A 57,671-nucleotide genomic window follows, 5' to 3' on the forward strand; every position below is an offset into this window, starting at 1 on the left:
TAACAGAAACTACAGCATCAATTAATGGAAATACTGGAGGAATTACACGATCATTGACATTTAACGATACATTAAATGGAGCTTTTGTTGTAATCGGAACAAACTCAGGAGACGTAATTTTAACAGTAGTGAAAGTACCAACAGGATTGACATTGAATCCTGACGGGACAGTAACAGTTGCTCCAAACACACCAGCAGGGAATTATAATGTTGAGTACAGAATATGTGAAGTAACGAATCCATCAAACTGTAGCACTGTAACTTCAGTAGTTGTAGTAGGTGCAGCAGTAATTGACGCAACAGATGATAATGTAATTTTTGCGGATGGTATTAATGGATCATTAGAGGTAATCAATGTATTAGATAATGATATGTTGAATGGTATTAAAATTACTAACCCAGCGATTGTTACTTTGAAAGATTTAACAAATATACCAGGAATTACATTAAATGAAGACGGAACTATAGATGTAGCACCAAACACAGCAGGAGGAGTTTATGTACTTACATATCAAATTTGTGACGCTATAAATAGATTAAGTTGTGTTACGGCTAAAGTTACAATCTTTGTAGAAGTACCATCGATTGCAGTTGTTAAAACAGCAGTGTTTAATGATGAAAACAAAAGTGGTTATGCTAATGCAGGAGAAACAATAACATATAAATTCAAAATTACAAATACAGGAAATACACCTCTTTTCAATGTTATTATTGATGATCAACTTCCAGGACTTATTATGTTAGGAATGCCGATATCATTAGCGGTAAATGAAATAGACGAACATTCTTTTATCGGTACTTATGTTATTAAACAATCAGATATCAATGCTGGTAAAATAATTAACCAAGCAACAGTATTTGGAACAAGTGCAAATGGAATTACAGTTGAGGATAAATCAGATAATCTAAGTGAAGTAGATGATAATCCAACAGTTTCTCCAGTAGAAGGATGTGTAATTAAAGTATTTAATGCACTATCACCAAATGGAGATTCTGAAAACGATCGTTTCTATATCCAAGGTCTAGAGTGTTACCCAGATAATACTGTAGAGATATACAACCGTTGGGGAGTATTAGTTTTTGAGCGCGATGGATATAATAATGAGGATAGAGCTTTTAGAGGATTCTCAGAAGGACGTACAACAGTTCAAAAATCAGTTGGATTGCCAGTAGGAACATATTATTATATTCTAAAATATAAGGATAATGAATCTAATGCGCATCAAAAAGCAGGATATTTATACATCAATAAATAATAGTAAAAACAAATAGAAATGGCTTAGCTCTACAGAGCTAAGCCATTCTTTTAAAAAAAAGTAAATGAGAAAATTAGTTTTAGTTTTTATGTTTTTTTCAGCTGTGGGATATGCGCAACAAGATGCACAGTTCACGCAATATATGTACAATACCATCAATATAAATCCAGCTTATGCAGGTTCAAGAGGCGCAATGAGTATCTTCGGACTTTATCGTACACAATGGGTTGGACTAGATGGAGCACCTGAAACGAGTAGTTTTTCATTAAATACGCCACTAAATAACAGTAATTTAGGATTAGGAGTTTCGCTTGTAAATGATAAAATAGGCCCAACAAACGAGAATACTCTATCGGCTGATTTATCTTATACAGTACCAACTTCTGAAACTTTTAAGCTGTCTTTTGGGATAAAAGCAACCGCTAATTTATTCAATTTAGATATCAATAAATTAAATCCAGAAATTCAAGGCGACCCACAATTTCAAAACTTAAATAGTAAATTCACACCCAATGTGGGAGCTGGTGTATATTGGCATTCTGATAAAGCATATATAGGATTATCAGTGCCAAACTTTATCGAAACGAACCGATATAGTGAAAAGGATAAAGAAGTAGCAATTTTTAAAGATAAAATAAATTACTATTTAATAGCTGGGTACGTATTCGATTTAGATCCTTACATCAAGTTTAAACCGGCGATACTTACGAAAATGGTCGAAGGATCTCCATTACAAGTAGACCTTTCTGCAAACTTTATGTTTAATGATAAATTTGTTGTAGGAGCAGCCTATAGATGGAGTGCTGCATTGAGTGCTATGGTAGGATTTCAGGTTAGCGATGGATTATATATAGGATACGCATATGACCGTGAAACGACTAGATTGAATAATTATAATTCAGGATCTCACGAGATATTCTTACGATTTGAATTCTTTAATAATTACAGCCGAATAACTTCACCAAGATTCTTCTAAATCTCCTAAAGATGAAAATTAAATATACAATTTATACTATTTTTTTAGTTCTGATTGCATTAAGAGCAAATGCACAAGCTGGAGTAGAGAAGAAAGCAGATAAAGACTATGCTCAATATGCATATGTCGATGCAATTGCAACTTATGAAAGAGTAGCAGAAAAAGGATATAAAGACGAGAAAATGTTCCAAAAATTAGGGAACGCCTACTATTTTAATGGCGAGCTAATAAAAGCAGCGAAATGGTATGATGCGCTCTTTGCCATGAATGAAGAGCAGGAACCAGAATATTACTATCGTTATGCGCAAACTTTAAAAGCTACGGGAGATTATGCTAAAGCAGATAAAATTTTAGAAGCTTTCAATAAAAAAACGGATACAGATAAAAGAGGGATATTGTTTGAAAAAAACAAGAACTATCTCGAACAAATAAAAGCTAATTCAGGACGCTTTGAAATAGCTGATGCTGGAATTAATTCAACACAAACAGATTACGGAAGTGCTTATTATGATAATAAAATCGTATTTGCATCGGCAAGAGATACTGGAGGTGTAGTTAGAAATACATTTAAATGGACTAATAAAACCTTTACAAACCTTTATTCGGCAGAATTAAAAGCAGATGGAACAGTTGGAAAACCAGAACGATTTGAAAAGAAAATAAATTCTAAATTCAATGAATCTACACCAGTTTTTACAAAAGATGGAAAAACAATGTACTTTACAAGAAACAATTTTCTAGATGGTAAAAGAGGGAGAGATGAACAAAAGATTACGCTTTTAAAACTCTATAAAGCTGATTTTACTAATGGTAAATGGACAAATGTAACAGAATTACCATTCAATAGTAATCAATATAGTACAGCACATCCAGCATTAAGTAAAGATGAAAAAACATTATATTTTGCATCAGATATGCCAGGAACCCTTGGTCAATCTGATTTATATAGTGTAGTTATTAATCCTGACGGAAGTTTTGGTAAACCACAAAATTTAGGAGCAGCAATTAATACAGAAGGAAGAGAAACTTTTCCGTTTGTATCCTCAGACAACGAATTGTATTTTGCTAGCGATGGGCGTCCAGGTTTGGGAGGACTTGATGTGTTTGTGTCTAAAATAAATAGTGACGGAACCTTCTCAGCTGTTCAAAATCTAGGAGCACCAATAAATAGCCAACAAGACGACTTTGCATTCATAATTAACAGCGAAAAAAGAAATGGATTTTTCTCGTCTAATAGAGAAGGAGGAATTGGAAACGATGATATCTACCGATTTACTGAAATCAAAAAAATACTTTGCGAACAATTATTAAAAGGTACAGTTGTCGATTTAGAAACTAATAAGATAATAGAAAATTCTAAAGTACTATTGTTAGACGAACAATTTAAAACTATTGGAGAAGTTATAACTGCAACAGATGGTAGTTATAAATTTAATGTTGATTGTGGTAAAAGCTATCATGTAAGAGCGAGCAAACAAGATTATGAAACCAAAGAACTTTCAGTTACAATCAAAAATGAAACAGGAGTAACTAGTTTAATGATTCCTTTAGAGAAACGAATTAAGCCGATAGGAGTAGGAACAGATCTAGCTAAAACACTTGATATTCCAATTATTTATTTTGATCTAGATAAATCATTTATTCGTAAAGATGCAGCTTTTGAATTAGAGAAAATCTTAGCTGTAATGAAGCAATATCCAAAGATGAAAATTGATGTTCGTTCACATACAGATAGCCGACAAACAGCAAAATATAATATTGCTTTATCAGACAGAAGGGCAAAATCTACTATACAATGGCTAGTCAAAAACGGTATTGCTCAGAATCGTGTAACAGGTAAAGGATATGGAGAGAGTCAGTTAGTAAATCACTGTTCAGATGGAGTTCCATGTACAGAAGCTGAACATCAGTTAAACAGACGAAGCGAATTTATTATCGTTTCAATGGAATAATATTGTAGTACATCTAATTGAATACCACATTTATAAATAATACCTTTTCTTAATCAAGAAAAGGTATTATTTGTTTTAGATTAATCCATTTTCAATAAAGAAATATTTAACAAATGTGATATAAAAATAAGATAAACGCTTTGTTTTGCTGGTTTTTATGATGAATTGAATGGATTTTTGAGTCAAATTTAAAATTAATGTTATTTGTAAGTTGTTTTTCTTTAAATTTATAGTTCTTAAAATTATCAGATATGACTGTAAATCAAATACTAAGCACGAAAGGAAAAGAAGTTTATTCAGTACTTTCATCGACCACCGTTTACGAAGCATTGAAAGTAATGGGTGAGAAAAACATTGGTGCCATCTTAGTTATAGATGGAACAGAGTTAAAAGGGATATTATCGGAGAGAGATTATGCACGAAAAATTGTGTTGAAAGACAAATCTTCGAAAGAGACTTTTGTTCATGAAATTATGGAAAGTAATGTCATTACAATAAGTCTATCCGATAGTTTAGATTCGTGTATGGAATTAATGAGTAGTAAAAGAATTAGACATCTACCAGTAGTAGATAATGGTGTTGTGGTCGGAATTATATCTATAAGTGACGTTGTGAAATCAATAATAGAAATACAAAAAGACACCATTAATCATCTAAATTCTTATATATCACAGTAAAAAAACAAACTAAATGTAACAAAAAAATAACCCGATTAATTTCGGGTTATTTTTTTGTTGGTTATGATCAAATATCATTATTAAATAAAAGAACAGTAAAAAGCTTCCTTTTTAAACCAAGTCTTATATCTTTGTAAGCTAGAATAAAATCTAAAAACGATGAATAAAGATAGTAAAAGAAGCGAGGCGTTGTTGTATCATTCAAAGCCTACTCCAGGTAAAATTCAAGTAGTTCCAACCAAAAAATATGCAACTCAAAGAGATTTGTCTTTGGCATATTCACCAGGTGTTGCTGAACCATGTTTAGAAATTGCAAGAGATGTAAACGAAGTATATAAATACACTGCAAAAGGAAATCTTGTTGCTGTAATAACAAATGGAACCGCGGTTTTAGGTTTAGGCGATATAGGTCCTGAAGCATCAAAACCAGTAATGGAGGGGAAAGGATTGTTATTTAAAATATTTTCAGATATCGATGTTTTCGACATTGAGATTGGAACAAAAGATATTGAAGAATTCATTCAGACAGTAAAGAATATTGCTCCAACATTTGGAGGAATTAATCTAGAAGATATTAAGGCACCAGAATCTTTCGAAATAGAAAGAAGATTGGTTGAAGAACTTAATATTCCTGTAATGCATGATGATCAGCACGGAACTGCAATTATATCTTCTGCAGCTTTAATAAACGCGTTAGAGTTGGCTGATAAAAAAGCCGAAGATGTAAAAATGGTAGTTTCAGGAGCGGGATCAGCAGCTTTGGCTTGTGCTGATTTATATGTTCTATTAGGAGTAAAAATAGAGAATATTTTAATGTACAACAGTAAAGGGCTTTTAACAAAAAACAACCCTTCATTGTCTGCTTTACAATTAAAGTATGCTAAAGATATAGAGCCAATTGGTTTAGAAGAAGCTTTAAAAGGAGCAGATATTTTCCTTGGATTATCGTCAGGAGATATTATGACAGCAGATATGTTGTTAGGAATGGCTGAAAATCCTATTGTTTTTGCAATGGCAAATCCTAATCCAGAAATTGATTATAACCTAGCTGTTGCAACTCGTAAGGATGTTATTATGGCTACGGGTCGTTCAGATTATCCTAATCAAGTAAATAATGTATTAGGGTTTCCTTATATTTTTAGAGGAGCTTTGGATGTAAGAGCTACTAAAATTAACGAAGCAATGAAAATGGCAGCCGTTAGAGCACTAGCTTCATTGGCAAAAGAATCAGTTCCAGAGCAAGTAAATGTTGCTTATGGAGCAACCAAATTAGGATTTGGAAGAGAGTATATAATCCCGAAACCATTTGATCCAAGATTAATTACTATAGTTGCACCAGCAGTAGCCAAAGCAGCAATGGAGTCAGGAGTAGCTTTAAACCCAATAACAGATTGGGAAAAATATGAAGAAGAACTTTTGGCGCGTTTAGGGAATGATAATAAAATGGTTCGTTTGATTACAAATAGAGCAAAAATGGATCCAAAAAGAATCGTTTTTGCAGAAGCAGACCATTTAAATGTATTAAAAGCTGCTCAAATTGTACACGAAGAAGGTATCGGTTTTCCTATATTATTAGGAAATAAAGAAATCATTCTAGAGCTTAAAGAAGAACTTGGTTTTGATGCAGATGTAGAAATTATTGATCCAAAAACAAAAGATCAAGAAGAAAGAAGAAATCAATTTGCAGCATCTTATTGGTCAACAAGAGAGAGACGCGGGATATCTTTACTAGATGCTCAGAAATTAATGCGCGAAAGAAACTATTTTGCTGCAATGATGGTTAATGAAGGAGAAGCGGATGCATTAGTAACTGGACACTCAAGAAGTTATCCGTCGGTTGTAAAACCAATGTTGCAAATTATAGAAAAAGCGCCAGGAGCTTCACTTGTTGCAACTGCAAATATGATGATGACAAGCAGAGGACCAATGTTCTTATCAGATACTGCAATTAATATCAATCCATCAGCAGATGATTTGGCTAAAATTGCTGTTATGACTGCAAAAACTGCAAAAATGTTTGGTGTAGAACCAGTAATCGCAATGGTTTCATATTCTAATTTCGGATCTTCAACAAATCCAGGAGCATCAAAAGTGAGAGAAGCAGTGGCTTATTTGCATAAAAATCATCCTGAATTAGTTATCGATGGAGAAATTCAAGCAGATTTTGCTTTGAATCCAGAATTACTTCAAGAAAAATTCCCTTTCTCTAAATTAGCTGGAAAAAAAGTAAATACACTTATTTTTCCTAATTTAGAATCGGCAAACATTACTTATAAATTATTGAAAGAGTTGAATAAAGTAGATTCAATAGGGCCAATAATGTTAGGAATGGGCAAGCCAGTTCATATTTTCCAATTAGGAGCAAGTGTAGAAGAGATGGTAAATATGTCTGCTATTGCAGTTATAGATGCTCAAGAAAAGCAGATTAAAAAGAATAATTTAACAAAATAACATGATGTAAATAAGTATTGTTTTTAGTTGTCGTATTTTTACTTCAAATTTTGTTATATTTGGCAATTATTAACATTATATTATGATTACACATTTGCAAGGAAAATTGGTAGAAAAAACCCCTACCGAAGTTGTTATTGATTGCGGGGGAGTTGGGTATCACGTAAATATATCCTTGCATACCTATTCTTTAATTCCAAATAATGATCTTATAAAATTGTATACGCATCTTCAAATCAAAGAAGATGCGCATACATTATTTGGTTTTGTAGAGAAATCTGAAAGAGAAATTTTCAGAATGTTACTATCCGTTTCAGGAATTGGAGCAAATATTGCCAGAACAATGCTGTCTTCATTAGATCCGAAACAAATAATTAATGCAATAGCATCCGGAGATGTCGGTGTAATTCAATCAATAAAAGGTATTGGGAATAAAACAGCCCAACGAGTAATCCTTGATTTGAAAGAAAAAATTGTTAAATTGTACGATTTAGATGAAGTTTCGATGCTTCAAAACAATACAAACAGAGATGAAGCGTTATCTGCTTTAGAAGTTTTAGGATTTGTTAGAAAAACATCTGAAAAAGTGATTGAGAAAATCATTAAAGAAGATCCTGAGGCAACTGTCGAGTCATTAATTAAGAAGGCTTTAAAAAGTTTATAAAAACGTACATAAAAACATTCAGGATATATGCATAAAATTTGTATTTCTTTACTGGTTTTATTTTGTGGGTTTGTATCGAATGCTCAGGTAAAAGAAGAGACTCAAGATACAACGAAAACAGGGTATTCTGTTGGTAAAATACAAATAAAAGATCCGCAAAGCATTCTTTCGGCATATACCTATGATCCTATAACTGATCGTTACATTTATACTAATACAGTAGATGGATTTTCGATTAATTACCCTATTATTTTAACGCCAGAAGAGTATGAAAGATTAATCTTAAAAGAATCTCGTAGAGAATATTTTAAGAAAAAAGTAGACGCTATTGATGGTAAAAAAGATGGAGCCGAAGATGCTAAAAAAGATTTGCTTCCTAGATATTATATTAAGTCAGGACTTTTCGAATCTATTTTTGGAAGTAATACTATTGACGTAAAACCAACTGGTTCTGTTGAAATAGATTTAGGAGCTCGCTACACCAAACAAGACAATCCATCTTTTTCTCCTAGAAATAGGTCAAATCTTTCTTTCGATTTTGATCAGCGTATTAGTATGAGTCTACAAGGAAAAGTAGGGACGCGATTAAATGTAAATGCTAATTACGATACGCAATCTACATTTGCTTTTCAAAATTTAATAAAGTTAGAATACACTCCATCCGAAGACGATATCATTCAGAAAATTGAAGTTGGTAATGTAAGTATGCCACTTAATAGTACTTTAATTAGGGGAGCACAAAGTTTATTTGGAGTAAAAGCTCAATTGCAATTTGGAAAAACCACGATTACAGGTGTTTTCTCAGAACAAAAATCTCAAGCTAAAAGCGTTGTAGCCGAAGGTGGAGGAACTGTTCAGAATTTTGATTTGTATGCCTTAAACTATGATAATGACAGACACTTTTTCTTATCTCAATATTTTAGAAATAAGTACGATTCAGCATTAAGAAAATACCCTTTTATCGATAGTCGTGTTCAAATAACGCGATTAGAGGTTTGGGTAACTAATAAACAAAATCGAGTTAGTACAACCAATAATAATTTAAGAAATATTATTGCACTGCAGGATTTGGGAGAAGCACAATTAGCAGGAATTCCAGATAATGAAGTTGTAGTTTTAAACCCTTCAGCAGGGATTTTTCTTAAACAAATAGGTTCACCATCAGACAATGGGAACAATAAATATGATCCTAAATTGATTTCTGTAGGATCAGGTTTATTGAATAATAAAATACGAGAAATTGTTACTTCAAATTCAGGGTTTAATACTACAGTAAATGAAGGGCAGGATTATTCAAAATTAGAAAATGCAAGAAAGTTAAATTCTAATGAATATACTTTTAATGCACAATTAGGATATGTATCGTTGCAACAACGATTGGCAAATGATGAAGTTCTGGCGGTAGCTTATGAGTACACAATGGGAGATCAAGTGTATCAGGTTGGAGAATTTGGAAACGATGGTGTAGACGCTACATTAGTAACAGGAAATAATCCTTCAAATCAAGCAATCATAACACAAAGTTTGATATTGAAGATGCTGAAGAGTAACTTGACTAATGTTAAAAATCCAGTTTGGAACTTGATGATGAAAAACATCTATCAAATTCCTGGGGCATACCAAATAAAACAGGAAGATTTTAGATTTAATATACTATATACAGATCCATCTCCTATAAATTATATTACACCAGTAAATAGTTCAACGCCATTTCCTCCAAATCCTACTCCAGATATGAGAGTAACCGATACGCCTTTGCTTAAGGTATTTGATTTGGATAAATTAAATTATAATAATGATCCTCAAGTAGGGGGTGATGGTTTTTTTGATTTCATACCAGGAATAACAATAGACGCCCAAAATGGTAGAATTATATTTACGACTAAGGAACCTTTTGGAGAACGACTATTTACTAAATTATCAAATAACGCAGGTGAAGATTATCGTAATACAAGTACATATAATCCAAATCAGAGTAAATATGTATTCCGTAATATGTATTCCAATACACAATCGGGAGCTTTACAAGATAGTGATAAAAACAAATTCTTATTAAGAGGTAAATATAAATCTACTGGAGGTGACGGGATTCCTATTGGAGCTTTTAATGTTCCTCAAGGATCAGTTGTTGTTACTGCCGCAGGTCGTGTTTTGGTTGAAGGAATTGATTATAGTGTAAATTATCAGTTAGGAAGAGTTCAAATTTTGGATCCTTCACTCCAAGCATCAAATACACCAATTGAAATTTCATTAGAGAATAATTCTATTTTCGGACAACAAACCCGAAGATTTATGGGAGTAGATATACAACATAAAATTTCTGAAAATTTTACTGTTGGAGGTACTTTCTTGCAAATGACAGAGAAACCGTTTACACAAAAATCAAGTTACGGACAAGAATCTGTAAATAACATGATTTATGGTTTCAATACAAATTTCTCCACAGAAGTTCCTTTCTTTACCCGATTGGTAAATAAATTGCCATTTATGGATACTGATGTACCTTCTAATCTTTCGATAAGAGGAGAGGTAGCTTTCTTAAAACCAGGAACTCCAAAAGCAGATAATTTTGAAGGAGAATCAACGATTTATGTAGATGATTTCGAAGGGTCGCAATCTACTATCGACATGCGTTCGGCTTATGCGTGGAGCTTGGCATCAACACCAGAAGAGAATAGCTTAAGTACGTATAATTTTAATGCAAAAAATAATGATTTAAGTTACGGTTTTAAAAGAGCAAAACTGTCATGGTATACTATTGATCCAATTTTTTATGCGTCAAAACCTTCTGGAATTTCTAATGATGATTTATCATTAAATACGACTCGTAGAATTTATAGTGAAGAGTTGTATCCATTAACAGATATAGCACAAGGACAATCTCAAGTGGTGAATACGTTAGATTTAACCTATTATCCATCAGAAAGAGGGCCATATAATAATGATCTAAATTATGCATTAAATCCAAAAGATAATTTTGGGGGGATAATGCGTGCTTTGAGTTCAACAGATTTTGAACAAGGAAATGTCGAGTATATCCAATTCTGGGTATTAGACCCATTTGTGGGTGCAGGTAAGACAGATCAAAGTAATACAGGTAAGGTTTATTTTAACTTAGGTGAAATTTCTGAAGATATCTTAAAAGATGGCAGAAAACAATATGAAAACGGTTTAGGGCCAAATCAGATATTAGCAAAGCCACAACCTATATGGGGAGATGTTCCGGCATCGCAATCTTTAATTTATGCATTTGATAATAACTCTTCTAACAGAGCGAATCAAGATGTGGGTTTAGATGGTTTACCAAATGCTAAAGAAGGAACTATTTATAATAATTTTGCTTCAGAAGCAGATCCAGCAGCAGATGATTATAGATATTATTTAAATACCACAGGAGGCGTTCTAGATCGTTATAAAAATTATAATGGATTAGAAGGAAACTCAGCAGTAGATATAAATGATGCCAATAGAGCTTCGACGACACTTCCGGATGTAGAAGATATCAATAGGGATAACACTATGAATACGATTAATGCCTATTATGAGTATAGCATAGATGTTAAGCCAAATATGAAAGAAGGGCAAAATTTTGTTACAGATATAAGAAATACGCAAGTAACAATGGCAAACGGATCAGTTACTGAAGCCAGATGGATACAGTTTAAAATTCCGGTATCACAGCCTCAAAATACAATAGGTACTATATCAGATTTTAGATCAATTCGTTTCATGAGAATGTTTATGACTGGATTTGAAAGCGATGTTACAGTTCGTTTTGGAGCATTAGACTTAGTAAGAGGTGAGTGGAGAAGATATACAAACACATTAGACCCAACAGATGTTAATGTAGATGATGACAATACTACTTTTGATGTTGCGGCAGTAAATATTGAAGAGAATGGTGCTAGATGTCCAGTGAACTATGTTTCGCCTCCAGGAGTAGCACGTGAACAATTGTATAATAATAATACTATCATCAATCAAAATGAGCAGGCATTAGCATTGCGAGTTTCAGGAGGTGGATTGCAACCAAAAGATGCTAGAGCTGTATTTAAAAATGTAAGTGTTGATATGCGTCAATACAACAGATTAAAAATGTTTTTGCATGCGGAGTCATTGCCAGATGAAATAGTATTAAGAGATGGGCAAATGGTAGGTTTTATCCGTTTTGGAAATGACTTTACACAAAATTTTTACCAAATTGAGATTCCTTTAAAGGTAACAATTCCAACTTCTTTGTCAGGTTCAGGTTCAGATTGTTCCCCTTTAAGCCCTGAAGTTGTTTGGCCAGCAGAAAATAATATTGATTTAGACCTGTCGCTATTAACGAAGATGAAAATTGCAGCAATGAAAATTGATCCTAATACGCTTCCGTTAGACGGAATTTATTATCCAGATGATGATATATTAAATACGGGTGGAGATGGAGACAATAATATGCGATTGGGTATAAAAGGAAATCCTAATTTTGGATTAGTTAGGAATTTAATGGTAGGTGTTAAAAATGCCGAGCTACACCAAAATGTTAAAGGAGAAGTGTGGTTTAATGAGTTGCGCCTTGCTGGAATGGATAATAAAGGAGGTATGGCAGCAATATTAAATATTGATACTAATTTTGCTGATTTTGCAACTGTTTCTGCAACAGGTCGAAAAAGCACTATAGGATTTGGCTCTCTAGAACAAGGACCAAATGAAAGAAGCAGAGAAGATATACAACAATATAATATTGTAACTAATTTAAATTTAGGGAAATTATTGCCACCAAAGTGGGGAATTAACCTGCCTTTTAATTATGCAGTAGGAGAAGAAACAATTACGCCAGAGTACGATCCGTTTAATGAAGATATTAAGCTAAAACAATTGTTGGATGTAACTAGTAATTCAGCCGAAAGAGAAAATATAAAAAATCGCGCTATAGATTATACAAAGCGTAGAAGTATCAATTTTATAGGAGTTAGAAAAGACAGAGCGCCAGAGCAAAAACAACATATTTACGATCCCGAAAACTTTACGTTTTCACAATCGTACAATGAGGTAGAGCGTCACGATTATGAGATAAAAAGTTATGAAGATAAACAATCGAGTACAACTGTAAATTATGCATACAGTTTTCAGCCAAAAACAGTTGAGCCATTCAAGAAAACTAAATATTTTAAGAAAAGTGATTATTGGAAAATGTTGAGTGATTTCAATTTTAATTATTTACCATCAAACATCACGTTCAATACTAATATTATAAGACAATACAACCGCCAGGAGTTTAGACAAGTTGAGAATGTTGAGGGTCTTGGATTGGATCCTATGTACAGAAGAAATTTTGCTTTTAACTATCAGTATGGATTTAATTTTAACCTTACAAAATCATTAAAGATAAATTATACAGCATCATCAAATAATATTGTTAAAAATTATTTGAATGCTGATAATGAGCCTATCGATAGCTTTAGTATTTGGGATAGTTACTGGGATATTGGTACGCCAAATCAGCATATGCAACAATTGGTTTTAAACTATGAAATTCCGTTATATAAAATACCAGTATTAGGATTTTTAAAAGCGAGTTATTCTTATACTGGAGATTATTCTTGGCAACGCACATCAGAGGCATTATCAACTTTTGAAGATGATAAAGGAGGGGTGTATGATTTAGGAAATACAGTTCAAAACGCAAATTCGAATACATTTACTGCAGCGATGAATATGAATACGCTTTATAAGTATTTGGGACTTACAAAAGGAGGGGCCAAAATGACTAAAGTAAAGCCAACTGTGCCAAAGCCAGGAGAAAAAGTAGTAAATACAAATCAAGCATTAGCAAAAAATAGTATGTTTCAAGATGGTTTAATGGGGATCGTAACAAGTATAAAAAACATTCAGGTTAATTATACGGTTAATAGCGGAACTGTTTTACCAGGATATACACCAAGTGTTGGATTCTTAGGTTCGTCTCGACCATCATTAGGATTTATTTTTGGAAGTCAGGATGATGTGCGTTACGAGGCAGCTAAAAACGGATGGTTAACCAATTATCAGGATTTTAATCAGAACTTTTCACAGGTAACAAATAAGATGCTAAAAGCTACGGCCAATATTGATTTATTGCCAGATTTAAAAATTGATTTGAATTTTGATCGTTCTTATTCAGCTAATTTTTCAGAGCAATATGATGTTGATGCCACAGGACAGTATCATGCAAGATCGCCATACAATTATGGAATGTTTTCTATTTCGACAATTTTAATAAAGACTGCATTTTCTACTAGCAATGAAATTTCTTCATCTGCATTTGATGATTTTAGATCTAACCGTTTAGAAATTGCAAATCGTTTGGCCGAAAGTCATTATGGTTCTGGAGCTGAGATTCCGAGATATGGAGACGTAAATAATCCGATTCCTGTACTCCCGACTGATCCTAATTATGCTAAGAGAGATATTTATGTGTCAAACGAGGGTTATCCTATAGGGTATACAAAAAGTAATCAGGCAGTTTTACTTCCTTCATTCTTAGCTGCCTATTCAGGAAGTAGTGCATCAAGTAGTCCAACAGGTATTTTTAGGAATTTCCCACTTCCAAACTGGAGTATAAAGTATAATGGGTTGATGCGTTACCGATACTTTAAAGAAAACTTTAAACGTTTTTCATTACAACATAATTATAGAGCATCTTATACAATTAATCAGTATCGTTCTAATTTTAAATATGACCAAAATGTAGGGAAACAAGACCCAGATAACGATAACTTTTATAATGCAACAATCATGTCTAATGTGAACTTAGTGGAACAATTTAGTCCACTAATCAGGATGGATTTTGAGTTAAAAAGTTCTTTGAAAGTGCTTACAGAAATTAAAAAAGATAGAGCATTGTCAATGAGTTTTGATAATAATTTATTGACAGAAGTTAAAGGGATGGAATATATAATAGGTCTTGGATATCGTATTAAAGATGTGATTTTTTCGTCGACATTGGCAGATAGTCCTACAGGAATAATAAAAAGTGATATCAATATAAAAGGAGATTTGTCGTATAGAAATAACCAAACGATGGTTCGTTACTTAGATTATGATAACAATCAACTAGCTGCAGGACAAAATATTTGGTCAGTAAAGATCACGGCAGATTATTCATTTAGTAAGAACTTAACGGCTATTTTTTATTACGATCATTCTTTCTCTAAAGCAGTTATTTCGACTTTATATCCTTTAACGAATATCCGATCAGGGTTTACCATTCGATATAATTTTGGAAATTAAATTTCAGATTCAGAAGAGAATTTGATTAGAAGATTATTACATTTGCCCTATTAGAATTCAATTATCAATTATCAATAAGTATTTATTATGAATATACCAACAAATTTAAAGTACACAAAGGATCACGAATGGGTTAGCATTGAAGGTGATGTTGCAACAGTAGGAATTACTCACTTTGCACAAAAGGAATTAGGAGACATCGTTTATGTTGAAGTAGAAACTTTAGATCAAACACTTGATAAAGATGAAGTTTTTGGAACAGTTGAAGCTGTAAAAACTGTTTCAGATTTGTTCTTGCCTTTGTCTGGAGAGATTATTGCTTTTAATGAAAACTTAGAAAGTGCTCCAGAAACAGTAAATTCTGATCCTTACGGAGACGGATGGATGATTAAAATTAAAATTTCAAATACATCAGAATTAGATTCTTTATTATCTGATGAGGCTTATAAAGAATTAATAGGTGCTTAAAAAAATAATTTTTTTATGTTTGGCTTTATTCTGGACAGGAGTTATCATTTTTCTCTGTTTAACCGAATCAAGTAATATACCGGTTGTAAGTATTCCTCACATAGATAAATTAGTTCATTTTTGTTTTTATTTTGGTTTTAATTTTCTTTGGTTTTTGTATTTTAAAAAAGAATTTAAGAATGTAGATGATTTCAGACCATTATTACTCGCTTTTGTTTTTTCAACTTTTTTTGGAATTACAATTGAGATTTTACAAAGTGAATATACTTTAACAAGAAGTGCAGATATGATGGATTTTTTAGCAAATTCATTAGGAGCAACATCCGCAATAATAGCAGTGCTACTGTTTAATAAAATAGTCACTAAAATAGTAAATTAAATAAAATCCCACTTCAGTGGGATTTTTTGTTTTTAGGCTTTATTGATTGTTAGTTATAAAGATTTTTGTTGTGTATAAACACGATTAAAAGTAGCTTTTAATTGGAGACTTGTCTCAATATAAAGCGTATTTTTGTTAATCAAGATTTAATGCAATTAATTTATTATTACTATGAATATTAGACAATACTTAGACTCAACATATTTAAAAACTGCTACTCAAGCAAATTTGAGCGAAGCCGAAAACACACAAATAGTTAAGAATATAATTATAGAAGCAATAGCAGAACAATTTAAATTAATAATGATTCGTCCTGACAAAGTAAGTTTAGCTAAACAAATAATTTCTGAGGCTAAATCGAATCTTTTAATAGGTACTGTAATTGATTTTCCTGAAGGAAAATCAAGTCTAGAAGAAAAGCTTGCGGAAGCAAGTAAAGCAATACAAGACGGAGCAAATGAATTGGATTTTGTGTGTAATTATGAGGCATTCAAAAATGGAGAAATTGATTTAGTTAAAAACGAAATTTTGCAGTGTACATTATTAGGGCTAACTAATAATAAAGTTGTAAAATGGATTATCGAAGTTGCTGCACTCAATGATAAAGAAATTATACAATTATCAGTACTCATTAAAAATATAGTCATTCAGAATTTTGAAGAGAATGAATATTCTTCTGTTTTTGTAAAATCGTCGACAGGTTTTTATAAAACAGAAAACAACATGCCAAATGGCGCAACTATTCCATCAATTCTTATGATGCTTGAAAATGCTTCACCGTTGCCAGTAAAAGCCGCAGGCGGGGTAAGAACATATGAAGAAGCTGTAGAAATGATTAAGCTTGGTGTAAAACGTATAGGAACATCAAATGCTAAAGCAATAGCTGACAGAGAAATTTCGAAAAATGAGTACTAATTTCACAACGTAAAACTATATGAATAAAGGATCCTTAACTTTTTTTATAGCATTATTCTCTCTATTAGGTTTTTCTCAGGTAACAAATAGTATAAAGGTTAACTCTAATTTTCCTTCGGAGGAGTTTCCGATTTTTCCAACTTGTGAAAGTTCAAAGTCGAAAGCCTTAGAAAAATGTTTTTATGATCAAGTTCAGGATCTAGTATTTAATAATTTTCAAGTTCCACCAACTTTAAGACAGAATAATTATTCTGGAGATGTTAAGGTACTTTTTGAAGTTGATAAAAATGGTGAGTTCAAAGTAATTTATGTTAATGCAAATAATGATGAATTAGTTAAGGAAACCAAGCGTTTATTTGCTACACTCCCTAAAATCAAGCCTGCTACTTATAATGGGAGGGCTACGTATTCAAAATATACAATCGTAATTAATATACCATTAAAATCTACTGGTCAAATTTTGGAAGAGGCTCTCGCTAATGCTAAAATTATTAAACCTGCGGCTAAACCATTGACAGAGTTAGATAGCATTGTTTATAAAAAGTATACGAATCCTGAGTTTGAAAGCCAGTTAAATATTCCATTTTCTCATAGTTATTATGCTCAATTTGATGGCGCCTTGAATAAAGTAGGGAGTAATAATCATACAGGTTCAAAACCATATACTTATGCTGAAGTATCTAAGTATTATAATCTCAAAGCAGTAAATGAATCGCTTAAAAAGAATGTTTCAACTTGGTTTGGACGTAAACTTTTGAATGAAAGTTTAGTTGAAGTCGAGGGAGAAGGGTATTGGTTTACATTAAATGCTATAATGGACTTGCAATTAGGTAAGGATACAAAAAGTGATATTTCTCACACTTATGTAAATACCCGAGCATTAAATTTTAGAGGAGGATTGGGTAAGCAACTTAATTTTACTACAACTGTTTTTGAAAGTCAAGGAAGATTTGCAGATTATTATAATAGTTATGCGCAATCTATAAAGCCTTCAGGGGGTAATCCTGGGGTTGTTCCGGGAATTGGAATAGGTAAGGAGTTTAAAACAAATGGTTTTGATTTTCCTTCAGCCGAAGCAAATTTGACTTATACACCAAGTAAGTTTTTTAATTTTCAATTGGGCTATGGAAGAAATTTTATAGGAGACGGATATCGTTCTTTATTAGAAAGTGATGGGGCAAGTCCATATCCGTATTTTAAAATGAATACAACCTTTTGGAAGATAAAATATACAAATACGTATATGTTTCTTAAAGATATCCGACAAGAAGCAACAGTTGATAAAACATATGCCAGTAAATTCATGGCGAATCACTATTTAAGTTTGAATGTTACAAATAGACTAAACTTAGGCTTTTTCGAATCTGTAGTTTGGACCAATAGTAACGATAGGGGATTTGATGTGGCTTTCGCTAATCCAATTATTTTTTATAGATCAGTAGAATTTGCTTCCTCGGCTAAAAGTGGTAATGCTTTACTTGGTTTAACGGCAAAATACAAATGGAATGATCAAATAAATTTCTATGGGCAATTTCTTTTAGATGAATTCTCAGTTAGCGATATGAAAAGTGGAGAAAAAAGCTGGAAGAATAAATTTGGATATCAGTTAGGAGCTAAATATTATAATGCTTTTCAAATTCCAAATTTATTAGTGCAGTTAGAGTATAATCATGTGCGTCCATATGTATATTCGCATAGTGCAGTTATTACAAATTATGGGCATAATAATCAAAGTGTTGGACATCAGTGGGGTGGTAATTTCAGTGAGCTTATTGCAATAGCACGATATCATAAAGGAAGGTATTTTGCAGATGCAAAAATTACTACAGGTAAGAGAGGTTTGGATTTTGATAAAACAGAGGATTCATTTAACTATGGGGCGAATATCTATAAAAGCTATGATAGTAAAAGGCCTTATAATACTGGTGTGAAAGTTGGACAAGGAAATAAAACAGCAGTTTTTATTACTGATATACAGGCTGGGTATTTGGTAAATCCAGCAACTAATTTGAAATTATTCGGAAGTTTTATTTATAGAAGTTTCGATCCTACTAAAGACACTGAGGTTACTTTTAAGCAAAGTACAACTTGGTTTACTTTCGGATTAAGAGCAGATGTCTTTAATTGGTATTTTGATTATTGAAATATTTAGTAAGATTTTTTGCAAATGATTCGCTTTTATGGTGAATTTGAGGTGTATTTGATTGCTCTATTTAAAAAAATGTAATTTTATCATCCTAAATTCTGCAATCTAATTTGTACATTTGCACCAGTTTTGGAAAAACAAAAATAACAACGCATTGGACGCAACACAAAATTCACTTTCACTCAAATCTATATTTAATGATTTCAAAGAAATCACAAAAGCAGGACTCGCTGTTAGTGTTTTGTTTTCTTCAATAGCAGGTTATTTACTTGGTTTTGATGATAAACATCCTTTTCAATGGACCGTACTTCTAGTTTTAGCAATTGGAGGATATTGTATGGTAGGAGCTTCAAACGCTTTTAATCAAGTTATTGAGAAAGATTTGGATGCCTTAATGGATAGAACAAAGAATCGACCAGTTCCTTCTGGGAGAATGTCTTCAAGAGTAGCTTTGATTGTAGCAAGTTTACTAACAATTATAGGGTTAACTTTACTTTATACAATCAATCCTAAAACAGCAATGTTTGGTGCGATTTCTATATTTTTATATACCAGTGTTTATACACCTTTAAAAACGGTAACATCATTGTCGGTTTTTGTTGGGGCTTTTCCTGGCGCAATACCATTTATGTTAGGATGGGTTGCTGCTACAGGAGAATTTGGTATAGAAGCAGGGACACTTTTTTTAATTCAGTTTTTCTGGCAGTTTCCTCATTTTTGGGCTATTGGCTGGTTTTTATATGAGGATTATGAAAAAGCAGGGTTTTTTATGCTTCCTACAGGGAAAAAAGATAAAGGAACTGCATTACAGGTTATTTTATACACAGTATGGCTTATAGTGGCTTCACTTTTACCAGCTTTAGGATATACAGGTAAATTGTTTATTACACCAATAGCGGCGGTTTTAGTGTTTCTGTTGGGGATTTGGATGTTGATTTATGCAGTTCGTTTGTATAAGTTAAGAACAGCCAAGGCAGCAAGGACATTGATGTTGGTAAGTGTTTCTTATATCACCTTGTTACAGTTGATTTATATATTTGATAAATTTTTGAGATAATTATGGAAATGACAATGACAGCAGATGAATATAGAGCAAGGAGCGCTAAGTCATCTAAATTAATTTTATTGTTCGCAATGGTTAGTATGACCATGATGTTTGCAGGACTTACAAGTGCTTTTGTGGTTAGTAAGTCAAGAACCGATTGGTTGAAGGATTTTCAATTGCCACCAGCATTTTTTTATAGTACTTTGGTAATTATTGGGTGTAGTGTTACTTTTCACTTAGCCAAAAATGCAATGCAAAAGGATAATAGAAAAGCAACAACTAATTTACTTTTGACTACTTTAGTATTAGGAATCTTATTTGTGGTTTTACAATTTGTAGGTTTTGGACAAATAGTAGCAAATGGCTATTATTTTACAGGAGCTGAGAGTACAATAACTACAACTTTCTTGTATGTTGTAACGGTTACACACTTATTTCACTTAGCTGGAGGGATCATTTCTCTCTTAGTTATTATTTATAATCATTTTAAACAGAAATACAATTCGACTCAAACTCTTGGAATAGAACTAGGTGCAATGTACTGGCACTTTCTTGATTTCTTGTGGGTCTATTTATTTTTATTTTTATATTTCTTTAAATAAGAAAAAAACGTAAATTTGGGAACTTTTTAACGAATATCTTTTATGGAAGCGACAGTTACTACTGCAAATAACGAAGAAAAAACTTGGGGAGGCGGCAATGAGCCATTAGGGGCAAGTTATGGTAAAATGATGATGTGGTATTTTATCGTATCGGATGCCTTAACGTTCTCTGGATTTCTAGCAGCTTACGGTTTTTCTAGATTTAAATTTATTGAAACTTGGCCATTGGCTGATGAAGTGTTTAATCACTTCCCTTTTATGCATGGTGTATCTGCACCTATGTACTATGTCGCATTAATGACATTTATTTTGATTTTTTCATCTGTAACAATGGTTTTGGCTGTTGATGCTGGACATCAAATGAAGAAAAACAAAGTTGCAGTATATATGTTTTTAACTATTATTGGAGGTTTGATTTTCGTTGGATCACAAGCATGGGAGTGGAAAAACTTTATCAAAGGAGAATACGGAGCTATTGAAACAAAAGGAGGAAGTTTACTTCAGTTTGTAGATAAAGACGGAAAACGAGTTGCCCTTGCAGATTTTGCAGTAAAATTACCAGAAGGAAGAGAAGCATTGACTAGAGACAAAGGTAAATGGTTTATGAGCGATGCTGAAACATTGCCTTCATATTCAGTAGCCGAAGTACAAGCAGGTTTCAAAGCACATCCTGAATTGTTAATAAGAACGGAAAAGCTTACAGAGAAAAAGCAAAAAACTATTCTAACTAGAGAAGAGTCAGAGTCAAGATTAAGCCAAGCGCATTATGTTGTAGAAGGTGCTAATTTGACAAGAAACGAATACGGAAATAAATTATTTGCAGATTTCTTCTTCTTTATTACAGGTTTTCACGGTTTTCACGTGATCTCAGGAATTATTATCAATATCATTATCTTTTTTAATGTATTGTTAGGTACTTATGAAAAAAGAAAAAGCTATGAAATGGTAGAGAAAGTTGGTTTATACTGGCACTTTGTCGATTTAGTTTGGGTATTTGTATTTACGGTTTTCTACTTAGTTTAATTTTAGATTTATATTATTATGTCACACGAATATGTATCACATACAAAAAGAATCTGGTTTGTTTTTGCACTTTTATCAATTGTAACAACAGTGGAGGTTATCCTTGGTATTTACAAGCCGGGAGTATTAGAGTTTAATCATTTTATTGGTTTGAACTTATTAAATTGGATATTTTATATTCTAACAATATATAAAGCTTATTATATAGTTTGGGCATTTATGCATATGGAAGGTGAATCAAGTGGCCTAAGATGGTCAGTTGTTTCAACGGTTATTTTCCTAGTTTTGTATTTATTGTTTATTCTTTTGACAGAAGGACATTATATTTTTGGGGTTTTTAAAGATTCTACCATTAAATGGAATTTTTAACATGATATTAATTCAAAAAGAGGGTACGCATTGCGTACCTTTTTTTATTTTTGTACTTTAATTTTTTCCCTTGTATAATGAAAAAAAATATAGTTCTTTTTGTTCTCTTCGTTTTGCCTATAGTTGCTTATCTTTTTTTTGCATCTGGCGTGAATGGCTTTACTAAACTGCCTGTTGTAACACCTAAAATTGCCAACTTAGGAGATTGGAAATCTTTAAGAGGTGAAAAAGTTGGTTTGGATAATAAAATTACAATACTCGGTTTTTCAGGATCAGAAATTTTAAAAAATCGTGGTAATTATTTTAATCTAAATGAAAAAGTTTATCAACGTTATCATGGTTTCAAAGATTTACAATTTGTCGTAATTTGCCCATTAGGAACAGAAGAAGATACGCGTAAAGTTATAGATGCTTTAGCAGATTTTACTGATGTGTCACAATGGCATTTTGTTTTTGCTTCACCATCAGAAATAACTGCTTATTATGATCAATTGCATTTGGTTGGAAAATTAGATCAGCATCTAGGAACACCTAATGTATTTATCGTTGATAAAGAACGTAATTTAAGAGGGCGAAAAGACAAAGACAATTATAAAGAAGGATATAATACTTTTCATCCTTCTGAGTTAAGTAATGAAATGTTGGATGATTTTAAGATTATCCTATACGAATATCGTGCTGCTCTTAAGAAAAATCATAATGCAACAAAACAACTTTAAAATTATATTATCATGTTTAAGAACAAATCATATATCGGTATTTCATTCATAGTATTGATTTTTGGTATTTATGCGATACCTAAAATTATAGACAGGGTTAAAAATGATTCAGTCGTAAAAGGAAGCCGTTTAGATAGTGTTAATGGGAAAAACGTTAAGGACGATGGGAAATTAGTAAAAATTGGTCCAGTTCCTAAATTTGAGTTAACCAATCAGGATAATGTTACAATATCAAATGAAACTTATAAAGGAAAAGTTTATGTTTTAGAATTTTTCTTTACAACCTGTCCTTCTATTTGTCCTAAGATGAATTTAAGTATGTTAGAAATAGAGAAGAAGTTTTTTGGGAATCCAAATTTTGGGATTGTCTCAATAACAATTGATCCTGCTCACGATACGCCTCAGGTTTTAAAAGATCATGCTAAAATGTTAGGAGTTAAGTCATCTAACTGGAACTTTTTGACTGGTGATAAAAATGTTATTTTAGATTTATCTAATAAAGGATTTAATTTGTACGCAGGTGCAAATAGTAAAGTAAGTGGTGGTTTTGAGCATTCTGGTTTATTTGCTTTAATAGATAAAAATGGAGACATTCGTTGTCGAAAAGATGAATTTGGAAACCCAATACTTTACTATGATGGATTGGATAAAAAAGGAGTTAGAGACATACAACAAGATATAAATATATTATTAGAAGAATAAAAATGGAGGATAATTCATTAGAAAAAAAATACAACAAGTATATTGTGCTTGTTTCAATTGTAATTCCAGTTGTAGTAGCTATTTTGTTTGGGGTTAAATTAAAAGATTTTGGGTATAATGTAGAACCACTTAATTTTTTGCCACCTATTTATGCTACAATAAATGGAATTACTGCTTTGGTTTTGATTATTGCAGTAATGGCTATTAAAAAAGGGAATCGAAAGCTACACGAGCGTTTGATGACTACAGCAATAGCTCTTTCGTTGGCTTTTCTTGTAATGTATATTGCGTATCACATGACGTCAGATTCCACTAAATTTGGTGGAGAAGGAGCAATTCGATATGTTTATTTTTTTATTTTAATCTCGCATATTTTATTGTCAATTGCAATCGTTCCTTTGGTTTTGATAACTTATGTTCGTGCAATTGCGAAAAATTTTGAAAATCATAAAAAAATTGCAAGAATTACATTTCCGCTTTGGTTATACGTTGCTATAACTGGAGTGATTGTTTATTTAATGATTTCCCCTTATTATGCTTAATACAAACAACAAGAAACGTTCTGTTTCTAGGCTAACAAAGATTAGTTTCTTATTGGTTATTTTTTTCTTTAATTTATCTGTTAATGCGCAATGTGCTATGTGTCGAGCTGCTTTAGGTGGTGATGAAAATACTAAGCAGGCCGAAGCAGTAAACGATGGAATTGTTTATCTAATGGTAGTTCCTTATTTGCTAGTTGCTGTTATTGGTTACTTGATTTATAGAATGTATCAATCTAAAAAGAAAAGCGCGTAAGCTAAATTTATTTCAATCCGTTTACGGAGACATTTACAGTTCCATTAACTTTTATAAAAGCAATAATGGCCTGATTTGTCAATTCTATCTTTTGAAATTCGATATCTTCCATTTTTCCATTTACAAAAACACCAGGCATAGGAGAGTAGTTTTTAAGATAAGTTAGCATGCTTTTCTTACCTTCTTCTAAGTTTGGTTGTATCGAGTAACGGCAACTTTCTTCCATTTTCTTTAAGATGTAACCTTGCATAAGCCAGTTCGCAGTGCGGGTTAGTTTACTTTTTGTGTCAAGAACATAGTCAAGTTTGTCAAAATAAAGTTCTTTAGTTTGTTGATTATATTTCGGGAAACCGTTTAAATATAATGTTCCGTTTACTGCTCCTAAAACATCTAAAGCAATAATCATTTTCCCTTCTTTGTGCCAGATTTCAACGTTTTTTACGGTGATTTTTTTACTTCCAGAACCAAATTCTTGTCCAGCAAAATTTTTAGTCATGATTTTAGAAGCATCTTTATAGCTCGAAACGGCAGCGATATTAGCTGTGATTTGTTTAGGAATTTTTGTAACTGGTTTTAAAACAATTTTGGAAGCATTGAATTTACTCTCAGGTTGTTTACCAACTATTGTTTCCATGTTGCATTTCATGCCCATTTCTAATAAAAAAGAATCGTTTTTAAGTACCGCATCGGTAGAGTATATTTCTATAGGGACAATTCTAAGCCAGCTTTCATATTCTTCATTCATTTGAAAAGGAGTACATATTTTTTCTAAAGCAGCTAAAACATTAGGTTTGAAATCCATTGATTTTTCGATTGCCGCATCGATACTTTTTTCTATTTTTGATTTGAAAATTGAAACAGCTGGATTTATTAGATAAGTTACAGGCATGTTTTTTCCAAAAACACTCATTGTTGGGCTCTCATTCCAATCTAATGATTTTAATTCCGTTTTAGTGTTAAGTTTCCAGTTGGTTAATCCTACTGAACTGTTTAATGTAATTACTCCATTTAAATTAAATTCTCTTGTGTCGTATAATTCAACACCTAGACGTTTAGTTCCTATTCGGTACTTTACGAGCGCTTTTAGTGGTAAAATGGTTTTTATTTTTTTTCCAGGATTACTAGGGTCAGTCTCTATTTTTATAGGGGCCAACTTCCATATTTTGATTTCGATATCGTCATCTTCAATGTTATTGTCTTCGTAAATTAAGCCATTAAGAATAGTATTAGTTTGGTTTTCAATATCCTTTAGTTTTATGGTAATAGGTAAATTAATAAATGATGGAGCATTGTCATATAGTAATGGACTGGCATCATCGGGTTCAGGTTTTAGTGTTGCTAATTTTTGAGAAGAAGAGCAGCTTGTTATGAATAACGTAACCATTGAAAGTGCTAGAAACGAGAATAATTTCTTCATTATTTTTTTTTAAGATACAAAATTAAGAAAACAAATATATTTTAAGATTAAAGTGTAACATTTTGATGAGAATTTAGTCTTATTGATATAATAGGTTAAAGCTATTAACATTTTATTGTAGTAAATTGCTAGGCGAAATAGGTATTATTGTTTTAAAATTAACAAACCATGATTGAAATTAAAGACTTACATAAATCCTATAAAATGGGAAAATCTGAATTGCATGTTTTAAAAGGGATTAATTTCAATATAAAAGAGGGAGAATTGGTTGCTATTATGGGGTCTTCTGGTTCTGGAAAATCAACATTACTTAATATTTTAGGAATATTGGATGAAGCAGATTCTGGAGAATATATATTAGATAATGTACCGATTAAAAATTTGAATGAAACTATAGCGTCTAGATATCGAAATAAGTTTTTAGGTTTTGTATTTCAATCTTTTAATTTGATTAATTATAAAACGGCTTTAGATAACGTGGCTATGCCTTTATATTATCAAGGAGTAAAAAGGAAAGAACGTTACGAGATTGCATTGAATTATTTAAAAAAAGTAGGTTTAGATTCGCATTCTCACCATTTGCCAAGTGAGCTTTCTGGTGGGCAAAAACAACGTGTAGCGATTGCTAGAGCATTAGCATCTAATCCAAAAGTTTTATTAGCAGATGAGCCTACGGGGGCCTTAGATACAAAGACTTCTTATGAAGTAATGGAATTGATTCAAGGAATTAACGACGAAGGAAAAACAATCTTGATCGTAACCCACGAACCAGATATTGCAGCAATGTGTAAGAGAAATGTAGTCTTAAAAGACGGACTAATTATCGATGATAAGTACGTAGAACAAGTTAGAGCATCAGCTTATGTTTAATATTGAGCGTTGGCAAGAAATATTTGAGGCAATTGCTAAAAATAAATTAAGAACCTTTCTTACAGGTATCTCTGTGGCATCGGGGATATTTATATTAGTCATTCTTCTTGGAGCAGGTAAAGGCCTTCAAAACGGAATCGAAAAACAATTCGAGCGTGATGCCGAAGGTATTATAGAGGTTTGGTCTGGTACTACTACAAAACAATATAAAGGACTAAATCCTGGGAGACAAATTCAGTTTAGAAATAGTGATTATTCACAATCAATTCAAAAATTTGAGGATAAATTAGATAAACGTGCATCAACTTATAACTTTTGGGGAGCTTCAGTGAGTTATGGAAAAGAATCTTCAACGTATCAATTTAGAGGAGTAGATCCTGACTATTTAGGGATTGAAAATGGTACAGTTGTTATGGGGAGATTCATAAATAACAAAGATTTAGCTAATTATGAAAAAGTAGCCGTTATCGGAATGAAAGTAAAAACGGACTTGTTTAAAGATAAAGATCCGCTTGGTGAACAAATAGCAATTAATAATATCAATTTTAAAGTTGTTGGTGTTTTTACAGATCCAGCTGGCGAAAGAGAAGAAACAAGAGTTTATTTACCAATGACAACAACACAAAGAGCATATGGAGTTGGAGATAAAGTGAGTAATTTGTTTTTTACTTTAAATAAAAAAGCTACTTATGAAGAAGCTTTGGCCGAATCTGAAAAATTTAGTGCAGACCTAAAAGCGCTTTTGAAGAGTAAAAATATTGTAGCTCCAGATGATGATAGTGGTATTGGTTTGTACAATTCAGTTAAAGATGCAAAACAGGTATATGATTTAAATCTTTACATAAGATTGTTTTTTTGGTGGGTAGGAATTTGTACAATTATAGCAGGTGTTGTAGGAGTTAGTAATATTATGCTAATTATTGTAAAAGAAAGAACTAAAGAAATTGGTATAAGAAAAGCACTTGGAGCTTCTCCAATTTCTATTATTGGAATGATATTACATGAATCTATTTTTATTACTACAATTGCAGGTTTTATTGGCTTGCTAGCAAGTTTGTTATTGCTAGAGGTAGTAGGTCCAATGATAAAAAGTGAATTCTTTTTAAATCCTGAAGTTGATTTTAGTGTGGCATTGACCACTCTTGTTTTACTTGTTTTTGCGGGAGCAATGGCTGGTTTTTTTCCAGCATACAGAGCAGCAAAAATAAAACCTATTGTAGCACTTAGAGACGAATAATTATGTTTGATAGAGATAATTGGGAAGAAATTTTAGAAGCTTTAACTGCTAATGTATTTAGAACAGTACTTACAGCCTTTGGTGTGTTTTGGGGGATATTTATTTTAGTAATATTGCTCGCAGCAGGAAATGGTTTGGAGAATGGAGTTAAAAAAGGATTTGATGGAATCGCAACGAATACAATGTTTATGTGGAGTCAAACCACATCAAAAGCATATAAAGGATTGCCTAAAACCCGTCGTTATGATTTTAAGAATAGTGATGTAATGGCTTTAAAAGAAGCTTTGCCTGATTTGCTATATGTTTCACCTCGAAATCAATTAGGAGATTCTAATAATGGGACTAATAATGTGGTTCGTGGTACCAAAACATCTGCTTTTACTGTATATGGAGATTATCCAGAGCTTATTAAGCAACAACCAATGGATATCATAAAAGGGCGTTTCGTAAACCAACAAGATATTAAGCATAATAGAAAGGTTGCTGTTATCGGAAAAGGAGTTATAAGTGGACTTTATGATAAAAATGAAGATCCTATTGGAACTTACATTAAAGTAAACGGGATAAATTTTATGGTTGTTGGGGTGTATTATTCCAAGAATCAAAATAATGGAGGGGCAGAAGCAGAGCAAAAGAACATATTTGTTCCTTTTACAACATTTCAGCAAGTGTTTAATTATGGAGACAAGGTGGGTTGGATGGCAATTACAGCAAATGATAAAACTTCTATAACAGATTTAAAACCTAAAATTATAGAGATAATAAAGGAAAGACATTCAGTTAATCCTAAAGATGATAGAGCAGTAGGGAATTTTGATTTGTTTGAGCGATTTAACCAAGTACAAGGATTGTTCACAATCTTAACATTTATTGCTTATTTCGTGGGGACATTGGTTTTGATTTCTGGAGTTATTGGAATTTCTAATATTATGCTTATTGTAGTGAAGGAGAGAACTAAAGAAATAGGAATTCGAAGAGCGTTGGGAGCGACACCTGGGGCAATACGAAGACAGATACTTTCAGAATCAATATTCTTAACAATTATTTCAGGTATGTTAGGTATTGCAGTTGCTACAGGAGTTATAGCAATACTCAATATGGTGCTGGCTTCGATGCCTGCAGATGGTGATACAATGTTTGCTAATCCGACTGTAGATTTAGGGGTCGTATTTGTAGCGTTATTAATTTTAGTAGGATCAGGTTTGCTGGCAGGATTTATTCCGGCTCAAACAGCAATAAACGTAAAGCCTGTAGATGCCTTACGAGCAGAATAAATTATCAATCAATAAAATAATCGATTAAACAAAAAAAACAAAATGAAAAAAGGAGTAACCATAACCATTTTAATTTTTATTGCAGTAGTCTTCTTTGGTGCTTTGTATTATTTGTATGCAAAAAATCAAGAGTCGCCAATTGTCTATCAAACGGAGAAAGCGGAAATAAAAACGATAGTTAAAAATACAATCGCAACGGGTAATATTCAGCCTGATGAAGAGGTTCTTATCAAGCCAAATATTTCAGGTATTATTGAAGCTGTTTACATTAAAGCAGGAGAAAGTATTAAAGCAGGAGATATGATTGCAAAGATAAAAGTTGTTGCAAACGTTTCGAATGTAAGTAATACTCAGAATCAGGTTCAAACAGCAAAGATTGCATTGGATAACCAAGAAAAATTATACCAGAGACAAAAAACATTGTTTGATAAAGGAGTGATTTCTGCAAACGATTTTGATGCAACACAACTAGCTTACAAACAGGCAAAACAAACTTATTTGTCATCAAAACAAAGTTTTGATATCGTTAAAACAGGAACTACTTCAGGATTAGGAAATTATGCTAACACCTTAATCCGATCTACAGTAACTGGAATGGTACTAGATGTGCCTGTGAAAGTAGGAAATCAGGTTATTGAGAGTAATAATTTTAACGAAGGAACAACAATTGCTAGTGTAGCTGATGTTGGAAAGATGATTTTTGTTGGAAAAATTGATGAATCAGAAGTTGGTAAAATCAAAGAAAAAATGCCAATCGAAATTACAATTGGTGCTATCGAGAATAAAAAATTTGATGCAGTTTTACGTTATATTGCTCCAAAAGGAGTAGTGGAAAATGGAGCAATTCAATTTCAGATTAAAGCATCACTAGAAAACAGAGATGATACATTTATTAGAGCAGGTTTAAGTGCTAATGCATCAATTATATTAGAGAAAGCAGAAAAAGTTTTGGCTATAAAAGAATCATTAGTTCAATTTGATAAAAAAACTCAAAAGCCATATGTTGAAGTAGAAACAGCACCACAAAAATTTCAAAGAAAAGATGTTGTTTTAGGAGTTAGTGATGGAATTTTTGTACAGGTAATAAAAGGGATTACAGCCACAGACAAGATAAAAATCTGGAATCAGGGCTTGATAAAAGAAGAAGAAAAAAAATAAGTAAAAGTTAAAAAATAAAAGAATTTTTGGTTTTTAGAGAATGTTAAATTTGTATAGTATCTTTGCTATGCTTTGATTCAAAGTTTATGAAAAATAATAAATATATTTATCTTGTTTTTGTCTTATTATTAGGAGCGTCAATGCAGGCGCAATCTAAGAAATGGACTCTAGAAGAATGTGTACGATATGCGTTAGAAAACAATATCTCGATAAAACAATCGGAATTGGATGCACAAAGTATTTCTATTGATAAAAAAGATGCTTTTGGTAGATTTCTACCTACTGCTAATGCACAAGTTTCACATTCATGGAATATCGGTTTAAATCAGAATATCACTACAGGGTTATTAGAAAATCAAACAACTCAATATTCAGCTATAGGTGCATCAGTTGCAGTTGATATATATAAAGGATTACAAAATCAGAATGCATTACGAAAAGCTAATTTATCTATAGTAGCTTCCAAATATCAATTGTTAAAAATGCAAGAAGATATTTCGCTTAACGTTGCGAATGCTTTTTTACAAGTGTTGTTTAATAAAGAAAATTTAAAAGTACAACAAGAACAATTAGCAATTAGTGAAAAACAATATACTCGTTCTGATGAATTGGTGAAAGCAGGAACGATTCCTAGAGGAGACTTACTCGACATTAAAGCAACTGTAGCTACAGGTAAACAAAATGTTGTTATTGCTGAAAATACGTTATTAATATCAAAACTTAGCTTAGCGCAGTTATTACAATTAAAAGAATTTAATGATTTTGATGTAGTAGATGATACAAATATTGATGCTGGAGAAACTATTTTGGCACAGTCGCCAACAGCAATTTATGAAAAAGCTAAAGAAACGAGGACAGAATTAAAAATAGCTAAAACCAATCTTGAAATTGCAGAGAAGAACGTTTCTATCGCCAAAGGAGCTTATCAGCCAACTTTAAGTGCTTTTTATAATTTTAATACAAGAGCAAGTTATTCAGATATTGTTAAAGGTGCAATCCCAGATGCTGCAAATCCTACTAAACAAATTGGTTACGTACAAGGAACCAATCAATCGGTTTTGCAAGATAATTATGCTCCAGTTTTAGGAAGTGCAGCGCCAATTTTTGATCAGTTTAGTGATAATAAAGGGCAGTCTTTTGGGGTTCAATTAAGCATACCAATATTTAATGGGTTCTCAACAAGAAATAATGTAGAACGTAACAAAGTAAGTTTAGAGAAATCTAAAATTGATTTAGAACAAAAAAACTTAGATTTGCAACGTAATGTTTATACTGCTTTTACTGATACTAAAGGAGCATTAAATGCACATGAAGCTGCGGTTGTGGCTTTGGAAGCAAGACAAGGAGCTTATGATTATGCAAAAGAAAAATTTGCAGTAGGTTTAATGAATGCTTTCGATTTTAACCAATCGCAAACACTACTTACCAATGCGCAATCAGAAGTAATTAGAACAAAATACGATTATATCTTTAAAACAAAAATATTAGAATTCTATTTTGGAATTCCTATTGTTCCGATAGTTAAAAACTAGTTTATTATGTCAAAAAAAACAATTTATCTTTTATTAGGAGGTGTCGTTATTGTTATTGTAGCCTTAATTGGATTTTCGAAAGCAGGTGTAATAGGAAATAAAGATGCAGGCACTGAAGTAGAAGTTGCAAAAGTAGTAGCGTCGACTATTGTAGAAACTGTTTCGGCAACAGGAAAAATTCAGCCAGAAATAGAAGTGAAAATCTCATCAGAAGTTTCGGGGGAAATTATTGCACTTAATGTAAAAGAAGGACAAGTTGTTAAGAAAGGAGATTTATTGGTAAAAATAAATCCTGATTTATATACATCTAGTTATAATCGTACAGTTTCTAATTTGTCAGGAACTAAAGCTAGTTTGAGTCAAGCAGATGCCTCTTTTAAGGAAGCAAAAGCGAATTATGAAAGAAATAAAAAGTTATTTGAGAAGGGAATAATTTCTAAGTCTGATTGGGATAAAGCAGTTGCTTCTTTTGAAGTAGCAAAAGCGACCAAACAAAATGCTTATTTTGCAGTACAAAGTGCTTCGGCATCTGTAATTGAAGCCAAGGATAATTTGGGACGTACGACTATTTATGCTCCTGCAGATGGAACAATTTCAGTACTTAATGTTGAGCTTGGAGAGCGCGTTTTAGGAACACAGCAAATGGCAGGAACCGAAATTTTACGAGTAGCTAACTTAAACAACATGGAAGTTGAAGTAGATGTAAACGAAAATGATATTGTAAAAATTAAAGTTGGAGACGAAGCAAATGTAGAAGTAGATGCTTATCTAAAAAAGCAATTTAAAGGTATAGTAACTAGTATTTCTAACTCAGCAAGTAGTACTTTAACAGCAGATCAGGTAACTAATTTTAAAGTTAAAGTTAGAATTTTAAAAGAGTCTTATAAAGATTTAATCGAAGGAAAACCAGAAGCATATTCTCCTTTTAGACCAGGAATGACCGCTACGGTTGATATTATAACAAATACAAAAAAGAATGTTTTGGCAGTGCCAATAAGTTCAGTAGTTGTAAAATCAGATACAACAGCAGTAAAAGAAATTAAAGTTGAAGACCCAAATGATAAAAAAATAGCTCCTAAAAATGACAAAAAATTTGAATGCGTTTTTGTTAAAGAAGGGGATAAAGCTAAAATTAGAATTATAAAAACAGGAATTCAAGACGACACAAATATCGAAGTGATGTCGGGACTTAAGGCTGGTGATATGGTAATTACAGGACCATACACAACAGTTTCAAAAGATTTGAACTCAGGTGATAAGGTTAGCCTCAAATCTGAAAAAGTAAAAAAATAACAATGACAAGACAATCTAGTTCTGTGATAGGATTAGATTGTTTTTTGTTCTCATAAAATATAAAATTAGTTTGGCTTATATTCTTAATATTGAAACTGCTACAAAGAACTGTTCTGTTGCTTTAGCAAAAGAAGGGAAAATAATTTTGTGTAAAGAAATCTCTGAAGAGGGGTACTCTCACGCCGAAAGATTACATGTGTTTATCGAAGAATGTGTTCGTGAAGCTGGAATTTCTTTTCAAGATTTAGTTGCAATTGCGGTTAGTCAAGGTCCTGGTTCTTATACAGGATTACGTATCGGAGTTTCGGCGGCAAAAGGATTGTGTTTTGCATTAGAGATTCCATTAATTGCTGTTGATACATTACAATCGTTAGCTTCACAAGCAAAGATTAGCAATGGTTTAATCGTTCCGATGTTAGATGCCAGACGTATGGAAGTGTATAGTGCAGTATTTGACTCAAAGTTTGAAAAGCAAAGAGAGATTTTAGCTGAAATAATTACCGAAAATTCTTTTGAAGAATGTAGCGAAACACTTTATTTCGTTGGAGATTGTGCTGAAAAATGTAAAGCAGTTTTAACAAAAGAAAATTTTATTTTTCTGGAAGATATTAAATATCCTTCAGCAAAAGAAATGAGTGTTATAAGTTATGATAAATACAAAAAAAGCGACACTGTAGATGTCGCTTATTTTGAACCTTATTATTTGAAAGACTTTATGGTTACAACTCCAAAAAAACAATAAAATACACACTCTTATTTTTGTAATGTGTAAGGTTGAATAGCAATTCCAGCTTCGTCTAAAGCAATTTTGCAATCTTCTAGTGTCTGAGAAGAAACAGTTCCGTAATTTTCGTTTTTTGCCCAAGGGCGTACTGCAAATTCTACAGAGCTACTTGTTAAGTTTTTCACGAAAACTTCAGGTGCAGGATTCTTAAGCACATTTGGATTGTCCTTTAAAATTTTCTCAAGAATATCTTTGGCTTTTTTAATATCGGCATCATAGGCAATTGCAAAAGTCAAGTCGGCTCTACGTTGTCCTTGCATTGAGTAATTAATAATTGTGTTATTAGATAAAGCCCCGTTTGGTATAAATACAGTTTGATTGTTTGCAGTATATAGTTTAGTTACAAATATCTGTATTTCAGCTACAGTTGCAACTATGCCTTGTGCTTCAATAGTGTCACCAACTTTAAAAGGTTTGAAAAGAATAATAAGCATGCCTCCTGCAAAATTAGAAAGAGATCCCTGAAGTGATAATCCAACAGCAAGACCCATTGCTCCTAAGATGGCAACAAATGAGGATGTTTCTATTCCTAGTTTAGAAATGAATGATACAAATAGTAATATTCTTAAAGCCCATAATAAAATATCAGCAAGAAACTTAGTTAAGGTAGGGTCTAAGTTCCTTTTTTCCATAATACGACGTATTAATCTATTGACAACGCGAATAATATAAAGCCCCACAAATAGAATAAGAAAGGCAGATATTAGTTTAGGGGAATAATCAACTAGTACTTGGATAAATTGGTTAACGTAACCGCTAATTTGATCGGGATTTAGATTCATTTTTTTAGTATAAAAAAACCCTCTCTATGAGAAGGTTTGAATTAGTTAAGCAAAGATAAAAATTAATTAATTTATTAATAAATATTGCTGTTATCTTTAACTATTTATTTAATGCTTCATCAGAAGTTTTATCGAGAGCATCTGTAGCAAGTGATTTAGTTTCTTCAACAATAGCATCTGTAGTTTCTGCAGCTTTCTCTTTAATTGAATCAACCACTTTGATTAAATCATCTGATACTTTTTCAGTATGATCAGTAGCTACATCTTTTGCTTGATGAAGATGATTTTCAGTACTATCTAATATTGGGTTAGCTATTTCTTTAACTTTCTCTATTGTTTCTCCGGTTGATGTTTCCGCTTTTTCAAGATATGGAGCAGTTACTTCCTTAACTTTTTCAATAGTCTCTTCTGCAAATGTTTCGGCTTTTTCGAGATATGGTGCTGATACTTCTTTAACTTTTTCTATCGTTTCTCCAGCTAGTGTTTCTGCTTTTTCAATATATGGAGCAGATACTTCTTTAGCTTTGGCAATGGTCTCTTCAGCAAATATTTCTGCTTTCTCGAGATATGGAGTAGATACCTCCTTAACTTTTTCTATTGTTTCTTCAGCAAATGTTTCTGCTTTTTCAATATACGGAGTTGCAGCTTCTTTAGCTTGCTCAAACGTGTTTTCGGCTTGGGTTGCTAATTCAGTAGCAGAATCCTTAGCAGTGCCAAATAAATTCTTAAAAAATGATGATAATCCCATAATAGTTCTTGTTAGTTAATATAGATTACAATATTAATCTTTTTTTTAAGAATTAAGCTAACTGTGTAGTTATAATTTATTGATAATAAGTAATTTGTGATTGTTGTTTTATTTCTTAGATAATAAAAAAGCGCTTCGTACGAAGCGCTTTTATTTGATTTGTTTATAAAAGTTGTTTAAGCATTTACAGCTTCTACCTTGATGTTTTCATCATTTAACATACTTTTTAGCATGTTCTCTATACCACTTTTAAGAGTAAATGTCGACGAAGGGCAACCGCTACATGCTCCTTGTAAAATTACTTTTACAGTTTTGTCAGTATCATTGTAAGAATCAAAAGCTATGTTTCCACCATCTGCAGCTACAGCAGGTTTCACATATTCTTCTAATATATTAATAATTTGTTGCGATGTAGTGTCTAATTTATCAAAAGCTTCATCTTTAGTAACATCATTTTTAGTTGCCACTTCGATTAAACTTTCGTCTAGAACAGTTCCTCCATTTTCAATATATTGTTTAATGAAAGTTCTTAGTTCAAGAGTGATTTCTTGCCAATCGTTAATTTCGTATTTAGTTACCGAGATATAATTTTCATCGATAAAAATCTCTTTAACGTAAGGAAATCTGAATAATTCTTTAGCTAGTGGAGAAGATGCAGTTTGATCAATGTTTTTGTATTCAATTGCATTTTTTGTCAACATTCTGCTAACAACAAATTTTAATGCTGCTGGGTTTGGTGTTGATTCACCATAAACAGTTATAGGTTGTTTTTTAGGTTTGTTCTCATCAATAGAAATGATAACGCCATCATCGTTTACAAATGATTCGATTTGCTCTACTACAGCATCTTTCACATCGTCCCATTCAACAATGTTATATCTTTCGATAGCAACAAAATTCCCCGAAATATATACTGTTTTTACGAACGGTAAATAAAACAGCTTTTGTGCTAGTGGAGAGTTTTTAGCTTCATCAATGTTTTTAAATTCAAAGCTCTCATTCTTAGTAATAAAGTCAGGAAATTCAAATTTTAATATGCTTGGGTTTTGCGTTTCTTTTATAGTGAGTTTTGTCATGATTTAGTAATTTTTTACAAATTTACTAAAGTTATTTTCTACTAATAGTTATATTTGATTTTTAATATAAAAATAACGTATTATTTTCTGTATCGTAGTAATATTTACCAAAGTATATTACTGATATACGTTTTTAACATCTATTTAAACAAAGCTACCTTTAATGTATTCCAAAATTAAATATTCAGTTTTTTTATTATTTATATTTTCGTACTCTTATGCTCAAGAAGGTATTCCAGTTTATTCAGATTATTTGTCTGATAATTATTATTTGATTCATCCTTCAATGGCAGGCGCTGCAAATTGTGCAAAATTAAGATTAACAGCACGCAAGCAATGGTTTGGTCAGGATGATGCACCAGCACTTCAGACTTTAAGTTTTAACGGCCGTATTGGTGATAGATCAGGGGCAGGAGTTATACTTTTTAATGATAAAAACGGGTATCATTCTCAAAAAGGAATTAAACTTACTTATGCTTATCATATTCTTTTTTCGAGAGATGAAATTGATTTGAATCAGCTGTCATTTGGTATTAATGCAGGAGTAATTCAGAACCAGTTAGACGAAACTTCATTTGGTGAATTTGACCCAATTGTTTTTGGTAACATACAGAAGGATTCCTATTTTAATGTGGATTTTGGGGCTTCATATAATTTTTTAAATTTTTATGCTCACGCTACAGTTCAAGGAGCAGTAGAAACAAGAAGGCAAATTTATACAGATTTTGAAAGTGATAATCTCAGGAAATATCTTTTGAGTGCAGGATATGTTTTCGGAAATAAGAGAAAATTATTATGGGAGCCTTCAGTGCTTTTTCAATTGTTTGATAAGACAAAAGAGAAGTTGGTTGATTTTAATTTAAAAGCGTATAAAAATATGGATTTTGGTAGCCTTTGGGCTGGATTATCTTATAGAAGAAGTTTTGATGGCGCTCAATATTATAATGGTTCAGGAATTTCTACTCAAAAATTACAATACATAACACCTATTTTAGGGGTTAATTATAAAAACTTTATGTTTGCTTACACTTATTCTCAAGTTACAGGTAACGTGAAATTTGATAATGGCGCATACCATCAAATTACTTTGGGAATCAACTTATTTTGTAAGCGTGAAAAATACGATTGTGATTGTCCTGCAGTAAACTAATTAGAATTCATTTTAAAAAATAAATAAACTCATGTTGATAAAATCTGTAAACGGAAAAACACCTAATATTCCAAATGATTGCTACGTAGCCGAAAATGCTACAATTGTAGGAGAAGTTTCTTTTGGAGATTCATGTAGTGTTTGGTTTAATGCTGTAATTAGAGGAGATGTTAATTTTATTAAGATAGGGAATAAGGTTAATATCCAAGATGGTGCTGTAATTCATTGTACTTATCAGAAACACCCAACGATAATAGGGAATAATGTTTCTATAGGACATAATGCAATTGTTCATGGTTGTACAATTCATGATAATGTATTGATAGGAATGGGAGCGATTGTAATGGATAATTGTATTGTCGAAAGTAATGCTATTGTCGCTGCAGGTGCTGTGGTAACTCAAAATACAATAGTAACTTCAGGAAGTATATATGCGGGAGTGCCTGCTAAGAAAGTAAAGGATATCGATCAATCTGATTTTGCTGGCGAAATCGAACGCATTTCTAATAATTATGTAATGTATTCGAGTTGGTTTAAAGAAGAGGAGGAGTAGTTATAATGCATTTTATAGCTTCGCTATAGGAATTCTTTTATCTCCAATCAAGGCTTTGTTTCTTTTTGGATGGATTTTACATGTTTTATATTAGTAATCGATTGGTGAATTCTTGAAGGCGATAATCAGTGAGTTAGCGATATGCCTTTCTCGTTAGGACTAAGCCTTCTTCTGGAGTGTAATACTTTTTCAGCTTTGAATATTTTTTACTCTTATGGGTCAAAAAGGTAAAATTGGTGATGGTCTTATGAAAGAAAATTATCATAAATTATCACTCAATTTATCATTAGATAAAATATAGTTTGTTAGGAGGGAATTTGAATAATTACTAGAAATCTTTTTCAGAAACGTTGTATTTGTTTCCTAGTATGTCAGACAAAACTTTTGGATTGCTATTGCTATAAAACACAGGTTCATTTGCAGGTTTATTATTAAAGCCGACTTTCTCACGTAGTATGTTTTGAGTTTGCTTAGCAACAGCTTCTCCTGAGTCAATAATATGAATGTGTTCTGGAAGGATTTTTTTTATCTGCGGAATCAGATAAGGATAATGACTGCATCCTAGTACTAAATAATCAATATTAGCCTCAATCATTGGTCTGAGATAAGATTCCAGAAGTTGTGTCATCTCAGGAGAGTTTAGATCTCCATTTTCAATTAATTGTACTAAGCCATGACCAACCTGTTCAATGATTTTAGTGTCTTGATATATTTCAGTTGCTTTATTAAATAATTCACTATTTAGAGTGCCTTGAGTAGCGAGTATTCCAATAGTGTGCGTGTTCGATTTTATTGCTGCAGGTTTTATTGCAGGTTCTATTCCTATAAATGGAATAGAATATTGTTCTCTTAATTCTTTAATTGCATTTGTGGTTGCGGTATTGCATGCAACAACAATCAATTTACAATCCATGCCTAGTAAAAAATCTACATTCTTTTTGCTTAAAACTACTATTTCCTCTTTGGTTTTTTGACCATAAGGGGCATTTTTACTGTCTGCTAAATAGATAGTTTTTTCATTTGGAAGTAATTGATGAATAGCGCTCCAAATAGAAGTACCACCAATGCCAGAATCGAAAACGCCTATTGGATTATTATTTGTCATAAAAACAAAGTTAAGTATTTTTTAGAATCAAAAAAAAGACTTTATTTAAGATTTTTGAGTATAAAAAAAACTGCTCGAACCATTTTATAGGTGAGCAGTTTTTTTAAACTTTATTAAGACAGTTTTTTAGAAACCTAAATCTTTTTTCACATCAGCAGTAACGTTTGGACCGTCAGCTAATAAAAGAGTAGAACCATCTAATACATATTGGTATCCTTTTGCTTTACCAACTTTTTGGATAGAAGCTCTCACTTTTTCCATTAATGGTTTTACAATATCAGATTCTTTTTGTTGTAATTCTTTTTGAGCATTGTCTCTATAGTCTACAATTCTTTTTTGCATATCTTGAACTTCTTTAGAACGTTCTCCATTAACTGCATCTGTTACTGTAGCTGATTCAGCTTCGTATTTTTTTAATTTTGCTTGGTATTCTTCAACCATTTTTTTGTAATCGGCATCATATGTACCGCTTAGTTTTTCAAGCTGTTTTTGTGCTTCTATCATTGCTGGCATTTTAGACATAATTTCGCTTACATCAACGTGAGCTACTTTAGCTTGAGCATTCATTTGGTTTGCTCCTAAAACTAGTATTGCAGCAATTAGTAAAGTTTTGATTTGTTTCATCATCATTTTAAAATATTAATTAATTATTGGTCGTATTATCCTTGTTTTTCTTTCTCTTCTTTTGCCTTTTGCTCTCTTGCTTTTTTGGCAGCTTCTCTTTCTTCTAAAATTTTATTTCTTCTTTCCTCTAAAGCTTTTTTGCGTTCGTCGTAAAGCTTTTGTCTGTCTTCAGCTTGTTTAGCTCTCGCATCGTCAGTTACAGTTGTTTTAGCTGTTTCTGTAGTTGGAGTAGTTACTGATGGTGTGCTTTCCTTTTTTACTGTTTCAGAAACCGTGCCATTTTTTTTAGCTTCCCTTGCATCACGAATTGCTTTTTTGTTTTCTTCGTATGCTCTTATCTTTTCTTCTTGAGCTGCTTTTCTATCTTCTAGTATTTTATCCCTTGCTGCTTTTCTATCATTTAGGATTTTTTGCCTTTCCTGTAAAGCAGGACTTTCGTCAATCGCAGTTTCTTTATTTTCTTTTTCTTCTTCTATAGCAAGTTGTTTCTTTGTCAGTTGTTCTCTCTTGTCGGTTCTGGTTATAATTCGTAAAACCTGATCGCTTACGTCAAATCTTTTTGCGGCAAAAAGCATCGTTAAATCAGATGATCTGTCAAATATGAAATCATATTTTCTAGCTTCTGCAATATCTTGAACAGCAGTAAAAACCTGATCTTGTATTGGTTTTGCTAAAGCAGATTTTTGCCTAATTAAATCGCCATTAACACCAAAACGTTGTTGTTGGTAATCTAATGTTTCTTTTTCAAGGAACTTGATTTCTGTTTCTCTTTCATCGATTAACTCATTTGTTAATAACGCTTTTTCAGCTTTCAAAGCGTCTTTAAGTTTATTGATGTCTAATTTCTTAGTTTCAATTTCTTGTTTCCACTTTTCGGCTTTCTGTTCTAATTGCGTCTGAGCCTCTTTATAGTCAGGAACATTTTGTAGGATATACTCCATATCGATGTATCCTATTCTTGTCGATTTGGTTTGCGCTTGACTTGTATTTACTACTATCAAAGCCAAAATTATAAATAAAAATTGTTTTCTCATAACATTAATTTTATTTGAAATTTTTTTACCAATACGATTAAAATTGTTGCCCAATAATAAAATGCGTTTTAAAACCGCTTGGTTTTGATTGTCCTGGTAATGTATCAAATCCGTAACCAAAATCGATACCTAATAGTCCAAATGCAGGCATGAATACACGTAAACCAGCACCAGCTGAACGATTTAAATCGAAAGGATTATAGTTTTTGAAATTTGCATAAGATGAACCTGCTTCAGCAAATGTAAGTACATAAATCGAAGCTGATTGTTTTAATGTAATTGGATAACGTAATTCTAACGAGAATTTGTTATAAATCGTAGCTCCAATTTGTTCACCATTATTATTTACTGGCGTTAATGAGTTATTTTCGTATCCTCTTAATGCTATTGTTTCTCTACCATCCATAGAATAATTTGCCATACCATCTCCTCCTAAATAAAATCTTTCGAAAGGAACTACGCCTCTTGATTGATCATAAGCACCTAAGAAACCGAATTCAGTTAACGTTCGGAGTACTAATTTACCATAAACTTTGGTATACCAATCAGCTTTGAACTTAATTTTATAGTATTCTAACCAATTAAATTTCTTTTGATCAACTTTTCCTTGATCTGTAGCTGCAAGAGTATAGTCATCAACCTTGTTTCCTTTTGCATCAACATAGTCTCCAATCTGTACTATATTATCATTGTCATCCAGCTGATTTGATCTGTCAACCGTATTCTTCAATTTGTACTCTTTTTGATTTGCTAAATCTCCATAGTTAATTCCATTGAATAATGAATAAGGAGGAGTAAGTTTAGCTGAAAGACTAAATTCTGAACCGTATGTTGGGAATATTGGATTTATACCTTTGTTACTTCTTGTTAGTCCTATAGTATAGGCTAAGTTTCTAGATGTACCATTTCCAAAAGTAAATAATCCTGTATTGTAATTATGTAGGTCATAGTGTTGGTAACTAACTGATTGAGATAATACGAAGTAATCATCTGGCACAGATAATCTTTTGGCTAAACCAACAGATAATGTTAAAATATTAAAGCTTTTGCTTTTGTCTACTCTTTGTGTAATGTAGTTATTTAAAAACTGTGTACTATATGATATAGAAGAACTGAATTGTACTGGTTTTTTTCCTCCAAACCAAGGTTCTGAGAATGATACACTATAAGTTTGAAAATAAGTACTTCCTTGTAAACGAAGAGCTACCTTTTGTCCATCACCCATTGGTAAAGGTTTGTATGCTTTTTTGTTAAACATATTTCGAGCAGAGAAGTTGTTAAATGAAAGCCCTAAGGTTCCGATGAAACCACCACCTCCATAACCACCTTGAAGTTCTATCTGGCTAGATCCTTTTTCTACAAGATTGTATTCTATATCTACAGTTCCTGCACCAGCATCAACATTTTTAAATTTAGGATCAATTGCTTCTGGATCAAAGAATCCTAATTGTCCGATCTCACGAATTGTTCTAACTAGTAAATCTTTGCTATATTTTTCACCTGGTTTAGTTCTTAACTCACGGTAAATTACTTTATCATTTGTTTTATCATTACCTACAACTGATATTTTGTTAAAATATGCAATTGGACCTTCGGTAACTCTAATTTCAAAATCAATAGTGTCATTTACAGTTTTTACTTCTACAGCATTAATGTTAGAGAATAAATAACCATTATTTTGATATAAATTGGTGATGTCTTCTGCATCAGGTTTCGTCTTATCGGCAATTCTTTTCTCTAAAAGTACACCATTATAAGTTTCTCCTTTTTTAATACCTAAATAACGATTTAATTGTTGGTCAGAGTATACTGTGTTTCCTAAGAATTTGATATCACCAAAGTAGTACTTGTTACCTTCTTCAACATCTACTTTTATAGCTAGTGTATTTTTCTTTTTATCGTACGTAATAGAGTCATGCAATATCCTTGCATCTCTATATCCTTTTTCTTTGTAGCTAGCAATAACTTTGTCTAAATCGGCTTTGTATTTGTCTTTAATGAATTTTGAAGCTTTAAAAATACGAATAGGATTTTTTTGCTTAGTGTCTTTCATTGCACCTCTTAATGAAGCATCAGATAGAGCTTTATTACCTTCAAATTCGATTTTGCTAATTTTTACCTTATCTCCTTTATCTACACGAACCAGCATGTTTACTTGGTTTGTAGATGTGGTGTCTGCAGTAGTGGTGATGGTTACTTTGGTATTATAGTAACCTTCTTTCTTGTATTTGTTTTCGATATAATTTTTAGTAGTCGTAATTAAATTTTCGTTTACAATTTTGTTTTTTGTTAAACTATTGTCTTTAATTAGTCCTTCAACTTTACTCTTCTTAACACCAACAATTTTAACATCATTTAGTTTAGGAAGTTCAATGATATCTAGGTCTAAATATATGCTATCATTTTCAATTCTATTTATGTAGAATGTAATCTCGTCAAAAAGACCAAGCTTTCCAAGTTTTTTTATAGCTCCACTTATTTCTTCACCAGGAACAGTAATTTCTTGTCCTTTTTGTAGGCCAGAAAAAGTGACAACAGTTTGCTCGTTGAAGCTTATTTTACCAACAACAGATACGTCGGCAAGAATATATTTTTTTCCTTGGTCAAATGGAATTCTTTCTTGCGCTTTTATTTGTGAAAAACTACTAAAAACCAATAAAGTAAGTACTATTTTTATTCTTTTTTGTAACACTAAAAAATTATTTAATTTGTTCACTTGTTTTTCCAAATCTACGTTCTCTTTTTTGATAACTAATGATAGCCTCATATAAATCCTTTTCTTTAAAGTCTGGCCATAACACATTAGTAAAATATAGCTCTGCATAGGCAATTTGCCATAACAAAAAATTACTTATTCTATGTTCTCCACTTGTTCGTATTAATAAATCTACGTCGGGTAAATTTTGCGTGTAAAGATGCTCATTTATAATTGAATCGTCAATAGTGTCTATTGAAATTATATTATTTTTAACTTTATTACTGATGATTCTAACAGCGTTTATAAGTTCTTCTCTTGAGCCATAACTTAAAGCTAATGTGAGCGTAAGCCTTGTGTTATTTTTTGTTTTTTCAATAACATCCAAAAGCTCTTTTTGAGCAGATTTAGGTAGTTTCTCTAAATTGCCAATTGCATTAAGTTTGATATTGTTTTTCTGTAATGTACCGAGTTCTTTTTTTAATGAATTGATGAGTATCTTCATTAAAGTTTCAATCTCTAATTTAGGTCTATTCCAGTTTTCTGTAGAAAAGGCGTATAATGTTAAATACTCGATTCCTATTTTGGCACAGGATTCGATGGTTTCTTTAACAGATTTTGTTCCGTTTTCATGACCAAAAGCTCTCAGAAACCCTTGTTGTTTAGCCCAGCGTCCATTTCCATCCATTATGATGGCTAAATGTCTTGGCAAGTTTGTTTTATCTATTGTGTCTAAATTCATTTTTTTAATATGGGCAATAGCAAGGTTTGTTTCCAAAGGTATACGTTAAAGTTATTCCTGAGAAGACATACCAGTCATTATTATTTAAATCTCCAAAACGCAATGATTTTAAATTATCATTATCCGGATTGCTACCATCAAGATTATCTGTAAAGGTATATCGTGCACCTACTTCTAGTCCTAAAACAAAATTAGTAGTTAAATTTGTTTTTACACCAACTATCATTGGAATTGCAATTGAACCTGTCTTTTTTTCTTTTTCTGTTTCTCCAGATTGAATGTATAATGAATCATATCTGAAATAACTTAATCCTGAAAATACATAAGGTGTGACTTTTCTTTTGGATTCATGTAAATTGAAGTCAAAAAAATTGAATTCAAGTCCAGCAGAAAGCTCTCTTATTGTGTTGTCAAAACGATACCCTCTTAGTTTTCTTCCTCCTTCTTTCGAATCTAAATCATTTGCAGTGATTGTCGATTGAGTATATGAAAATCGATAGGCGTGTCTCGGACTTTTATTCCATCGGTATAATAGCCCAAAAGCAGGCTTGTCTGGTGAAATGTAAGTTGTACTTCCAACATCTCCAATATAATTGCTCCCTCCTAAAAAAACACCAACCTCATGTATCTGAGCATTCATGCTTGTAAAGAAAAAGAAACATAACAATAAATTAAAAATTTTGTTCATTTAATTAAAAATTGCGTGCAAATATAATAATAATCAATACGAATCAATGCTCATTAAGTTAAAACTGTCATTTTTTGAATTATAGATGATATATCTCAACAATTACTGAATATTCGACACTTGCAAAACGAGAAAAACATTACAAATAGTATAAAGGATACTTAAAAAAGTGATTAATTTCTTTTGTCTTCTCCCCAAAGTAGTTTATTGCGTAAGGTTTTTAAGAATGTTTCTCCGGGAATTTCAACCATATTTATTTTGAAATCGGTTTTCTTTATTGTTAAAATAGATTCGTTTTTTATTGAAGCTATCCTCGAATCTAAAGAGACAAGATAATGATCTTCTCTTCCTGATACTCGAAGTTTAATCTCTGTATCATCTGGTATTATAAGTGGTCTTGCTGTTAAATTATGCGGTGCAATAGGTGTAATAACAAGACTATTTACATCAGGAGTTAATATTGGACCACCACAGCTTAATGAATATCCTGTTGAGCCTGTAGGGGTTGATATTATTAATCCATCTGCCCAATATGAATTTAAGTACTCGCCATTTAAATAAGTGTCTACTGTTATCATCGATGTAGTGTCTTTTCGGCTGACCGTAACTTCATTCATAGCAAAATTAAGTTCTTCTATGGCTTCATTTTTTGGTTCTGTAGTTAAGCTTAATAATGATCTTTGTGATACGGTATATTTTTTGTCAATTACAAATTGCATAAATGCTGCTATGTTTTCTTTTTGAACTGTAGCAAGAAATCCCAATCTTCCTGCATTGATGCCTAAAATGGGTACGCCGGAATTACGGATTAAAGTTGCAGCTCTTAATATGGTTCCGTCTCCACCAATACTTATCAACATTTCAAAGCTGCTGTCTAATTCAGTATGAGTTGAGAAAGTTTTGTATTCTTTTTCGATTATCTTTTTTTCATGGAGCATCTTCAAGAAATTGGCTTCGATAACCATTTCGACATTATTCGAGGTAAAAAAAACAAATATGTCTTTAATAATTGGGTCTGTACTATTTAGATAGTATTGTCCGTAGATAGCTACTTTCATTCTTTTTGATTAAATAATGTGTCAATTAGATAATTTGTCAATTGCATAATGTGAAAATTATCTAATTGACACACCGCCTAATTTTTTATATATTAAGGTATTTGTCTAAATAATCAGAGCGTTCCTTTAAATTGTTAATGTATGTGTCTTCTTGGTGTTCTGATATGATTTCGTAATTGTATCTTCGGAAGGTTTGAATGATTTCGTTCATCGCTCCTAAGCTAATTTTAATGGTTATTTCAATACTATCTGAGTTGGCATCAGAAACAAATGCGCCTAGAATTTTACCATTGTTGCTTTCTACAATTTGAGTGATCTGACTCATAGAATAATCTAGAAGCCCTTTTTTTACGATTATTACTCCGCCCGGTTCCTTTAAAAAAGGGGTTTCGTGAAAGAATTTAATGATATCGCCTATTTCATAAAAGCCAAGATAAATATTGTTTTCGTCTAAAACTGGGATTAAATTGGTATGGTTTTTAGCAAAAACTTCCAATACATCAAGCCAGATCATATTGCTTCTAGCAAAAAAATGTTCGAGAGTATATTTATAATCAATTACTTTTTTGTCGCTATCAAAAGTTTCAATGTCATCGGAAGCTATGCAACCAATGTAGACTCCATCTTCCAGAACTGGAAAATGCGAATAGCTTAAATCAGTAAAGAAGTCCTGTGCTGAAGCAATGGTTTCTTGACTGTTTATAGCTCTATAGTCATTGGTAATATAATTAGTAATATCTGTCATAATACAATTAGCAATATTTGATGCAAAATAATCAAAAAATAGCAAAAACTCCTAAGTTTTACTTTGTATTTTTGTCGTAACAAATATAGTGTTACTAGAATTAATATCCATTTATATGACAAAGTTAAGTGTAAATATCAATAAAATTGCAACGTTACGTAATGCACGTGGCGGAAATGTGCCAGATTTATTAAAAGTTGCAACCGATATTCAAAAATTTGGAGGGCAAGGAATAACGATACATCCACGTCCAGATGAGCGCCATATTCGTTATCAAGATGCGCGAGATTTAAAAGCAATTGTATATACCGAATATAATATTGAAGGAAATCCGCAACACAATTTTATTGATTTGGTTTTAGAATGCAAGCCAGATCAGGTAACATTGGTTCCAGATGCAGTTGGAGCTATTACCTCTTCAGCAGGTTGGGATACTATAAAAAATCAATCGTATTTGACAGAAGTGATACAGGAGTTTCAGCGTAATGGAATAAGAACTTCGATTTTTGTAGATCCAGTTCTTGAAATTATTGAAGGAGCTAAAAAAACAGGAACAGATAGAGTCGAATTATATACAGAGGCTTTTGCACATCAATATAGTTTAGGAAACGAAAAAGGAATCGATTCTTATGTAGAAGCTGCTAAATTGGCAAATGAACTTCATTTAGGGATAAATGCTGGTCACGATTTGAGTTTGGATAACATTGAGTTTTTTAAACAAAATATCCCAGGATTATTAGAAGTTTCTATTGGTCATGCCTTAATTTCGGAAGCACTTTATCTTGGATTAGATAATGTGGTTAATATGTATTTGCGAAAATTAAAATAGTTTATGTTATACTCAAAAATAGAAGGGGAGGGCAAGCCATTGCTAATTCTTCATGGATTCTTAGGAATGTCTGATAATTGGAAAACACTTGGAACACAATTTGCTGCTGATGGTTTTCAGGTTCATATTTTAGATTTACGTAATCACGGACGTAGTTTTCATTCGGATGTATTTACTTATGAGGCGATGGTGCAGGATGTTTTCGAATATTGTCAAGCGAATAACTTGGATAAAGTCGATGTCATAGGACATTCGATGGGTGGTAAAACGGCTATGTTTTTTGCCGCAACACATCCTGAAAAAGTTAATAAACTAATTGTAGCCGATATTGCTCCTAAATATTATCCGCAACATCATCAAGATATTTTGGCTGGATTAAATGCAGTTGATTTTTCGGTAAAACCAAGTCGTAATGATGTCGAAGCTATTTTGGCGACGTATATATCTGATTTTGGAACAAGACAATTCTTAATGAAGAATCTATATTGGCATGAACCAGGGCAATTAGCATTTCGATTTAATTTACCAGTCTTTAATACTAATTTAGAGGCTATTGGTAAAGAGCTAGACTCTGATTTAGTTTTTAATAACCCTACATTATTTATTAGAGGAGGTGCATCGAGATATATTTTAGATTCAGATTTTGAGAACATCAAACAGCATTTTCCAAATTCAAATATTGAGACGATTCCAAACGTTGGGCATTGGTTACATGCCGAAAATCCTAAGATGTTTTACGAGTTAGCTATCGATTTTTTGAAGAAATAATTACTTTATTTAATGAAAATTTTATTACTTTTAAATAAATTTTAAAACAAAAAAATATGAAATTACTACTCAGAATATTGATTACCGCAGGCTTAGTATTGCTAATAGCTCATTTTATGCCAGGCGTTCATGTAGCTAGTTTTACTATTGCTTTAATTGTTGCTGTGGTGCTAGGATTACTTAATGTTTTTATTAAGCCGTTGTTAGTATTGTTCACATTGCCAGTTACTTTGATTACGTTTGGATTGTTTTTGTTGGCTATTAACGCTATAATTATTTTGTTATGTACAAAAATTGTTGGCGGGTTCACTGTCGATTCGTTTTGGACGGCGCTAATATTTAGTATCGTTCTGTCTATTCTTCAGTCAATTACGTATAAAGTATTAGGGGAGGATAGATAAAATAGTAAGAAGGAAGAGTCTTAAAAAGGACTTCTTATCAATATATTAAAAAGCTTGGTTGGGTTGCAAAAATTTTATAATTTTGCAACCCAATTTTATTATGTAAATTAAAGAAGAAGATGGATATTAAAAGAGTAGCAATAAACGCAGTAAATGAGACAATTGTATTGAACGTTGTTCATATGGATTACAAAGGTCAAGTTCAAAAAAGATTAAACGAAAAAATGCCTTTGGCAACTGTAAAAGGTTTTAGAAAAGGTCAAGTTCCTAAAGATCTTGTTGAAAAACAATACGGAAAAGGAATAAAACAAGAAGAAGTTAAAAAAGTAGTTGATTTGGCTTTGGAGCGTTATGTACAATCTGAAAGATTAAATCTTCTTGGGACTCCTCTTGCTAAAGAAAACGAAAATTTTGATTGGGATGCTGAAGAATTAGTATTCGAATATGAAATTGGTTTAGTGCCTAACTTCGAAATTGATCTTGAAGCTAAAAATGATATCGTAAAATATATCGTTACTGCTGATGATAAATTAATCGATGGTCAAGTAGAGCGTATCCAAAAACAATTTGGGAAAGCAATTCCTCAAGATGTAGTTGTAGCTGATTCTGATATTACAGGAACTTTTACAAACGAAGAAAAAGGAATCAACAATACTACAACAATCTCACTTTCTATCTTTAAAGATAAAAAAACTGCTGATAAATTTATCGGTAAAAAAGTTGGAGATGTTGTAACTGTAAATACTAAAGGTTTATTCGAAGATGATCACCAATTAATGGATTACTTAAAAGTAAGTCATGATGATGTTCACGGTTTAGATGTAGATGTTAACTTTACTATCGAAGCTATCAATGGTGCTGAATTGGCAGAATTAAACCAAGAATTGTTTGATAAACTTTTCGGTGAAGGTAAAGTAGCTTCATTAGAAGATTTGAAAGCAAAAATTAAAGAAGATGCAGAGCTTCAATTTGCACAACAAGCAGATCAAAAATTATTAGCAGATGTTCAAGATTTCTTAATTGAGAGCACTAAATTTGAATTGCCAGCTGAATTCCTAAAAAAATGGTTGCAAACTGTAGGTGAGAAAAAATTATCTCCAGAAGAAGCAGAAGTTGAATACGCAAGATCAGAAAAAGGATTACGTTTTCAATTAATTGAAGGAAAAGCAATGGCTCAAAGTAATATCCAAATTACATTTGAAGATTTGAAAGCATTCACAACAGCTGCTATCAAACAACAAATGGCTCAATTTGGACAAACAAATCCAACAGACGAAGAAGTTCAAGGAATTGTTGCAAGAGTATTGTCAAACCAAGAAGAAGTAAAAAGACTTTCTGAGCAAGTTGTAGCTGAGAAGTTATTGGAGTTGTTTAAAGAAAAAGCAAATCCAACAACTAAAGAAGTAACTTACGGAGAATTTATTGCAGCTTCTTACGGAGAATAATTTCTAAAAAAATAAGTATATTTGAGCGTCAAAAGAATTTATTCTTTGACGCTCTTTTTTTAGGTTTCAAATTTAAAATAAGACATATTGGCATTGTTTATAAAGAGGTATGACCTTTGATTAAATAAAATATATAATATAGTAACGTACAACTTAGAACAAAAAAATATGAACTACGGTAAAGAATTTAAAAAATTTGCTACAAAGCACCAAGGAGTAAATGCTATGTATTACGATAAAATCGTAAGTGCAATGACTCCAACTAATATGACTCCATATATTATAGAAGAACGTCAGTTGAATATTTCACAGTTAGACGTTTTTTCAAGATTAATGATGGATAGAATTATTTTCCTTGGAACAGGAATTGATGATCAAATTGCAAATATTGTTCAAGCGCAATTGTTGTTCTTAGAAAGTGCAGATGCATCTAAAGACATTCAGATTTATCTAAATTCTCCAGGAGGAAGTGTTTATGCAGGATTAGGAATCTATGATACAATGCAATATATTAAACCAGATGTAGCTACAATTTGTACAGGAATGGCTGCTTCAATGGGAGCTGTTTTATTATGTGCAGGAGCAGCAGGAAAACGTTCAGCATTGCCACATTCAAGAGTAATGATTCACCAGCCATCTGGAGGAGCACAAGGAGTTGCTACAGATATGGAAATTAATCTACGTGAAATGTTGAAACTGAAAGATGAATTATACAACATCATTTCTCAGCATTCAGGACAAACTTTTGATAAAGTACATAAAGATAGCGAACGCGATTACTGGATGATTGCCGATGAAGCTAAAGAGTACGGAATGATTGATGAAGTTTTGAGAAGAGGATAAATTTTGAAGGTTCAAAGTTACAAAGGCACAAAGTTTTAAAGTACATTGCTTTGTGATTTTGAAAAGAAGAAATTTAGGTTAAAATAAAATGAAGTTATAGGTTGATTTAGTTATGAGCTTTCGATATTGGAAACTCAGAGCCTTAGAACCTTTGTAACTTTGCAACTAAAAATAGATGGCAAAAGAAGTATTAGAGTGTTCGTTTTGTGGAAGAAAAAAGCCAGAGACCAATTTATTAATTGCTGGTATTAATGCACATATCTGTGATAAGTGTATCGAACAAGCACACGGAATTGTTTTAGAAGAGTTAAAATCAAGCGGAAGTTCAAAATTAGTTGGTGATTTAATATTAAAGAAACCAAAAGAAATTAGAGCATTCTTAGATCAATATGTAATAGGTCAGGATCAAACTAAAAAAGTGATGTCGGTTGCTGTTTACAATCATTACAAACGTTTAATGCAACAACAGTTGGATGACGAAGTAGAGATTGAAAAAAGTAACATTATTATGGTTGGACAAACCGGAACAGGAAAAACATTAGTAGCAAAAACTATTGCAAAAATGTTAGATGTTCCTTTGGCAATTGTTGATGCTACTGTTTTAACAGAAGCTGGATATGTTGGAGAAGACGTAGAGAGTATTTTGACACGTTTGCTTCAAGCTGCCGATTATGATGTGGCTAAAGCCGAAAGAGGAATCGTTTTTATTGATGAAATAGATAAAATTGCCCGTAAGAGTGATAATCCATCAATAACACGTGATGTTTCGGGAGAAGGTGTGCAACAAGCATTATTAAAATTGTTAGAAGGAACAGTTGTAAACGTACCACCAAAAGGAGGACGTAAGCATCCAGACCAAAAATTTGTTGAGGTAAACACCCAAAATATTTTGTTTATCGCTGGTGGAGCTTTTGATGGAGTAGAACGTATTATTTCAAAACGTTTAAATCGTCAGGCTGTTGGTTATAGTACATCAAAAAATGTGGATAATATCGATAAAGACAATTTATTGCAATACATCATTCCAAAAGATATTAAAGATTTTGGATTGATTCCTGAAATTATTGGTCGTTTACCAGTTTTGACACATATGGATCCTTTAGATAGAGAAACATTACGTGCAATCCTTACCCAGCCTAAAAATGCATTAATTAAGCAATATCAAAAATTGTTTTTAATGGATGAAGTAGCGTTTACAATTACTGATGAAGCATTAGATTTTATTGTTGATAAAGCATTAGAATATAAATTAGGAGCACGTGGATTACGTTCGTTATGCGAAGCAATCTTAACAGATGCTATGTACGATTTGCCAAGTTCAGATGTTAAAACATTAGAGATTGATAGAGAGTACGCTAAAGAAACATTGAATAAAAATTTATTGAAACGATTAGAAATCGCTTCGTAATGTTTTTGAAATAACTTTGACAAGTATAAAACTTTGGCAAAGATTCATCTTAACCTGCTCATTTAGTTGAGCAGGTTTTTTTTTATCTTACTCTAAATCTTTCTCGATATTCTATCGGTTTCATTCCAACCATTTTGTAAAAAACTTTTCTAAAAGATTTAGGGTCGTTATACCCCGTTTTTTCAATAATCTCTGATATAGAAAGTTGTGTCTGCTCTAGATACTTTTTAGAACTTTCTACACGAATGTTCTGCAAATATTCTATAGGAGGAATGCCAACTACTTGTTTGAATCTCCGAGTCATATTACGATTACTAGTCGGAATGTCTTTAGTAATCTCCTCCAGTTTTTCTATTGTACTGTATTCATTTTCTATCTTGTGTTGCAATTGAGCAACAAGAGAATCATTGTGTAAATGATTAGGGCGGAAAGTGCTAAAATAGCTTTGTTTATGGCGATTTAAATCAATGGAAAAAATCTTAGCAATTTGTACAGCAACTTCATTTCCACAATATTTCTGAATCAAAAGAATCAGTAAATGAAAAGAAGAAGTTGATCCGCCACTAGTATATAGAGTTCCGTCGGCGGTTAATGTTTCTTCGGGTTTTAAATTTACTAAAGGAAACGATTGGTTAAAAGCACTACAGGCATCAACATGAGTTGTAGCTGATTTTTCATCTAGTAATCCCGAAGCACCAAGCAAGAAGGCTCCAGTACAGAAACTGGCTATTTCTGCCCCAAACAAATGTTGTTTTTTTAGCCAAGGAAGGAAACTGCTGTTTTTTGCAATCATTCCTCTCATGTCATCTGTTGTAAACGCAGGAATTAAGACCAATTCGAGTTTTTCTTCAGAGGATTGGATAGAATTAACTTTATAGTTAAATAATTTTTCTTGCTCTATTTGTTCGGACGATTGAAAAACGAATATTTCAAATGGTTTTTCATTTTCAGAATGTAGCTTATTAGCAGTTTCAAAAACTTCAAGAATAGCTGCAATACTCAATAATTTATAGTCATGCGGAACGATTAACCCAATTTTTTTACTCATTATTTCTCTTTTTTAATGAAAATGACTTATACAAAAATAGTTTTTTTGTCTTAAATGACCCTAAAAATGACTTTTATTGTAGCTTGAAGACTAGGTGATTAGTATAAATTTGCTTTAAATAATTTGTAAATTTATATAAAAATGAAAACAGAAATTTTCTTAAATCTTCCAGTAAAAGATTTAAAACGCAGTATGGCTTTTTTTACGGAATTAGGTTTTACATTTAATTTAAATTTCACAGATGATAAAGCAGCTTGTTTAGAAATCGGAGAAAATATATTTGCAATGCTTTTGTTAGAAGAGTTTTTTAAAACATTTACACAGAAACAAATTTGCAATACAGCAACCACAACCGAAATCTTAATGGCGTTATCTGTTGATAGTCGGAAAAAAGTAGATGAAATAATTGCAGCAGTAGTAAAAGCTGGTGGAATCGAATATATGGAAGCTAAAGATTATGGCTGGATGTATCAAAAAGCTTTTTTGGATTTAGATGGGCATCATTGGGAGATATTTTTCATGGATGAAAGTCAGGCGCCAAAAAATTAAAAATCAATTTAGAAAATACAATTATTAAACGATTCAATATGATAACAATTAAAAGTACAATAAAAGCGCCAATAGCTAAGGTTTGGGAGATATGGACAGCTCCAAAACACATACAAGAATGGAATAATGCATCTCCAGAATGGCATACACCATACGCTGAGAATGATTTAAAAACAGGAGGAAAATTCAAATCTACAATGGCAGCCAGAGACGGAAGTATGAGTTTTGATTTTGAAGGAGAATATACCTTAGTAAAAGAAAACGAAGCTATTGAATATGTAATTGGAGATGGGAGAAAGGTGGAAATTACTTTTAGAGAAACTCCAAACGGAGTAGAAATAATAGAAAGTTTTGATCCAGAGACAGAAAATTCAGAAGAGATGCAACGTGGTGGATGGCAGGCGATTCTAGATAATTTTAAAAGTTATGTAGAGAGTAATTAAAGAAGAGACAAAGGTTCAAAGAGAAAAAAATTCTAAGGCTTCTCTCAAATATGAATAAAAAAACTTTGTAACTTAATGTCTTTACGGTAAGTATATAAGCATAGCTTAAATTATCTTCTATAGTTTAAAAATAATAACTTAAAATATCAAAAAATGGCAAAACAAATATGGCTTAATCTTCCAGTAAAAGATGTGGCAAAATCGAAAGCCTTTTTCTCGAAAATAGGTTTTTCATTTAATGAAGAGCACGATACGTCAAAATCAACTTGTATGCTAGTTGGAGAAGGTAAATTTGTAATAATGCTTTTTGAAGAGAATATGTTTACAGATTTCTCTCAAAACAAGTTGACAGATACAAAAACAAGCTCGGAGGTATTAATTTCTATAGATGCTGAAAGTAAAGATGAGGTAGATACACTTGCTAAAAAAGTTCAGGAAGCAGGAGGAAATGTTTTTGCAGCTCCAAGTTTGAATCAAGGTTGGATGTACGGTTGTGGTTTTGCAGATTTAGATGGACACCGTTGGAATTCTTTATTTATGGATTTTAGTAAATTATCATAAAAAACAGATTATGGAAACATTAGAATTTAAGATCAACATTAAAGCACCGAGAGAAACAGTTTGGAATATTTTATGGACAGACGAAACATATAGAAAATGGACAAGTGTTTTCTGTGAAGGAACTTATGTGGTAAGCAATTGGAACGAAGGAGATGAAATCCATTTTTTAGATCCAAATGGAGAAGGAATGAATAGCATTATCGAAAAGAAAATACCAAGCGAATATATGGCATTCAGGCATATAAGTGCATTGAAAAATTTTAAAGAAATGCCAATCGATGAAGAAACAAAAACATGGACTGGCGCAATGGAAACGTATCGATTGACTCTAGAGAATGGTTATACTATTCTTGACGCTAAAGTTGATACGCTCGAAAAATATATAGATTATTTTAAAGATGTTTTTCCGAAAGGATTAGAAATGGTAAAAGAATTATCAGAAGAAAAAGAATAAAAACACTAACAATAAAAAAAAATATCATGGCAGCAGTAAATCCCTATTTAATTTTTAATGGAAATTGCGAAGAAGCATTTCTATTTTACAAATCAGTTTTTGGAGGCGAATTTGCATACATTGGAAAATTCAAAGATATGCCTGCAGACGAGAATTGTTCTCAAGTATCAAGCGAAAGTGAAGATGCTAACCGAATTATGCACGTTAGTTTACCTATCGGGCAAACGATATTAATGGGAAGTGACAGTACCGAACAATCAGGTGCAGTAACCTTTGGAGGGAATTTTTCTGTTTCAATTAATGTCGAAAGCGCAAAAGAAGGAGATAGAATCTTTAACGGACTTTCAGCAGGAGGAAATCCATTTATGCCAATGGGTAAAACCTTTTGGGGAGCTTATTTCGGAATGCTTACCGATAAGTTTGGAGTAAACTGGATGGTGAATTTTGATGAGAATATGCCAAGCAGCTAAATTAAATTAATTACTATAAGCTAATTAATTCAGGAGATTATTTAGGGTGATTTTAGAACAAGACTTATTTGTTTCTTCAGTTATTCTAAATAATCTTTTTTTATTAAAAGTTGTCCCAATACAAGTTATATTAAGCATTAGAACAGAACATTAAATTATTTAAATAAATCATATCGATTTGTGTTTTTTCTTTATAAGAAAACAAAGCATATTCTTTTTTATCAACAATAGATTGCCGATTTTTGTCACTTCTAAATCAATAAAGATAAAATGACAACAGAAGATAAAGAGATTATTTTATTAAAAGTTTCAGGTCATGATAAACCAGGAGTTACAGCAGGATTAACAGCGGTATTGGCTACTTATGATGCCGTTATTTTAGACATTGGGCAAGCTGATATTCATGATACGCTTTCTCTGGGGATTTTGTTCGAAATCCAAGCCGGTTCAACTTCAGGACCAGTTCTAAAAGACTTATTGTTTAAAGCTTATGAATTAGAAGTAAAGGTAAAGTTTATTCCAATTTCTATCGAAGATTATGAAAAGTGGGTAAAAACACAATCCAAGCAACGTTACATAGTTAATATTCTAGGAGAAAAATTAGCAGCATCACAATTAGCAGCAGTTGCCAAATTATTATCCGATCAAAATTTAAATATTGTATCTATAATACGATTAACAGGAAGAACATCTGTTGTTGAAACAGAAGAATATCCACGTTCATGCATACAATTATCCCTAACGGGAGATGTTGTAGATAAGATTGCAATGACAGCGAGTTTCATGGAAATTTCCAGAACCCTAAATGTAGATATCTCATTTCAGGAAGATAATATTTATAGAAGAAACCGACGTTTAGTTTGTTTCGATATGGACTCAACACTAATTCAAACGGAAGTAATAGACGAATTGGCAGAGCTGAATGGAGTAGGAGAGCAAGTAAGAGCAATTACAGAATCGGCTATGAATGGCGAAATAGATTTCAACGAAAGTTTCAAACAACGTATGGCATTGTTAGAAGGTTTGAGCGAAGACGTTTTGCAATCGGTTGCTGAAAAGTTACCAATAACCAAAGGAGCGCATCGTTTAATGAAAGCCTTAAAATATTACGGATATAAAACCGCTATATTATCGGGAGGATTCACTTATTTTGGAGAATATTTGCAAAAAGAGTTAGGCATCGACTACGTGCATGCCAACCAATTAGAAATTAAAGATGGGAAATTAACTGGTAAATATTTAGGTGACATCGTCGATGGCCAGAAGAAAGCCGAATACTTAAAAGCAATTGCCGAAAAGGAAGGAATTCACATCAATCAAACTATAGCAGTAGGAGATGGGGCTAACGATTTGCCAATGCTAAATTTAGCAGGTCTAGGAATCGCCTTTCACGCAAAACCTACCGTAAAAGAAAATGCATCAACCTCGATTTCAAGTCTAGGACTCGACGGTGTTTTATATCTATTAGGATATCATGACCGATATATCGACATG

Annotated in this window: 53 protein-coding genes (1 of these 53 running past the window's edge); 40 read left to right on the plus strand and 13 right to left on the minus strand. The window is 32.1% G+C overall.

Features of this window, described 5'->3' with window-relative positions; genetic code table 11:
- The 19 genes from LPB87_RS00005 to LPB87_RS00095 all read left to right on the plus strand — a co-directional run.
- A partial coding sequence (locus LPB87_RS00005) for a gliding motility-associated C-terminal domain-containing protein (protein ID WP_230604249.1) occupies positions 1-1,256 on the plus strand: 1,256 nt, incomplete at its 5' end.
- 64 nt (positions 1,257-1,320) lie between these two features.
- Complete coding sequence (locus LPB87_RS00010) at positions 1,321-2,232, plus strand: type IX secretion system membrane protein PorP/SprF (RefSeq protein ID WP_129540825.1); 912 nt, start codon at positions 1,321-1,323, stop codon at positions 2,230-2,232.
- Between the two features lie 11 nt (positions 2,233-2,243).
- Positions 2,244-4,184 (plus strand): OmpA family protein, encoded by a 1,941-nt coding sequence (locus LPB87_RS00015; protein WP_230604251.1) that lies wholly within the window; start codon positions 2,244-2,246, stop codon positions 4,182-4,184.
- A gap of 251 nt (positions 4,185-4,435) precedes the next feature.
- A complete protein-coding gene (locus tag LPB87_RS00020) occupies positions 4,436-4,861 on the plus strand; it encodes a CBS domain-containing protein (RefSeq protein WP_129540827.1) in 426 nt (141 codons plus the stop codon).
- Between the two features lie 159 nt (positions 4,862-5,020).
- Positions 5,021-7,312, plus strand: a complete 2,292-nt coding sequence (locus LPB87_RS00025; RefSeq protein WP_129540828.1) for an NADP-dependent malic enzyme — start codon at positions 5,021-5,023, stop codon at positions 7,310-7,312.
- Positions 7,313-7,394: 82 nt separating this feature from the next.
- A complete protein-coding gene (ruvA, locus tag LPB87_RS00030; protein ID WP_129540829.1) occupies positions 7,395-7,976 on the plus strand; it encodes a Holliday junction branch migration protein RuvA in 582 nt (193 codons plus the stop codon).
- A 27-nt stretch (positions 7,977-8,003) separates the two neighbouring features.
- The gene (sprA, locus tag LPB87_RS00035) at positions 8,004-15,230 is read left to right on the plus strand and encodes a cell surface protein SprA (protein WP_230604255.1); all 7,227 of its coding nucleotides are present in this window, start codon (positions 8,004-8,006) and stop codon (positions 15,228-15,230) included.
- An 87-nt stretch (positions 15,231-15,317) separates the two neighbouring features.
- Positions 15,318-15,698, plus strand: a complete 381-nt coding sequence (gene gcvH / locus LPB87_RS00040) for a glycine cleavage system protein GcvH (protein WP_129540831.1) — start codon at positions 15,318-15,320, stop codon at positions 15,696-15,698.
- A gap of 19 nt (positions 15,699-15,717) precedes the next feature.
- A complete protein-coding gene (locus tag LPB87_RS00045) occupies positions 15,718-16,077 on the plus strand; it encodes a VanZ family protein (RefSeq protein WP_230604257.1) in 360 nt (119 codons plus the stop codon).
- Between the two features lie 171 nt (positions 16,078-16,248).
- Positions 16,249-16,992, plus strand: coding sequence for a deoxyribose-phosphate aldolase (gene deoC / locus LPB87_RS00050; protein ID WP_230604259.1), 744 nt, complete (start codon positions 16,249-16,251; stop codon positions 16,990-16,992).
- A gap of 19 nt (positions 16,993-17,011) precedes the next feature.
- A complete protein-coding gene (locus LPB87_RS00055; protein ID WP_230604261.1) occupies positions 17,012-19,135 on the plus strand; it encodes an energy transducer TonB in 2,124 nt (707 codons plus the stop codon).
- Between the two features lie 157 nt (positions 19,136-19,292).
- On the plus strand, positions 19,293-20,195 hold the full coding sequence (gene cyoE, locus LPB87_RS00060; RefSeq protein ID WP_129540834.1) for a heme o synthase: 903 nt from the start codon (positions 19,293-19,295) through the stop codon (positions 20,193-20,195).
- A 2-nt stretch (positions 20,196-20,197) separates the two neighbouring features.
- Positions 20,198-20,785 (plus strand): cytochrome c oxidase subunit 3, encoded by a 588-nt coding sequence (locus LPB87_RS00065; RefSeq protein WP_230604266.1) that lies wholly within the window; start codon positions 20,198-20,200, stop codon positions 20,783-20,785.
- 42 nt (positions 20,786-20,827) lie between these two features.
- Positions 20,828-21,808, plus strand: a complete 981-nt coding sequence (locus LPB87_RS00070; protein WP_129540836.1) for a cytochrome c oxidase subunit 3 — start codon at positions 20,828-20,830, stop codon at positions 21,806-21,808.
- Positions 21,809-21,826: 18 nt separating this feature from the next.
- On the plus strand, positions 21,827-22,177 hold the full coding sequence (locus tag LPB87_RS00075) for a cytochrome C oxidase subunit IV family protein (RefSeq protein WP_129540837.1): 351 nt from the start codon (positions 21,827-21,829) through the stop codon (positions 22,175-22,177).
- Between the two features lie 77 nt (positions 22,178-22,254).
- Positions 22,255-22,896, plus strand: coding sequence for a hypothetical protein (locus tag LPB87_RS00080; protein WP_129540838.1), 642 nt, complete (start codon positions 22,255-22,257; stop codon positions 22,894-22,896).
- Between the two features lie 12 nt (positions 22,897-22,908).
- A complete protein-coding gene (locus LPB87_RS00085) occupies positions 22,909-23,598 on the plus strand; it encodes an SCO family protein (RefSeq protein ID WP_230604268.1) in 690 nt (229 codons plus the stop codon).
- A 2-nt stretch (positions 23,599-23,600) separates the two neighbouring features.
- Entirely contained in the window at positions 23,601-24,140 is a 540-nt protein-coding gene (locus LPB87_RS00090; protein WP_129540840.1) for a DUF420 domain-containing protein, read from the plus strand.
- Positions 24,133-24,393, plus strand: coding sequence for a hypothetical protein (locus tag LPB87_RS00095; RefSeq protein ID WP_230604270.1), 261 nt, complete (start codon positions 24,133-24,135; stop codon positions 24,391-24,393). Before LPB87_RS00090 ends, LPB87_RS00095 begins: the two co-directional genes overlap by 8 nt.
- 7 nt (positions 24,394-24,400) lie before the next feature.
- On the opposite strand, the gene LPB87_RS00100 is transcribed toward LPB87_RS00095, so the two are convergent.
- Positions 24,401-25,810 carry a DUF4403 family protein gene (locus LPB87_RS00100; protein WP_230604272.1) on the minus strand — a complete coding sequence of 470 codons (1,410 nt, stop codon included), beginning with the start codon at positions 25,808-25,810 and terminating at the stop codon, positions 24,401-24,403.
- A 168-nt stretch (positions 25,811-25,978) separates the two neighbouring features.
- Between LPB87_RS00100 and LPB87_RS00105 the strand changes: the two genes are divergently transcribed.
- The 7 genes from LPB87_RS00105 (at position 25,979) to tsaB (ending at position 33,916) form a co-directional block, all read left to right on the plus strand.
- Positions 25,979-26,680 carry an ABC transporter ATP-binding protein gene (locus LPB87_RS00105; protein WP_129540842.1) on the plus strand — a complete coding sequence of 234 codons (702 nt, stop codon included), beginning with the start codon at positions 25,979-25,981 and terminating at the stop codon, positions 26,678-26,680.
- Positions 26,673-27,917 carry an ABC transporter permease gene (locus LPB87_RS00110; protein WP_129540843.1) on the plus strand — a complete coding sequence of 415 codons (1,245 nt, stop codon included), beginning with the start codon at positions 26,673-26,675 and terminating at the stop codon, positions 27,915-27,917. The genes LPB87_RS00105 and LPB87_RS00110 overlap by 8 nt, the downstream gene beginning before the upstream one ends.
- 2 nt (positions 27,918-27,919) lie before the next feature.
- The gene (locus LPB87_RS00115) at positions 27,920-29,191 is read left to right on the plus strand and encodes an ABC transporter permease (protein WP_129540844.1); all 1,272 of its coding nucleotides are present in this window, start codon (positions 27,920-27,922) and stop codon (positions 29,189-29,191) included.
- A 42-nt stretch (positions 29,192-29,233) separates the two neighbouring features.
- Positions 29,234-30,349, plus strand: a complete 1,116-nt coding sequence (locus tag LPB87_RS00120) for an efflux RND transporter periplasmic adaptor subunit (protein WP_230604274.1) — start codon at positions 29,234-29,236, stop codon at positions 30,347-30,349.
- A gap of 86 nt (positions 30,350-30,435) precedes the next feature.
- Positions 30,436-31,881, plus strand: coding sequence for a TolC family protein (locus LPB87_RS00125; protein ID WP_230604276.1), 1,446 nt, complete (start codon positions 30,436-30,438; stop codon positions 31,879-31,881).
- A 6-nt stretch (positions 31,882-31,887) separates the two neighbouring features.
- Positions 31,888-33,174, plus strand: a complete 1,287-nt coding sequence (locus LPB87_RS00130) for an efflux RND transporter periplasmic adaptor subunit (RefSeq protein ID WP_129540847.1) — start codon at positions 31,888-31,890, stop codon at positions 33,172-33,174.
- A gap of 70 nt (positions 33,175-33,244) precedes the next feature.
- Positions 33,245-33,916: a tRNA (adenosine(37)-N6)-threonylcarbamoyltransferase complex dimerization subunit type 1 TsaB gene (gene tsaB / locus LPB87_RS00135; protein ID WP_230604279.1), complete on the plus strand. Its 672-nt coding sequence runs from the start codon at positions 33,245-33,247 to the stop codon at positions 33,914-33,916.
- 11 nt (positions 33,917-33,927) lie between these two features.
- Here the strand turns inward: tsaB and LPB87_RS00140 are convergent, their stop codons facing one another.
- The 3 genes from LPB87_RS00140 to LPB87_RS00150 form a co-directional block, all read right to left on the minus strand.
- Complete coding sequence (locus LPB87_RS00140; protein ID WP_230604281.1) at positions 33,928-34,740, minus strand: mechanosensitive ion channel domain-containing protein; 813 nt, start codon at positions 34,738-34,740, stop codon at positions 33,928-33,930.
- 100 nt (positions 34,741-34,840) lie between these two features.
- Positions 34,841-35,488 carry an apolipoprotein A1/A4/E family protein gene (locus tag LPB87_RS00145; protein WP_230604283.1) on the minus strand — a complete coding sequence of 216 codons (648 nt, stop codon included), beginning with the start codon at positions 35,486-35,488 and terminating at the stop codon, positions 34,841-34,843.
- Between the two features lie 176 nt (positions 35,489-35,664).
- A complete protein-coding gene (locus tag LPB87_RS00150; RefSeq protein WP_230604284.1) occupies positions 35,665-36,564 on the minus strand; it encodes a NifU family protein in 900 nt (299 codons plus the stop codon).
- 163 nt (positions 36,565-36,727) lie between these two features.
- Between LPB87_RS00150 and LPB87_RS00155 the strand changes: the two genes are divergently transcribed.
- Both LPB87_RS00155 and LPB87_RS00160 read left to right on the plus strand, forming a co-directional pair.
- Positions 36,728-37,714 (plus strand): type IX secretion system membrane protein PorP/SprF, encoded by a 987-nt coding sequence (locus tag LPB87_RS00155; RefSeq protein WP_129540850.1) that lies wholly within the window; start codon positions 36,728-36,730, stop codon positions 37,712-37,714.
- Between the two features lie 31 nt (positions 37,715-37,745).
- Positions 37,746-38,267 carry a gamma carbonic anhydrase family protein gene (locus LPB87_RS00160; protein ID WP_129540851.1) on the plus strand — a complete coding sequence of 174 codons (522 nt, stop codon included), beginning with the start codon at positions 37,746-37,748 and terminating at the stop codon, positions 38,265-38,267.
- A gap of 328 nt (positions 38,268-38,595) precedes the next feature.
- Here the strand turns inward: LPB87_RS00160 and murI are convergent, their stop codons facing one another.
- The 8 genes from murI to LPB87_RS00200 form a co-directional block, all read right to left on the minus strand.
- On the minus strand, positions 38,596-39,372 hold the full coding sequence (murI, locus tag LPB87_RS00165; RefSeq protein ID WP_129540852.1) for a glutamate racemase: 777 nt from the start codon (positions 39,370-39,372) through the stop codon (positions 38,596-38,598).
- A 126-nt stretch (positions 39,373-39,498) separates the two neighbouring features.
- Positions 39,499-39,996 (minus strand): OmpH family outer membrane protein, encoded by a 498-nt coding sequence (locus tag LPB87_RS00170; protein ID WP_129541150.1) that lies wholly within the window; start codon positions 39,994-39,996, stop codon positions 39,499-39,501.
- A gap of 35 nt (positions 39,997-40,031) precedes the next feature.
- Positions 40,032-41,030, minus strand: a complete 999-nt coding sequence (locus tag LPB87_RS00175; RefSeq protein ID WP_230604289.1) for an OmpH family outer membrane protein — start codon at positions 41,028-41,030, stop codon at positions 40,032-40,034.
- 37 nt (positions 41,031-41,067) lie between these two features.
- Positions 41,068-43,797, minus strand: a complete 2,730-nt coding sequence (gene bamA / locus LPB87_RS00180; protein ID WP_230604292.1) for an outer membrane protein assembly factor BamA — start codon at positions 43,795-43,797, stop codon at positions 41,068-41,070.
- Complete coding sequence (locus tag LPB87_RS00185) at positions 43,730-44,467, minus strand: isoprenyl transferase (RefSeq protein WP_129540855.1); 738 nt, start codon at positions 44,465-44,467, stop codon at positions 43,730-43,732. Before LPB87_RS00185 ends, bamA begins: the two co-directional genes overlap by 68 nt.
- 4 nt (positions 44,468-44,471) lie before the next feature.
- Positions 44,472-45,155, minus strand: a complete 684-nt coding sequence (locus LPB87_RS00190) for a DUF6089 family protein (protein ID WP_129540856.1) — start codon at positions 45,153-45,155, stop codon at positions 44,472-44,474.
- 173 nt (positions 45,156-45,328) lie between these two features.
- Positions 45,329-46,213 (minus strand): NAD kinase, encoded by an 885-nt coding sequence (locus tag LPB87_RS00195; RefSeq protein WP_129540857.1) that lies wholly within the window; start codon positions 46,211-46,213, stop codon positions 45,329-45,331.
- 85 nt (positions 46,214-46,298) lie between these two features.
- The gene (locus LPB87_RS00200; RefSeq protein ID WP_129540858.1) at positions 46,299-46,958 is read right to left on the minus strand and encodes a CBS domain-containing protein; all 660 of its coding nucleotides are present in this window, start codon (positions 46,956-46,958) and stop codon (positions 46,299-46,301) included.
- A 115-nt stretch (positions 46,959-47,073) separates the two neighbouring features.
- Here LPB87_RS00200 and LPB87_RS00205 point away from each other — a divergent pair, with 115 nt between their 5' ends.
- The 6 genes from LPB87_RS00205 to clpX all read left to right on the plus strand — a co-directional run bounded on the left by LPB87_RS00205 (position 47,074) and on the right by clpX (position 52,652).
- Positions 47,074-47,787, plus strand: coding sequence for a pyridoxine 5'-phosphate synthase (locus LPB87_RS00205; RefSeq protein WP_230604294.1), 714 nt, complete (start codon positions 47,074-47,076; stop codon positions 47,785-47,787).
- Between the two features lie 3 nt (positions 47,788-47,790).
- Positions 47,791-48,555 carry an alpha/beta fold hydrolase gene (locus LPB87_RS00210; protein WP_129540862.1) on the plus strand — a complete coding sequence of 255 codons (765 nt, stop codon included), beginning with the start codon at positions 47,791-47,793 and terminating at the stop codon, positions 48,553-48,555.
- Positions 48,556-48,611: 56 nt separating this feature from the next.
- A complete protein-coding gene (locus LPB87_RS00215) occupies positions 48,612-48,956 on the plus strand; it encodes a phage holin family protein (protein WP_230604296.1) in 345 nt (114 codons plus the stop codon).
- Positions 48,957-49,075: 119 nt separating this feature from the next.
- Positions 49,076-50,401: a trigger factor gene (locus LPB87_RS00220; RefSeq protein WP_230604298.1), complete on the plus strand. Its 1,326-nt coding sequence runs from the start codon at positions 49,076-49,078 to the stop codon at positions 50,399-50,401.
- A 168-nt stretch (positions 50,402-50,569) separates the two neighbouring features.
- On the plus strand, positions 50,570-51,244 hold the full coding sequence (gene clpP, locus LPB87_RS00225) for an ATP-dependent Clp endopeptidase proteolytic subunit ClpP (RefSeq protein ID WP_035617906.1): 675 nt from the start codon (positions 50,570-50,572) through the stop codon (positions 51,242-51,244).
- 175 nt (positions 51,245-51,419) lie between these two features.
- A complete protein-coding gene (gene clpX / locus LPB87_RS00230) occupies positions 51,420-52,652 on the plus strand; it encodes an ATP-dependent Clp protease ATP-binding subunit ClpX (protein ID WP_129540864.1) in 1,233 nt (410 codons plus the stop codon).
- 82 nt (positions 52,653-52,734) lie between these two features.
- Here the strand turns inward: clpX and LPB87_RS00235 are convergent, their stop codons facing one another.
- Positions 52,735-53,700 carry a helix-turn-helix domain-containing protein gene (locus LPB87_RS00235; RefSeq protein ID WP_230604299.1) on the minus strand — a complete coding sequence of 322 codons (966 nt, stop codon included), beginning with the start codon at positions 53,698-53,700 and terminating at the stop codon, positions 52,735-52,737.
- A gap of 141 nt (positions 53,701-53,841) precedes the next feature.
- Here LPB87_RS00235 and LPB87_RS00240 point away from each other — a divergent pair, with 141 nt between their 5' ends.
- The 6 genes from LPB87_RS00240 to serB form a co-directional block, all read left to right on the plus strand.
- Positions 53,842-54,249: a VOC family protein gene (locus tag LPB87_RS00240; protein WP_230604300.1), complete on the plus strand. Its 408-nt coding sequence runs from the start codon at positions 53,842-53,844 to the stop codon at positions 54,247-54,249.
- Between the two features lie 38 nt (positions 54,250-54,287).
- A complete protein-coding gene (locus LPB87_RS00245) occupies positions 54,288-54,692 on the plus strand; it encodes an SRPBCC family protein (protein ID WP_230604302.1) in 405 nt (134 codons plus the stop codon).
- A gap of 153 nt (positions 54,693-54,845) precedes the next feature.
- Positions 54,846-55,253, plus strand: a complete 408-nt coding sequence (locus tag LPB87_RS00250) for a VOC family protein (RefSeq protein ID WP_230604304.1) — start codon at positions 54,846-54,848, stop codon at positions 55,251-55,253.
- Positions 55,254-55,263: 10 nt separating this feature from the next.
- Positions 55,264-55,707 carry an SRPBCC domain-containing protein gene (locus LPB87_RS00255; RefSeq protein ID WP_230604306.1) on the plus strand — a complete coding sequence of 148 codons (444 nt, stop codon included), beginning with the start codon at positions 55,264-55,266 and terminating at the stop codon, positions 55,705-55,707.
- Between the two features lie 26 nt (positions 55,708-55,733).
- Complete coding sequence (locus LPB87_RS00260) at positions 55,734-56,177, plus strand: VOC family protein (RefSeq protein WP_230604307.1); 444 nt, start codon at positions 55,734-55,736, stop codon at positions 56,175-56,177.
- A gap of 270 nt (positions 56,178-56,447) precedes the next feature.
- Positions 56,448-57,671: the 5' portion of a phosphoserine phosphatase SerB gene (gene serB / locus LPB87_RS00265; RefSeq protein WP_129540871.1), read on the plus strand. 6 nt of this gene lie beyond the right edge of the window; the window shows 1,224 of its 1,230 coding nt (coding positions 1-1,224); it begins with the start codon at positions 56,448-56,450; its stop codon lies off the right edge, out of view.

This window comes from Flavobacterium sp. EDS, assembly GCF_020991525.1.
Taxonomy (GTDB): domain Bacteria; phylum Bacteroidota; class Bacteroidia; order Flavobacteriales; family Flavobacteriaceae; genus Flavobacterium.

Coding starts and splice junctions, on each gene's coding strand:
- LPB87_RS00010 (WP_129540825.1), top strand. CDS start 1,321: ATGAGAAAATTAGTTTTAGTTTTTATGTTTTTTTCAGCTGTGGGATAT.
- LPB87_RS00015 (WP_230604251.1), top strand. CDS start 2,244: ATGAAAATTAAATATACAATTTATACTATTTTTTTAGTTCTGATTGCA.
- LPB87_RS00020 (WP_129540827.1), top strand. CDS start 4,436: ATGACTGTAAATCAAATACTAAGCACGAAAGGAAAAGAAGTTTATTCA.
- LPB87_RS00025 (WP_129540828.1), top strand. CDS start 5,021: ATGAATAAAGATAGTAAAAGAAGCGAGGCGTTGTTGTATCATTCAAAG.
- ruvA (WP_129540829.1), top strand. CDS start 7,395: ATGATTACACATTTGCAAGGAAAATTGGTAGAAAAAACCCCTACCGAA.
- sprA (WP_230604255.1), top strand. CDS start 8,004: ATGCATAAAATTTGTATTTCTTTACTGGTTTTATTTTGTGGGTTTGTA.
- gcvH (WP_129540831.1), top strand. CDS start 15,318: ATGAATATACCAACAAATTTAAAGTACACAAAGGATCACGAATGGGTT.
- deoC (WP_230604259.1), top strand. CDS start 16,249: ATGAATATTAGACAATACTTAGACTCAACATATTTAAAAACTGCTACT.
- LPB87_RS00055 (WP_230604261.1), top strand. CDS start 17,012: ATGAATAAAGGATCCTTAACTTTTTTTATAGCATTATTCTCTCTATTA.
- LPB87_RS00065 (WP_230604266.1), top strand. CDS start 20,198: ATGGAAATGACAATGACAGCAGATGAATATAGAGCAAGGAGCGCTAAG.
- LPB87_RS00070 (WP_129540836.1), top strand. CDS start 20,828: ATGGAAGCGACAGTTACTACTGCAAATAACGAAGAAAAAACTTGGGGA.
- LPB87_RS00075 (WP_129540837.1), top strand. CDS start 21,827: ATGTCACACGAATATGTATCACATACAAAAAGAATCTGGTTTGTTTTT.
- LPB87_RS00080 (WP_129540838.1), top strand. CDS start 22,255: ATGAAAAAAAATATAGTTCTTTTTGTTCTCTTCGTTTTGCCTATAGTT.
- LPB87_RS00085 (WP_230604268.1), top strand. CDS start 22,909: ATGTTTAAGAACAAATCATATATCGGTATTTCATTCATAGTATTGATT.
- LPB87_RS00090 (WP_129540840.1), top strand. CDS start 23,601: ATGGAGGATAATTCATTAGAAAAAAAATACAACAAGTATATTGTGCTT.
- LPB87_RS00095 (WP_230604270.1), top strand. CDS start 24,133: ATGCTTAATACAAACAACAAGAAACGTTCTGTTTCTAGGCTAACAAAG.
- LPB87_RS00100 (WP_230604272.1), bottom strand. CDS start 25,810: ATGAAGAAATTATTCTCGTTTCTAGCACTTTCAATGGTTACGTTATTC.
- LPB87_RS00105 (WP_129540842.1), top strand. CDS start 25,979: ATGATTGAAATTAAAGACTTACATAAATCCTATAAAATGGGAAAATCT.
- LPB87_RS00110 (WP_129540843.1), top strand. CDS start 26,673: ATGTTTAATATTGAGCGTTGGCAAGAAATATTTGAGGCAATTGCTAAA.
- LPB87_RS00115 (WP_129540844.1), top strand. CDS start 27,920: ATGTTTGATAGAGATAATTGGGAAGAAATTTTAGAAGCTTTAACTGCT.
- LPB87_RS00120 (WP_230604274.1), top strand. CDS start 29,234: ATGAAAAAAGGAGTAACCATAACCATTTTAATTTTTATTGCAGTAGTC.
- LPB87_RS00125 (WP_230604276.1), top strand. CDS start 30,436: ATGAAAAATAATAAATATATTTATCTTGTTTTTGTCTTATTATTAGGA.
- LPB87_RS00130 (WP_129540847.1), top strand. CDS start 31,888: ATGTCAAAAAAAACAATTTATCTTTTATTAGGAGGTGTCGTTATTGTT.
- LPB87_RS00140 (WP_230604281.1), bottom strand. CDS start 34,740: ATGAATCTAAATCCCGATCAAATTAGCGGTTACGTTAACCAATTTATC.
- LPB87_RS00145 (WP_230604283.1), bottom strand. CDS start 35,488: ATGGGATTATCATCATTTTTTAAGAATTTATTTGGCACTGCTAAGGAT.
- LPB87_RS00150 (WP_230604284.1), bottom strand. CDS start 36,564: ATGACAAAACTCACTATAAAAGAAACGCAAAACCCAAGCATATTAAAA.
- LPB87_RS00155 (WP_129540850.1), top strand. CDS start 36,728: ATGTATTCCAAAATTAAATATTCAGTTTTTTTATTATTTATATTTTCG.
- LPB87_RS00160 (WP_129540851.1), top strand. CDS start 37,746: ATGTTGATAAAATCTGTAAACGGAAAAACACCTAATATTCCAAATGAT.
- murI (WP_129540852.1), bottom strand. CDS start 39,372: ATGACAAATAATAATCCAATAGGCGTTTTCGATTCTGGCATTGGTGGT.
- LPB87_RS00170 (WP_129541150.1), bottom strand. CDS start 39,996: ATGAAACAAATCAAAACTTTACTAATTGCTGCAATACTAGTTTTAGGA.
- LPB87_RS00175 (WP_230604289.1), bottom strand. CDS start 41,030: ATGAGAAAACAATTTTTATTTATAATTTTGGCTTTGATAGTAGTAAAT.
- bamA (WP_230604292.1), bottom strand. CDS start 43,797: ATGAGGCTATCATTAGTTATCAAAAAAGAGAACGTAGATTTGGAAAAA.
- LPB87_RS00185 (WP_129540855.1), bottom strand. CDS start 44,467: ATGAATTTAGACACAATAGATAAAACAAACTTGCCAAGACATTTAGCC.
- LPB87_RS00190 (WP_129540856.1), bottom strand. CDS start 45,155: ATGAACAAAATTTTTAATTTATTGTTATGTTTCTTTTTCTTTACAAGC.
- LPB87_RS00195 (WP_129540857.1), bottom strand. CDS start 46,213: ATGAAAGTAGCTATCTACGGACAATACTATCTAAATAGTACAGACCCA.
- LPB87_RS00200 (WP_129540858.1), bottom strand. CDS start 46,958: ATGACAGATATTACTAATTATATTACCAATGACTATAGAGCTATAAAC.
- LPB87_RS00205 (WP_230604294.1), top strand. CDS start 47,074: ATGACAAAGTTAAGTGTAAATATCAATAAAATTGCAACGTTACGTAAT.
- LPB87_RS00210 (WP_129540862.1), top strand. CDS start 47,791: ATGTTATACTCAAAAATAGAAGGGGAGGGCAAGCCATTGCTAATTCTT.
- LPB87_RS00215 (WP_230604296.1), top strand. CDS start 48,612: ATGAAATTACTACTCAGAATATTGATTACCGCAGGCTTAGTATTGCTA.
- LPB87_RS00220 (WP_230604298.1), top strand. CDS start 49,076: ATGGATATTAAAAGAGTAGCAATAAACGCAGTAAATGAGACAATTGTA.
- clpP (WP_035617906.1), top strand. CDS start 50,570: ATGAACTACGGTAAAGAATTTAAAAAATTTGCTACAAAGCACCAAGGA.
- clpX (WP_129540864.1), top strand. CDS start 51,420: ATGGCAAAAGAAGTATTAGAGTGTTCGTTTTGTGGAAGAAAAAAGCCA.
- LPB87_RS00235 (WP_230604299.1), bottom strand. CDS start 53,700: ATGAGTAAAAAAATTGGGTTAATCGTTCCGCATGACTATAAATTATTG.
- LPB87_RS00240 (WP_230604300.1), top strand. CDS start 53,842: ATGAAAACAGAAATTTTCTTAAATCTTCCAGTAAAAGATTTAAAACGC.
- LPB87_RS00245 (WP_230604302.1), top strand. CDS start 54,288: ATGATAACAATTAAAAGTACAATAAAAGCGCCAATAGCTAAGGTTTGG.
- LPB87_RS00250 (WP_230604304.1), top strand. CDS start 54,846: ATGGCAAAACAAATATGGCTTAATCTTCCAGTAAAAGATGTGGCAAAA.
- LPB87_RS00255 (WP_230604306.1), top strand. CDS start 55,264: ATGGAAACATTAGAATTTAAGATCAACATTAAAGCACCGAGAGAAACA.
- LPB87_RS00260 (WP_230604307.1), top strand. CDS start 55,734: ATGGCAGCAGTAAATCCCTATTTAATTTTTAATGGAAATTGCGAAGAA.